Origin of the sequence: Streptomyces sp. NPDC060031 (assembly GCF_042736805.1) — a bacterium.
In the GTDB taxonomy this organism is placed as follows: domain Bacteria; phylum Actinomycetota; class Actinomycetes; order Streptomycetales; family Streptomycetaceae; genus Streptomyces.
This window is the reverse complement of the sequence record NZ_JBHWVM010000018.1, coordinates 55,684-100,429: the sequence shown is the minus strand read 5'-3', so window position 1 is coordinate 100,429 and position 44,746 is coordinate 55,684. Positions and strand designations below refer to the sequence as shown.

28 protein-coding genes and 1 pseudogene (1 of these 29 cut by a window edge) are annotated in these 44,746 nt (G+C 73.9%); 22 read left to right on the top strand and 7 right to left on the bottom strand.

Features of this window, described 5'->3' with window-relative positions; translation table 11 throughout:
• The 5 genes and pseudogenes from ACFWB8_RS11110 to ACFWB8_RS11090 all read left to right on the top strand — a co-directional run.
• A pseudogene (locus ACFWB8_RS11110) lies at positions 1-400 on the top strand (ISAs1 family transposase); the annotation flags it as partial.
• 614 nt (positions 401-1,014) lie between these two features.
• Positions 1,015-2,292 carry a phenylacetate--CoA ligase family protein gene (locus ACFWB8_RS11105; RefSeq protein WP_385224545.1) on the top strand — a complete coding sequence of 426 codons (1,278 nt, stop codon included), beginning with the start codon at positions 1,015-1,017 and terminating at the stop codon, positions 2,290-2,292.
• Positions 2,289-3,473 carry a GNAT family N-acetyltransferase gene (locus ACFWB8_RS11100; protein WP_385224527.1) on the top strand — a complete coding sequence of 395 codons (1,185 nt, stop codon included), beginning with the start codon at positions 2,289-2,291 and terminating at the stop codon, positions 3,471-3,473. The genes ACFWB8_RS11105 and ACFWB8_RS11100 overlap by 4 nt, the downstream gene beginning before the upstream one ends.
• Positions 3,474-3,487: 14 nt before the next feature.
• Complete coding sequence (locus ACFWB8_RS11095; protein WP_385224543.1) at positions 3,488-4,639, top strand: acyl-protein synthase; 1,152 nt, start codon at positions 3,488-3,490, stop codon at positions 4,637-4,639.
• Between the two features lie 5 nt (positions 4,640-4,644).
• Positions 4,645-7,206: an aldehyde dehydrogenase family protein gene (locus ACFWB8_RS11090; RefSeq protein ID WP_385224541.1), complete on the top strand. Its 2,562-nt coding sequence runs from the start codon at positions 4,645-4,647 to the stop codon at positions 7,204-7,206.
• 290 nt (positions 7,207-7,496) lie between these two features.
• Here ACFWB8_RS11090 and ACFWB8_RS11085 read toward each other — a convergent pair whose 3' ends face one another.
• Positions 7,497-8,159: a phosphatase PAP2 family protein gene (locus tag ACFWB8_RS11085; RefSeq protein ID WP_385224525.1), complete on the bottom strand. Its 663-nt coding sequence runs from the start codon at positions 8,157-8,159 to the stop codon at positions 7,497-7,499.
• On the bottom strand, positions 8,156-8,767 hold the full coding sequence (locus ACFWB8_RS11080) for a phosphatase PAP2 family protein (protein ID WP_385224523.1): 612 nt from the start codon (positions 8,765-8,767) through the stop codon (positions 8,156-8,158). The genes ACFWB8_RS11085 and ACFWB8_RS11080 overlap by 4 nt, the downstream gene beginning before the upstream one ends.
• Before the next feature lie 246 nt (positions 8,768-9,013).
• Between ACFWB8_RS11080 and ACFWB8_RS11075 the strand changes: the two genes are divergently transcribed.
• On the top strand, positions 9,014-10,123 hold the full coding sequence (locus ACFWB8_RS11075) for an alpha/beta hydrolase (RefSeq protein ID WP_385224521.1): 1,110 nt from the start codon (positions 9,014-9,016) through the stop codon (positions 10,121-10,123).
• 205 nt (positions 10,124-10,328) lie between these two features.
• Here the strand turns inward: ACFWB8_RS11075 and ACFWB8_RS11070 are convergent, their stop codons facing one another.
• From ACFWB8_RS11070 to ACFWB8_RS11050, 5 genes are all read right to left on the bottom strand, one after another.
• A complete protein-coding gene (locus ACFWB8_RS11070; RefSeq protein WP_385224519.1) occupies positions 10,329-10,763 on the bottom strand; it encodes an ester cyclase in 435 nt (144 codons plus the stop codon).
• 40 nt (positions 10,764-10,803) lie between these two features.
• On the bottom strand, positions 10,804-11,430 hold the full coding sequence (locus ACFWB8_RS11065) for a TetR/AcrR family transcriptional regulator (protein WP_385224517.1): 627 nt from the start codon (positions 11,428-11,430) through the stop codon (positions 10,804-10,806).
• Between the two features lie 89 nt (positions 11,431-11,519).
• Complete coding sequence (locus ACFWB8_RS11060) at positions 11,520-13,157, bottom strand: DHA2 family efflux MFS transporter permease subunit (protein WP_385224515.1); 1,638 nt, start codon at positions 13,155-13,157, stop codon at positions 11,520-11,522.
• Between the two features lie 88 nt (positions 13,158-13,245).
• Positions 13,246-14,613: a salicylate synthase gene (locus ACFWB8_RS11055; protein WP_385224513.1), complete on the bottom strand. Its 1,368-nt coding sequence runs from the start codon at positions 14,611-14,613 to the stop codon at positions 13,246-13,248.
• 116 nt (positions 14,614-14,729) lie between these two features.
• Positions 14,730-16,415, bottom strand: a complete 1,686-nt coding sequence (locus tag ACFWB8_RS11050) for a (2,3-dihydroxybenzoyl)adenylate synthase (protein WP_385224539.1) — start codon at positions 16,413-16,415, stop codon at positions 14,730-14,732.
• Positions 16,416-16,779: 364 nt separating this feature from the next.
• Here ACFWB8_RS11050 and ACFWB8_RS11045 point away from each other — a divergent pair, with 364 nt between their 5' ends.
• The 16 genes from ACFWB8_RS11045 to ACFWB8_RS10970 all read left to right on the top strand — a co-directional run.
• Positions 16,780-17,571, top strand: a complete 792-nt coding sequence (locus ACFWB8_RS11045; RefSeq protein WP_385224511.1) for a thioesterase II family protein — start codon at positions 16,780-16,782, stop codon at positions 17,569-17,571.
• A 66-nt stretch (positions 17,572-17,637) separates the two neighbouring features.
• Positions 17,638-18,522, top strand: coding sequence for a hypothetical protein (locus ACFWB8_RS11040; RefSeq protein ID WP_385224509.1), 885 nt, complete (start codon positions 17,638-17,640; stop codon positions 18,520-18,522).
• Positions 18,519-19,022, top strand: coding sequence for a hypothetical protein (locus ACFWB8_RS11035; RefSeq protein ID WP_385224507.1), 504 nt, complete (start codon positions 18,519-18,521; stop codon positions 19,020-19,022). Before ACFWB8_RS11040 ends, ACFWB8_RS11035 begins: the two co-directional genes overlap by 4 nt.
• Positions 19,019-20,485 carry an amidophosphoribosyltransferase gene (locus tag ACFWB8_RS11030; protein WP_385224505.1) on the top strand — a complete coding sequence of 489 codons (1,467 nt, stop codon included), beginning with the start codon at positions 19,019-19,021 and terminating at the stop codon, positions 20,483-20,485. The genes ACFWB8_RS11035 and ACFWB8_RS11030 overlap by 4 nt, the downstream gene beginning before the upstream one ends.
• On the top strand, positions 20,482-21,201 hold the full coding sequence (locus ACFWB8_RS11025) for a methyltransferase domain-containing protein (protein WP_385224503.1): 720 nt from the start codon (positions 20,482-20,484) through the stop codon (positions 21,199-21,201). Before ACFWB8_RS11030 ends, ACFWB8_RS11025 begins: the two co-directional genes overlap by 4 nt.
• Positions 21,202-21,203: 2 nt before the next feature.
• A complete protein-coding gene (locus tag ACFWB8_RS11020; protein ID WP_385224501.1) occupies positions 21,204-22,994 on the top strand; it encodes a fatty acyl-AMP ligase in 1,791 nt (596 codons plus the stop codon).
• Positions 22,991-24,622, top strand: coding sequence for a beta-ketoacyl synthase N-terminal-like domain-containing protein (locus ACFWB8_RS11015; protein ID WP_385224499.1), 1,632 nt, complete (start codon positions 22,991-22,993; stop codon positions 24,620-24,622). The genes ACFWB8_RS11020 and ACFWB8_RS11015 overlap by 4 nt, the downstream gene beginning before the upstream one ends.
• Positions 24,623-24,636: 14 nt before the next feature.
• Positions 24,637-28,734: an SDR family NAD(P)-dependent oxidoreductase gene (locus ACFWB8_RS11010; RefSeq protein WP_385224497.1), complete on the top strand. Its 4,098-nt coding sequence runs from the start codon at positions 24,637-24,639 to the stop codon at positions 28,732-28,734.
• A complete protein-coding gene (locus ACFWB8_RS11005) occupies positions 28,731-31,736 on the top strand; it encodes a type I polyketide synthase (protein WP_385224495.1) in 3,006 nt (1,001 codons plus the stop codon). The genes ACFWB8_RS11010 and ACFWB8_RS11005 overlap by 4 nt, the downstream gene beginning before the upstream one ends.
• A 39-nt stretch (positions 31,737-31,775) precedes the next feature.
• The gene (locus ACFWB8_RS11000; protein WP_385224493.1) at positions 31,776-33,404 is read left to right on the top strand and encodes an MFS transporter; all 1,629 of its coding nucleotides are present in this window, start codon (positions 31,776-31,778) and stop codon (positions 33,402-33,404) included.
• A gap of 271 nt (positions 33,405-33,675) precedes the next feature.
• Positions 33,676-34,203: a response regulator transcription factor gene (locus ACFWB8_RS10995; protein ID WP_385224491.1), complete on the top strand. Its 528-nt coding sequence runs from the start codon at positions 33,676-33,678 to the stop codon at positions 34,201-34,203.
• Positions 34,204-34,491: 288 nt separating this feature from the next.
• Positions 34,492-37,962 carry an amino acid adenylation domain-containing protein gene (locus ACFWB8_RS10990; RefSeq protein WP_385224489.1) on the top strand — a complete coding sequence of 1,157 codons (3,471 nt, stop codon included), beginning with the start codon at positions 34,492-34,494 and terminating at the stop codon, positions 37,960-37,962.
• Positions 37,959-42,044, top strand: a complete 4,086-nt coding sequence (locus tag ACFWB8_RS10985) for an amino acid adenylation domain-containing protein (RefSeq protein WP_385224487.1) — start codon at positions 37,959-37,961, stop codon at positions 42,042-42,044. The genes ACFWB8_RS10990 and ACFWB8_RS10985 overlap by 4 nt, the downstream gene beginning before the upstream one ends.
• Entirely contained in the window at positions 42,032-43,675 is a 1,644-nt protein-coding gene (locus ACFWB8_RS10980) for a condensation domain-containing protein (RefSeq protein ID WP_385224485.1), read from the top strand. The genes ACFWB8_RS10985 and ACFWB8_RS10980 overlap by 13 nt, the downstream gene beginning before the upstream one ends.
• Positions 43,672-44,466 carry a thioesterase II family protein gene (locus ACFWB8_RS10975; protein WP_385224483.1) on the top strand — a complete coding sequence of 265 codons (795 nt, stop codon included), beginning with the start codon at positions 43,672-43,674 and terminating at the stop codon, positions 44,464-44,466. Before ACFWB8_RS10980 ends, ACFWB8_RS10975 begins: the two co-directional genes overlap by 4 nt.
• Positions 44,463-44,746: the beginning of an SURF1 family cytochrome oxidase biogenesis protein gene (locus tag ACFWB8_RS10970; RefSeq protein ID WP_385224481.1), read on the top strand. 868 nt of this gene lie beyond the right edge of the window; only the first 284 of its 1,152 coding nucleotides appear in the window; it begins with the start codon at positions 44,463-44,465; its stop codon lies beyond the right edge, outside the window. The genes ACFWB8_RS10975 and ACFWB8_RS10970 overlap by 4 nt, the downstream gene beginning before the upstream one ends.

Here is a 44,746-nt window from a genome sequence, read left to right as displayed (position 1 = left end):
CCGGCTCAAGGCCGCCGCGTTCGCCCACCTCGACTACCCCGGCGCCCGCCAGGCGATCCAAGTCGTCAGGTGGCGGCGCGAGATGAGTACCGGCAGACTGACCATCGAGCGCGTCTACCTGATCACCAGCCTGAGCGTCTTCGACGCCACCAGCGCAGAGCTCTCCACCTGGATCAGGGGCCACTGGGGCATCGAGAACCTCTTGCACCACGTCCGCGACCGCACGTTCCGTGAGGACGACTCCAAGGTCCGCACCGGCACCCTGCCCCGAGCCATGGCCTCCTTGCGCAACCTCGCCATCGGCATCTTCCGCCAGGACGGCCGGACCAACATCGCTGCCGCCGTCCGCCATACCGGCCGCGACTACCACCGGCCCCTACAGGCCCTCGGCCTCACCTGACGAACCCGGACAGATTTCGATCATGCAATGACCCTGGGACCCGTCGTGCCGTGATGCCCCTGCGCCGGGAATTCCTCGCGCTCGCCGCGCTCATCGCGCTTCCTCCGGCACCGGATACGCAAAAGAGCCCGGTCGGCCCGGCGGCGGGGAATGGGGATAAGGCCCTGAAATTCTCTGCCGCCTGACCTTCGCTCGGCTCATGAATCCATTGCGCGCAGACGCGCCCCAAGCAGGGGTGAGCGCGATGCCGCGGCGGCTCGGCCCTTCGAGTCAGGCCGGTGACCTGCCGCGCGTGCCGAGCACCGCGCCAGCCCGTCGGCATCCGGGCTGACCTGCGCGTCCGGTCGGCGTGCGCCGACTCGGCGCCCTGCGCACGGCACCGCCATATCCGGACATTCGGCAAGTGGGGGTGCCATGGGGCGCCTCCCCCCGGCGCGACCCGATTTACCTGGGGAATGCGAACCCCACGCCTGCCGCGAAGAGTTGTTTTCTGACCGTTTCCGGCCACCTGCTCTTGAGGTGACACCGTCATCGTTGCGTAAGTTCTGTCCGGGCCCACGCTCCTGCGTGCAGCGCTTCATTCAGAATTCAAACATACTCTCCAGCAAGGCCGAATAGTCATTCATCAGCTTTCTGATCTCATACGCCATGCCCGTGAGCACTCCCCCTTCTACGCAGACCTCTACGCCTCCCTGAAGCCCGACGTGGACTGCCTCCTGGACCTCCCCGTCGTGGATCAGGAAGAGTTCTGGGCCGCGAACGCCCTGCAGGGCAACCGGGTCCTGACCGCCCCGCTCACCGAGGCGGCCGTGTTCAAGACCGGTGGCACCACCGGTGCTCCGAAGTTCTCGTTCTACACCCGGGACGAATGGCAGGAGTTCGTCACCGCCTTCGGCGCGGGGCTGGTCGAGGCGGGGCTGCGGTCCGGGCACCGGGTGGCGGACCTGTTCTACGCCGGGGAGCTGTACGCCAGCTTCCTCTTCGTCCTCGACTCGCTCGCCCACGCCCCCGTCGGCAACGTGCGGCTCCCCATCGGCGGCCGCGCCCCGCTGGAGTCGACGATCCCGGCACTGCGCGACTTCGCCGCGGACGTGGTGGCGGGCACCCCCACCACCCTGTGCCGGCTCGCCGAGCAGCTGATCTCCACCGGGGAGCAGCTGCCCGCCGTGGAACTGCTGTTCTTCGGCGGCGAGGCGCTCTTCAGCGACCAGCGCAGGCTGCTGGCCGCCGCCTTCCCCCGCGCCGAGGTCCGCTCGCTCGGCTACGCGAGCGTCGACGCGGGCCTGCTCGGCTGCCCCGTACCCGGAGCGGACCCACGCACGCACCGCGCCTTCACCCCGCACTCCGTCGTCGAGATCCTCGACGAGAGCACCGGGGAGCCGATCTCGGAGGCGGGCCGGCCCGGACGCGTCGTGGTGACCAGCCTCTTCCGCACCCTCATGCCGATCATCCGCTACCCCGCCGGCGACCGCGCCGAGTGGACGGACCCCGGCGCAGGGCACTTCCGCGTCCTCGGCCGGTCCGAGGAGGGGGTGCGCGTGGGCCCCGTGGCGCTGTACCACCAGGACGTACAGGCCGTACTCGCCGCGGCGGACGGGCAGGGCCTGATCGTCGGGTCGCAGCTCGTCGTACGCCGCTGGGACGGGCGGGACGGCCTGATCCTGCGCCTGGCCACCGCCCCGGGGGGAGGCGAGGACCCGGCCCGGCTCAGCGCGCTGGCCGAAGCCGTGGTCGACGGACTGTACGCGGCCCGCCCGCACTTCCCCGACAGCGTGGCCAACCGCTTCGTGCACCCGCTCGCGGTGGAGTGGGTGCGCCACCGCGGCCTCGCCGTCAATTCCCGCTCCGGCAAGCTCATCCGCGTCCTCGACGAGCGGCCGACCACCTCATGACCCCCGCCCCCGGCCGCCGGGCCCCCGTCATCGAACGGGCCGGCTGCGCCGACATCGCCGATCTGCGCCACCTCTACTACGCCGTTTACGGGCCGCACTACCCGGTGGCGCTGGGCACCGACCCGGCGGAGATGGCCCGGCTCATCCAGGACCCGCACACCCTCTGGCTCGTCGCGCGCTGCCCGCGCAGCAACGCCCTCGTGGGCTCGGCCGCCGTCCACGGTGAGCCCGGCAGCCGCCTGGGCCGCCTGGAGGGACTCGCCGTCCACCCCGACCACCGCGGTGGCGGCCTGGCCGCGCAGCTCACCGAGCGGCTGTGCGAGCGGACGCTGGGCACCGGCCGCCTCGACTCCGTCTACGCCACCGTACGGACCGTCAGCGCCGGGCCCCAGCGCGTCTTCGCACACTGCGGCTTCCGGCCGATGGGACTGCTGGCCAACGCCGTTGCCCTCGGCTCCCGCGAAAGCCTCGCGCTCTACGCGCGTCACTCCCCCGGCGTGCTGGAGCGGCGGGTCCCGGTCCCCGAGGTGCCCGCGCCGCTGACGCCGCTCCTGCGCACCGTCGAGCGCGGCCTGGGCATCAGCTACGCGGGGACCCGGGTCGCTCCGCCGTCCCCGGGGCTCCCGTCGCCCCCGGCGCCCGATCCCGCAAGCGGCGTACGGCTGGAGCTGATCGAGGCGCCGGCCTTCGTGCGGCGCCGCTTCGACGAGCACTTCCCCGACGCCGCCCAGTGGTTCTATCCGCTGCACACGCCCAACACCCTGCTGGCCGCCGACGACGGCAGCTTCGAGGTGTACGCCTGCCTCAACCGGAGCGGGGGCTACTGCTCCCTGCTCGCCGCCTACCCGAGCCCCGCCGCGGCCGCCCATCTGGAAGCGCTGACGCACGCCCTCACCCGCGCGGGCGCCGGTTACGTGGAGGCCCTGGTGCCCCTGGCGCACCGCGCCGCGCTCTCCGCGTTCCTCTCGCAGGGCTTCCTGCCCAGCGCGCTCTACCCGGCGATGCGCCGCGAGGCCGACGACAGGTTCCACGACTACGTCGTCATGTCCCGCACCGCCGAACAGATCGACTTCCGCGGCATGGTCGTCGACGCCCCTCTCCAGCCCTACCTCGACGCCTACGTGTCGGCTTGGTCTTCGCGATACCTCCCCGTCCAGCCCCTACCGGAGGTGGCTCCGTGACCCCCGTGTCCCCTGTGAACCCCCATCTCGCCCCCGTCGCCGTCCCCGACCCGGCGCTGCTGCCCCGGGTCCAGGAACTGTGCGACCTCACCGACCCGTACGCCGTCGGCCCCGCCGAGGACGCGCTGTTCAGCGCCGCCATGGCGGAGATCAACGCCTGGCACGCCGACCGGTCGCCGTTCTTCCGGAGCCTGTACGGGGCCACGGGTCTCGGTGAGAAGTACGGTGCGCCGCTCGTCCACGCGAACCTCTTCAAGCGCCACGAGCTCCTGTCCGTCCCGCGGGAGGACGTACACCTGCACCTGACCTCGTCCGGTACGACGGGCCAGAAGTCGCAGATGTTCTTCGACCGGTGGACGATCCGCTCCGCCCAGCGCATGGTCGCCCGGATCTTCGACCACAACGGCTGGATCACCCCCGCGCAGGAGGTCAACTACCTCCTGTACAGCTACGAACCCGCCCGTGACCTCAACCTCGGCACCTCCTTCACCGACAACTACCTCTGCGACTTCGCCCCCGCCCGCCGGGTCGAGTACGCGCTGCGCACCACCGGCAAGGGCGGCCACGAGTTCGACCCCTTCGGCTGCGCGTCCGCGCTCCAGCGCTTCGAGCGGGACGACGCCCCCGTACGGATCCTGGGCTTCCCCGCCTTCCTGTGGTTCACCCTGGAGCGGATGCGCGCCCTCGGAACGCCGGCCCTGAGCCTGCCCGAAGACTCCCTGGTCGTCCTCGGCGGCGGCTGGAAGGGCAACGCGGACCGCCGGATCGGCAAGGACGAGCTGTACGGGCGCATCACCGAGCAGTTGGGCATCCCCGCCGAGCGGATCCGCGACACCTTCGGCTCCGTCGAGCACTGCGTCCCGTACGTCGAATGCGACCACCACAGCCTGCACGCGCCGGTCTGGTCCAGGGTGTCCGCCCGTTCCACGCGGACCCTGGAGCCCCTCCCGTACGGGGAGGCCGGCTATCTGCACCTGGTCTCGCCGTACATCACCTCCGTACCGGCGCAGAGCGTCGTCATGGGCGACCTCGCCACCGTGCGGCCGGGCAGCGCCTGCGGCTGCGGGCTGGAGACCGACTGGTTCACCGTCCACGGACGGGCCGGAGTGAGCCGCAACCGCAGTTGCGCCGTGGCCGCCGCCGAACTGATGAAGGGAATGTCGTGACCTCAATGACCCCGGTGACCGCGAGCCCCGGAGCACACCACCACTACTGGCAGGGCGCCTTCGTCGACGACGAGGAGGCGGGGCGGCGCCTGGCCGGCCTGCCCGCGATCGTCGAGGCGGCCCTGGCCGTACCGCTGGAGACCGAGACGGTCCTGGCCGCGTGCGACGCCCTGGCCACGGCCCTGCGCGATCCGGCGCACCCCGTCTCCGCGAGGCTGGCCGAGCACATACCCACGGACGGCGACGGCGACGGCGAGGCCGATGCCGCGGCCGGCTCCGCCGTCCTCGCCGAACTCGCCTGCCTCCTGGGCCGCGACGAGCTCACCCGCAAGGTCCGCCGCGAGCTCGGCTCGGCCGCACCGCAGCGGCTGAACCGCCCCGACGCCAAGGAGACCGTGTACGAGGCGTGGGCCCCGGTCGGCCTCGTCGCCCACATAGCGCCCGGCAACGGCGCGGCCGTCGCCCCGCTCAGCCTGGTCGAGGGCCTCCTCGCCGGCAACGTCAACGTCCTCAAGACGAGCAGCGACGACACCCTCCTCGCCCAGCACCTGCTCGCCGAGCTTGCTGCCTTCGACGCGACGGGGGCCATCGCGGAGCGCGTGGTCGTCCTGCGTTTCCCCTCTTCACGCCAGGAGTGGCTGCGCCTGATGTGCGCGCCCGCGGACGCCGTTGCCGTATGGGGCGGCGAGGCCGCCGTCGAAGGGGTAGCCGCCCATGTACCCGCCGGCTGCCGCCTGGTGGAGTGGGGGCACAAGATCTCCTTCGCCTACCTCACGCGGGACGCCTGGGACGATCCGCGGACGCTCGCCGCACTGGCCGCGGACGTCTGCCTGTACGAGCAGCAGGCCTGCTCCAGCCCGCAGGTGGTGTACATCGACACCGAGGACGCCGAGGAGGTCTTCGCCTTCGCGGACCGCTTCGCCGGCGTGCTCGCCACGATGCCGCCGCCGCCCCCGGGGGACGTGCCGGGCACCGCCGAGGACGCCGAGATCACCACCACGGAGATGATCGCGCGCCTGGAGGAGCACCTCGGGCTGACCCGGGTACGCGCCGCCGCCGACGGTTCCTGGCGCGTCCTGGCCGACGTGCGCCCGGCGCTGACGGCCTCTCCGCTGCACCGCAGCGTGTGGGTCAAGCCGCTGCCCCGCAAGCAGCTGATCCCCACGCTGCGACCCATGCGGCGCTACCTCCAGACCGCCGGCATCGCGGGCAGCCGCCCGGACATCGCGGAACTGTCCCGCACGGTCCTGGCCGCGGGCGCCACCCGTATCGCGCCCGTCGGCGCCATGACGGCCGGCTACTCGGGCGAGCCGCACGACGGGGTCTACGCCCTCCAGCGCTACAGCCGCCGGGTCGCCGTACGGGCCGACGAGCGCTTCGCCGCCACGGCCTGCCTCGACGACCTGACCGGGCCGGTGGAGTTCCCGCCGCCCACCGGCCCGCTGCGCGACAAGGACACCGTCCAGGAGCTCAACGCGCAGGTCGCCGCGCACGATGCGGAGCTGTACTTCCGCAGCGGCGGCAGCACCGGGGCCCCCGCCCTGTCCCTCTTCAGTTACGAGGACTACGACACCCAGATGCACGCCGCCGCCCGCGGCCTGCTGGCCGCCGGCTACGACCCGGCGCGCGACCGGACCGCCAACCTCTTCTTCTGCGGCGGCATGTACGGGAGCTTCATCAGCTTCTTCTCCATCCTGGAACGGCTGGGCGGGGTGCAGTTGCCGATGGCCGCGGGGACGGACCACCGGGCCACGGCCGAGATGCTGGTGGCCCACGGGGTGGACACGCTCTTCGGCATGCCCTCCTACCTGTGGCAGCTCCTGAACGAGGAGGAGGAGCTGCTGCGTTCGTACGGTGGCATCCGGAAGATCTTCTACGGTGGCGAACACGTCAGCGAAGGGCAGCGCGCGCACCTGGCCGAGACCTTCGGCATCGAGGTCCTCCGCTCCCTCGCGTACGGCAGCACCGACCTGGGTCCCCTCGGGTACCAGTGCGAGCAGAGCACGGGGAGCGTCCACCACCTGCACGCCGACCTGCACACCCTGGAGATCCTCGACGTCGACGAGGACCGCCCGGTGGCGGCGGGCGAGACGGGCCGGCTGGTGTTCACCACGCGGGCGCGGCGCGGGCAGAGCCTCGACCGGTACGTCATCGGCGATCTCGGCCGCGCGCTGCCGGGCCGGTGCGCCTGCGGCAGCCGTTCGCCGCGCTTCGAGCTTCTCGGGCGGCTCGGCGACGTGATGCGGGTGGCGACCTACCTCCTCAACTACCGCCGCTTCGTGGCCATCGCCTCGGAGCGGCTGGGCCATCGCGGGGAGATCCAGGTGGTGCTGACCGGCGGCGCTGCCCGCGAGGGGCTCACCGTACGGATGGAACACGCGGCGGAGGGGTCAGCCGGCGGATCGGCGGAGGCGGTCCGCGCGGCCTTCCTGGACGGCTATCCGGAGCTGCGCTCTGCGGTGCGGGAGGGGCTGCTCGACCTCACCGTGGAGAGCGTGGACGGCGACGCCCTGGAGCGCACGGCGACGAGCGGCAAGCTGCGGACGGTGGTGGACCGCCGGAGGTAGGAGGGCGGCCGGCTCTTGCCGTGGGCGGCGGTGCGGATCGCCCCGCCGCCCCGGGGAGCAGGGTTCGTGACCTGGAACCCCCTTGCCGGAGACGGCGGGCCACCGCCGGTCAAGCCACCGTCCGGTCGTGCTGTCGCCGCACCATCTCGGAGATCCAGACGGGCGTCTTCACCACGTAGTTCACGCACCGCGCGTGTCTTCGGGTCCTCGAGCGCGGCCAGCTCGGCCATGACCTCGGCCGACGCCGTCTCGGCCACCTCGGCAACCTGTCCTCACGTGCGGGATTCAGCCTACGACGGAAGTCGGCCGTGCGGCCGGGTGAGCGTGAGGTACCCCCAGGTGACCAGGGACAGCCAGGCGGTGGCGAAGAGCCAGCCGCCGAGCACGTCGCTGAACCAGTGCACCCCGAGGTAGACGCGGGTCAGGCCCACCGCCGCGGCCCAGGCGGCGGTGAGTGCCACGGCGGTTCGCGGCACCCGGGTGCCGCGCAGGAACAGCGCGGCGATCAGGAGCCCGGCCGTCATCGTGGCGGTACTGGTGTGGCCGGACGGGAAGGACCAGCGCGAGGCGTGGGTGGCCCAGTCCGCGACCGCGGGGCGCGGACGGGCGATCAGCCACATGACGTACCACCGCACGGCCTGGCCCGCGGCGAGGCACAGGGCGAGGCCGGCCGCGGTGGTGACGCGCTGGCGGGCCGTGCGGCCCGCGAGCAGGCCCGCCAGGAGGAGCAGGGCGTACGGGACGACTCCGGTGCCGGTGTCGGTGATCAGGCGCGCCAGGACCGCGGCGGCGGCCGGCCGGTGCTCCCGCGACCAGTGGGTCAGTCCCGTGTCGCCCGGCAGCGGCCGGCTCGGGCCCGCCCGGATCACCCACGCGGCGAGCAGGGCGAAGAGCACCGCGGCGACCGCGGCCAGCCACCCGGCGGTACGGGCTGCGGAGCGGGTACGGGTCATGCCGCGGTCAGGAGCGGTCGAAGCGGACCGCTCCCCAGCCGCCCGGCGAGCGCACTCTGACGGCGCCGGACGGCGCTGCCGGCGGCGAGGGCCACGAGGGCTCCGACGAGGCAGCCGGCCAGCACGTCGTGCGGGTAGTGCACGCCCACCCAGACGCGGGAGGCGGCCATCAGCGCCGCGGCCACCAGGGCGACGGCGCCGGCCCTGCGCGACACGAGGAGCAGCGCGCAGGCCGCCGCGGTGGCGAGGGCGGCGTGGTTGCTGGGGAAGGACCAGTCGCCGGGCGCGGGGCAGGCCTCCAGGGTGGCCACGCCGAGGGTCCGGCACGGCCGGTCCTCGCGGACGGCGAGCTTCAGCAGGTCGTCGACGCCGAAGGCGAGGAGGGTGATCGGCGGGACCGCCAGCGCCATGACCGCCCGGGGGTGGCCGGCGCGCCGGGCCCGCCACCACGCGGCGAGCATGAGCAGCGCGAAGAGCCCCAGGCCGTACACCGACCAGGCGGCGATGACGGTGTCGAACGGGCCGGGCGCACGGTGCGCGAGGCCGACCACGTCGAGGTAGGCACGGCCGTCGATGGCCGAGCCGTCGTACCCGGGAACGGGATCCATCGGGTGGCCTCTCACTGGATTCGGGTGGGATGGAAATCGAGCGACTACAGCCGTGTAGACGGTCCATCGCACTGTAGACGATCACCGGGCACGAGGGCGCGAGGCGAAGGCAATGACCGGGTCAACAACACACCGCGGCCGTGGAACGGATCTTGCTCCGGCACTCTCTAACCGGGTACGCACCCGGGCGCGGTGCCGCCGGGCCCCTGGGCCGGGCCGAGATGCGACAGAGAGCCTTCCCGATCCATGAGTCTGACGAGTGCCACGCTCCTCGTTTTCACCCTGTGCTGCACGGCTCTGCTGTTCGCGGCCACCGTCTGGCTGTGGCCGCGGCTGGCGCGGCAGGGCTGGAGACCGGCACTGGGCCGGGTCGGGCTGGTCCTCGCCGTGCAGGCGCTGGTGTTCTCCTCGATCGGACTCGGGGTGAACAGGAGCCTGCTCGTCTACGGAACCTGGGACGACCTGCTCGGCACCGCGAGCCCGTCCGCGCTCATGGCCCAGGACCCGGCCGGTGACGCGCTGGTGAAGGTCATCGGCCGGCAGCACCCGGACGTTCCCGGCGGCATGACACCGCAGATCGGCGGCGAGATCCAGAAGGTGATGGTGCAGGGCCGGCAGTCCAAGGTCGCCACCCCCGCCTACGTCTACCTGCCGCCGGAGTACTTCCAGAAGGGGAACGAGAAGAGGACCTTCCCCGCCGCCGTCGTACTGACCGGCTTCCCGGGGACCGCGGAGAACCTGCTCAAGCCCCTGCCGTACCCCAAGACGGCCTGGACGCTGGCCAAGCAGAAGAAGATGCAGCCGATGATCCTGGTCCTGATGCGGCCCGCCGTCGGGCCGCGCAACACCCAGTGCGTCGACGTTCCGGACGGCCCCGCCAGCGAGACCTTCTTCTCCGCCGATCTCCCGCAGGCGATATCCGGCGCCTACCGGGTCGGCACCTCGGCCCGCAACTGGGCCATCATGGGCGATTCCACTGGGGGTTACTGCGCCCTGAAGGTCGCCTTGCAGCATCCCGAGCACTATGCGGCCGGTGTCGGCCTGTCGGCGGACTACAAGCCCGAGATCGACAGGGACTCCGGCGACCTGTTCCACGGCAACAAGGACGAGGAGAAACGATCCGACCTGCTGTGGAGCCTGGACCACCTGCCACAGGGCACGTCCTCCTTCCTGGTGACGACCTCCCTGCAGGGCGAGAGCAACCTCGGCCCGACACGGAAGTTCGTCGAGAAGGTGAAGGACCCGGCGCGCGTCTCGTCCATCACCCTCGACCACGGCGGCCACAGCTTCAACACCTGGAAGCGGGAGATCCCGCCGTCCCTGGAGTGGCTCGGCGGCCGCCTCGCGGCCGAGTGACCCCCGACCCGGCCGGACGGCTGCTTCCGTTCGGCAGCGGCGGCGACGGAACACCTCCCCGAGGAGGGCCCTGCCCGAGTCTCGATGAACGGGGAATCGAGCAGGCCGAGACACGGAACCGCGGCGCCAACGGGCCCGGGCGGAGCAAGCCGCCCGGGCCCGACACGTCTCGCGCCGCGCCGCGAGCCTCGCCACGCCTCGCCGCTCACAGCGGAGGCAGCAGCCCGAACTGTCCGAGCACCCCGGCGAGGTCCCAGTAGAGGGACTCGTGCTGAATCCGGCCGTCATCGGAGAAGCGGTAGACGGTCGAACCCGACATGGAGAAGGCCTTGCCCTTCGCGAGCGCGGCGAGCTGCGGGGGCAGCCCGTCGAGCGCGCCCTCCAGGGTGCCCGACATGGTCCACTCGCAGGCTCCGGCCCGGTGGTCCGCGAAGACCCCGCGGATCTCCATCCGGGTGTCCGGTATCGCGGCCACCCAGGAGCGCACACCCGCCTCCAGGCCGGCGCGGCCGCGCCAGAAGGAGTCGAGGGGCACGTCCCAGGAGACGGCGTCGTCGGTGTAGCAGGCGAGCCAGCCGTCCGCGTCGGCCTCGGTGATCGCGGCCAGGCAGGTGCGGACGAGTGCTTCGTTGCGGTGCATGGGTGCTCCGGTTTCGGGACGGGACGCCCCGTACGGAGCGTCAGGAGGGCTCGGTCGCCCGCAGGATGGAGGAGAGGGTGCGGTCGAGGATGTCGGGGACTTCCTTGACCTTGAGGTGTCGTGCGTCGGCCTCGGCGGCCGCCGCGTGCAGCAGGCTGTAGAAGGTGGTCACCAGCCAGGCCAGCGGGAGGTCGGTACGGAACACCCCTTCCGCCTGGCCGCGCACCAGGACCCGCTCCACGCGTGCGAGCACCTTCTCGTGGTGCGCGCGGCGGCGGGCCGGCGTGATGACCCCCTCGGAGGCGGCGAGCAGGAACGCGTGGCGCTCCAGGATGCGCCAGCCGGACCGTACGAGCCGGGAGAACGCCTCGTCGGCCGGGCCCTCGTCGAGCCCTTGGGCCTGCAGGGCGGCGTCCGCCTGGCCGACGGAGTGGTCCAGCACCGCGTCGAGCAGGGCCTCGCGGGACGGGAAGTGCGCGTACAACGTGACCCGGCTGACCCCGGCCGCACTGGCGACGGCGGTCAGGCTGACGTTGGGGTCCTGACGGAAGCAGTCGATCGCGGCGGCGACGATGGCCGCGATGCTCCGCTCCGCATCCGCGCGGCGGCGGGGTTCCTCCCGCTCGGCGGCAGGGGTTCGGCGTACTTTTTGATGCGGCGTGGACATGGGTGGGAGCGTATGTCACCTCCTTCGCGGCGTGCCAGGCCGCCGCGGCCGGCGGCCTGGCACACAGCGGCGTCTCGAGTGGAACTCGGTCAGGTGCCGACGCGGCGGGGGCCCGATGCCTGCGCGGGCGTCCGTCCGGGCCGCTCCGCCCGTTCCGTCTTCGCCGGGGCGTCGGTGTCGCCCGTCCTGCCCTTGGGGAAGAGCAGCAGGGAGATGGCGATGCCGGCGACGGCGACGCCCGCGCCGGTGAACATCGCGGGCGCCATGCCCGAGACGTACGCGGAGCGTGCCGCCTCGGCCAGCGCCTGCCCTGCCTGGGCCGGCAGCTGACCGGCGACCGCGAAGGCGGCGCCCACGGAGTCGCCCGCGGCGTTCAGGGCGGATTGCGGCAGTCCGGCGGCGGCCCGGCTGGCGGCCAGTTCGTCGCGGTAGGTGGAGGCGAGCAGGCTGCCGAGCACGGCGACCCCGAGCGCGGAGCCGAGCTGCACGGCCGCGCTGTTGGTGGCGGATCCGACGCCCAGGTCGTCCTCGGGGAGGGAGCCGACGATGGCGTCGCTGGTCGGTCCGATGATGAAGCCGGCGCCGAAGCCGAGGAAGAGCATGGCGGCCAGGGCCCGGCCGTAGCCGTCGCCGTCGCCGGTGGTGGCGAGGATCAGCAACGAGACCGCGGCGAAGGCGAGACCGGCGGCGGCCAGCCAGCGGGTGCCCACGCGCTGGCCGAGGAACGACGCGAGCGGGGCGGCGACCAGGATGATCAGGGCGGTCGGCGCGATCCGCAGCCCGGTCGCCCCGGCGTCGTAGCCGAGGACGAACTGGAGGTACTGGACCAGCACGAACAGTGCTCCCAGCAGCGACAGCAGGCCGAGGAAGACCAGGATGTTGCCGATGGCCAGGCGCCGGTGCGCGAAGATCCCCAGCGGGAGCATGGGCTCCCGCGCGGTCCGCTCGCGGACCAGGAACCCGGCCAGCAGCAGCACCGAGACGGCGAAGCCCGCCAGCACCTTCGCACTGCTCCAGCCCTCGACCGGGCCCTCGATGACGGCCCACAGGAGCGTGCCGACACCGAGTACGGAGAGCAGGGCGCCCGGCAGGTCCAGCCGCCGGGCGACGGCGGCCCGCGAGTTCGGCACCATCGTGATGGCCGCCGCCAGGGCGATGAGGCCGATGGGTACGTTGATCAGGAAGACCGAGCCCCACCAGAACCGGCCGAGCAGCCAGCCGCCGGCCAGCGGCCCCATGGCCAGGCCCACCCCGATCATGGCGGACCAGAGCCCGATCGCCTTCATCCGCTCGGCGGGGTCGGTGAAGACGGCGCCGATGATGGAGAGGGTCGCGGGCATGATCAGCGCCTCGCCTACGCCCATCACCCCGCGGGCGGTCATGAGTTGGGCCGTGCCGTCCGCGAAGGCGGCGACGGCCGAGGCGCCGGAGAAGAGGACCAGGCCCGACAGGAAGACGGGTTTGCGGCCGAAGCGGTCGGCGAGGCTGCCCGCGAAGAGCATCAGGCCGGCCGCCATCAGGCTGTAGATGTCCACCAGCCACTGCAACTCACTGGTGGACGCGCCGAGTTCGTCGACGAGCGTGGGCAGGGCGACGTTCAGCACGGTGACGTCGAGCCCCACGATCAGCAGACTCAGGCACAGTACCGCCAGGATCGGCCAGCGCAGCGGGTGGCCTGCCGCGCCCGGTGGGGCCGCAGCGGGTGACGGGGACGGCACGGAACGCACGGCGAACTCCTTAAGTTGAACAGTACTGTTCGGGTTCAGAGTAGCGCCGAGCCGGACTCAAGTCGAACAGCGCTGTAAAGTTTCACCGTCAGGCGGGGGTGCGGGCCGGGGCCGCCGCCGGGACCAGGGTGCGCGAGACGCTGCGCAGCTTCTCGCAGGTCTCCTCGAACTCCCTCTCCGGGAGCGACTGTTCGACGATCCCCGCACCCGCCCGCAGCCAGGTGCGGCCGCCCTGGCGGAAGACCGTACGGAGCACGAGCGCGGCGTCCAGCGACCCGTCACTGCCCACGGTGAGCACCGCGCCGCTGTACAGGCCGCGCGGGCCCGTCTCCAGCCGCCGGATGGTCCGGTACGCGGCCCGCTTGGGCACGCCCGAGGCGGTGACGGCGGGGAACACGGCGGCCAGCGCGGGCCACGGGCCCCGGTCCCCGCGGGAGAGTTCGCCGCTGACCCGGGAGGCGATGTGCTGGACGCTGCCGCGCTCCTTGACCGACATGAACTCCTCGGCCCGCACCGAGCCCTCGCGGCAGACCCCCGCCATCTCCTCCCAGGCCACCTGGACGGATATCGCGTGCTCGTAGATCTCCTTGGCGTCGGTGAGCAGTTCCGCGCGGCGGGCCGCGTCCGCGGCGCGGTCGCCGCTGAGTGCGCGGGTGCCCGCCAGGGGCTGGGTGGACACGCGGCCGTCGGCCGAGACCTCCACGACGGTCTCGGGACTGAAGCCGGCCGCCTCGATGCCGCCGAGGTCGAGCAGGAAGGAGCGTGCGGGCGAGTTGGCCGACCGGCCCGTCAGGTAGGTAGCCGGCAGGTCCAGCTCCCCCTCCACGGGGACGGCGCGGGACAGGATCACCTTCTGGAGTTCGCCGCCCCGGATCGCCGCGACCGCGCTCGCGACACCGTCGCGGTACGCGCCTTCGGCCGGGCCCCCCAGATCGACCGGCAGGGGGGTGAACCCGCCCTGGAGCGGCTCGGGTTCGGCCGTGTCCAGCAGGGCGCGCACGATCGCCTCGCCGGCCGCGTCGGAACACCGGATCTCGGCGCCCTCCGCCGACAGGCGGATCTCGGTCCGGGGGACGACCAGGTGCACCAGCGGCTCCTCGCCGAGTTCGGCCGTCTCACCCGCCAGGGCGTACGACAGCTCGAAGGCGGCCCAGCCGTAGGCCCGCCAGTGCGCGAAGGGAAGCGAGGACAGCAGGTGGTGCACGGTTTCGAGCGGATCGCCCTGCCAGGAGGTGCGGGTACGGATGCCGTCGTGGTCGAGCGTCACATGGGTCCGGTCGGCCACCAGGCGGGCCCGGACCCCGCCGGCGTACCACCAGGCACCCTCGCGTTCGTAAACCATGTACTCGCCGCCCGCGCCGTGCAGGCCGGCGCGGGCCAGCCGGACCGCGGCCTGGGCCGGGGTGCCGGAGAAGGGGATGCGACCGGTCCGGGGCGACACGGTGGTGATGGACATGCGTGGGGTCTCCTTCATGAACTGCGGAGTTCGGTGGTGCCGTGCGGTGGTGCGGTGCGGTGGTGCGGTGAGGTGCGGTGCTGCCGTGCGGTGGGACCGGCCGGAGGCCGCGGACTTCAGCTCCGGCGGGTGGCGGCTTCGGCCGCGCGCCGTGCGAGGAGGCGCTTGTCGAGCTTCCCGACGGCGGTGAGGGGCAGGGAGCCGACGAAGTGGACCAGGTCGGGCTTCTTGTACGGGGCGAGTCCGCGCTCGTCGAGGAAGGCGTCGAGGCCGCCCGGTCCGAAGACGTCCGCGTCGGCGTCCGCCCCGGCGGGGAGTTCGCCCGGACCGGCGCTCCTCTCGCGCAACACGACCCAGGCGCAGGTGCGTTCGCCGAGGTAGTCGTCGGGTACGGGGACCACCGCGGCGTCCAGGACCGCGGGATGGGCGCGCAGGTGGCCTTCGAGCTCGTCGGAGGAGACCTTGTCGCCGCCGCGGTTGACGAGGTCCTTGCGCCGCCCCTCGACGACGATGTCCCCGCCCGGCAGCATCCGTACGAGGTCGCCCGTGCGGTAGAAGCCGTCCGCGGTGAACGCGGTGCGGTTGTACTCCTCGGCCCGGTAGTAGCCGCGCAGGGTGTACGGGCCGCGGGTGAGCAGTTCGCCGACCTCGCCGCCGGGGACGTCACGGCCGTCGGTGTCGACCACGCGGATCTCGTCGTCCGGGCTGAGCGGGCGGCCCTGGGTGGTGGCGGTGCGCTCGGCGTCGTCACCGGGCCGGGTCATGCACAGCAGTCCCTCGGCCATGCCGAAGACCTGCTGGAGCTCGCATCCCAGGGTGGACTGGACGCGCCGGGCCGTCTCCGGCCCGAGGCGGGCGCCGCCCACCTGGAGGAGGACCAGGCTGCCGAGATCCTCGGGGCTCCACTCGGCCGCCTGGGACCAGAGTGCGGCGAGCGGGGGCACCACGGCGGTCACGGTGACCCGGTGCCGCTCGATCAGCGGGAAGACCGTCTCGGGGTCCGGCGACGCGCTGAGCACGACGGTCCCGCCGGCCAGCAGGGTGCCGATCGCGCCCGGGCAGGCGAGGGCGAAGTTGTGGGCGACGGGCAGGGCCGCGAGGTAGACCGTACCGGGGTGCAGAGCGCAGAGTTCGGCGCTGGCGCGGACGTTGTAGGCGTAGTCGTCGTGGGTCCGCGGGATGAGCTTGGGCAGGCCGGTGGTGCCGCCGGAGACCAGCAGCACGGCCGGCCCCCGCGGGTCGGGGACCGCGAAGGCCCCGGGCGGGAGCGGGCTTCGGCGGCCGGCCCCCTCGACGTCGGCGAGCGCGGTGTGCGGTCCCCCGTCGCCGCCCGCCACGAGGACGTGGCGCAGGCCGGGCACCTGCTCCCGGACCTCTTCGGCGAGGGCGCGGTAGTCGAAGTCCGAGGCGGGGTCGGGGTCGGCGGCGGGGACCACGTAGGCGACTGCTCCGCTGTGCTCGCAGAGGTGGACGGCCTCGCTGCGACGGTAGGCGGGCAGTCCGAGGACCGGCACCGCGCCGATCCGGAGCGCGGCGAAGAGGAGGACGAAGAACTCGGGCGTGTTCGGGAGCTGGAGGACGATCCGGTCGCCGGGGGCGATGCCCAGGGCGGCGAGTCCGGCGGCGAGATGGCCGGCGCGGCGGTCGAGTCCGGCGTACGAGAGCTGCTCGCCCTCCGCCACCAGAGCCGTGGCCGTCCCGATCGTCCGGGCGTGTCCGGCGAGGAAGTCACCCAGCGGCCGACCCTGCCAGTAGCCGGCCTCACGGTACCGGTCCGCCTGCGCGTCGGGCCATCGAACCATGTCCACGAAGAATCGAGCTCCTCACGCCGGGACGAATACCCGGAAGCATTGCAGGAATATTTCAAGCACTAACGCCGCCGTAAAGACTCTCCCGACGGAAAACCGGGAGGCAATCGCAATCAGATCACCGTTTGGCAAAATCGGACGCGTTCCGGCCGCCAACTACACCCCATATCAGGCGACATCAGAGGATAGGTCGGGCATACCAGGGGCGGGTACTGCCCCTTCGGGTAGCTCCCTTTTGAACAGCAATTTCTTCGCGTACCTTGACAAGGAAATCGGGCATCGGTCGCACCGGAACAATTCTTGGATGGCCTCGATTCCTCGCTCCCGACTCCTCGCATTCTCCGAAAGGTCGCCTCCCTTGCTCAGGTACGGGCTGACGCCGCAGCTGCGTGCGGCGGGCCGCGACCGGTCCTGGCTGCGCACGCCGGCACCCCGCCGCCGCCCCGGACTGCGCCTGCTCTGCTTCCCCCACGCGGGCGGCTCGGCGGAGTTCTTCCACCCCTGGCTGGACCACCTGCCGGACAGCGCCGAACTGACCGCGGTGCAGTACCCGGGCCGCGGCGACCGCGCCGACGAGCCGGTGCCCAGCCACGTCGACGACCTCGCGCGGCCCGTGGCCGAGGCGCTGGCGGGCCGGACCGGGGCACGGCTGGTGCTCTTCGGTCACGGCATGGGTGCGGCGGTCGCCTTCGAGACCGCCCGTCTGCTGACGGCGCGTCACGATCCGGCCCCGGCGGCCCTGTTCGTCTCGGCCCATCCCGCACCGACGGACAGCCGGCCCCACGAGGGCCGGTGCCACGACGACGACCCCGTCACCCGCCTGCGCCACCTCGCGAGCGAGGACCGCGGGGACTGCGCGGGCCCCGGCGGGCCGCCGCCGGTACCGCCCGCCACCGTGTACGCCGACCTCCGGATCGCCGCGCGCTACCGCTACCGGCCCGGCCCGCCCCTGGAGTGCCCCGTCACGGCGCTCGTGGGCATCCACGACACCGGGGTCACCGCCCGCCACGCGGAGGGCTGGCGCTCCTGCACGACGGGCCGGTTCACGCTGCGCGCCATGCGCGGCGGCCCCTTCTACCTCGTGCAGCGCCGAGCGGCCCTGGTGGCCTTCCTCCTCACCAGTTCCGGAGGCGTCCGGTCCCGGGGCTGATCCCCGACACCGGCAAGCCCCTCGTCCCGCCCGCCGAACGACCGACCCCCGCTAGGAGACAGACCCATGGCGGCTCCCGCCCCAGCCATCCGACCCGACTTCCGGGTACTCCAGGACACCCTCACCGAGGTGCTCGCGCAGGTCCCGTACAACAGCGCCGCGCAGTACCACGTCCACTACGGGACCGGTTCCTCCCCCGAGCGCTTCGGCACGGCCTGCGCCTGGCAGACCTTCGGTGCCGGCGAACGCGTCGCCCGGCGCACCGGCACCGAGGCCGAGTACCGCGTCGGCGGCCGGCACGTCTGCGCGCTCTACGACGACGGCGAGACGCTCAGCGTCCTCGACCCGTACCTGATGCACCGCACACCGCTGCGGCTGTCGCGGGCCGACGCCGTCGACGGCACCGTGACGGCCGAGTCGCAGGCCTATCCCCTGCGCCACCGCCCGGACGGCTCGCCCGCCCCCTCCGTGCTGCGGGCCCTGTGGCAGCCGGCCGACGGGGTGCTGCGACTGCGGTACCTGCGCCACAGCCCGCGGATCGGCGACTACGTCATGCACCGCGCCTACACGATGCGGCCCAGGGACACGGTCGACGAACTGCCGGTGCCGGCCCCGCTGGTACGAGAACTGCTGCTGCACCCCGAGCAGAACAACCTGTCGGTGCGGGCCGTACACCCCGGCGACGACGGCCTCGCCGAGGTGGCACTGCCCTTCTCCGGCCGGCCGCGCGGCGCCCTCGCCGACGCCGGCGCGCTCATCGCTCGAGACAACCAGGGCGTGGTGAGCCGCTGGGGCAGCGCCGCCTTCGATCGCGAACTGGAGCGGGTGGCCGAGGCGTTGCGGTCCGAACCGGCCGAGGTCGTGGATCACCTCCTGGGCGCCGCGGCGCTCTACGACGCGGCCGCCCCGGCCGGTCTCCTCGTCCCCGACTACTCCCTGGAGGACGCGTGAGCACCCCGCGCCCCCGTTCGTACTTCCTCGCCGGAGTCATGCAAGGTGCCCGTGGCGGCGCCGACCTGGCCGACCAGGGCTACCGCGAGCGGCTGCGCCGGACGATCCTGGAGCACCGCCCGGGCGCCGTGGTGCACGATCCCGACGTGCTGATGCGGGAGTGGATCGGCCCGCAGGAACAGCGGATCAGAGCCGGTCACGCCGCGCTCGCGGACACCCCCGAGGTGCACCGGGCCACCCTGGACCCGGCCGTCCGCCTGCTCACCGCCACCTTCCACCGCCTGACCGAACTGGCCGCGGGGAGCGACGTGTGCGTGGCCTGGCTGCCGGACCACGAGCCCAGCATGGGCACCGCCGCCGAGATGCTCAGCGCCCACCGCGGCGGCGCCACGGTCGTCGCCGTGACGCGGATGCGCCAGAACCTCGCGGTGCTGTCCTGCTCCGACGTGATCGTGCCCGACCTCGCCGCGTTCGAGCGCTGGCTGGCGGCGGACGCATGAGCGACGGTGGCGGCGATACGTCCGGCAAGCCGCGCGAGGCCTGTGGAGTCGCCGGCGTGTGGGGCGCTTCGGGGGACGCGGCGCCCCTGGTCCGCACCATGCTGGCCGCGCTGCAGCACCGCGGCCGGCAGAGCGCGGGCATCGTCGCCTGCCGCGACGGTGTGCTGACCCGTCGCGCGGGCGCCGGCCGGGTCACCGAGGTCTTCCCCGGCCCGGACGGTCTGCCGCCCGGGCCGGGCGCGATCGGGCACGTCCGCTACGCGACCTCGGGCGGCCGCGGCCGCGACGGCTCCGACGCCGCGCTCGCCCAGCCGGTCGTCGCCGGCCCGGCGGGCCGCCCCGCCCTCGCCGTCGCGCACAACGGAACCCTCATCGGCGTCGAGGCGGCCGCCGCCGCCCACGGCCTGCCCGTCGGTCCGGGCGACGCCGACACCGCCCTGCTCACCCGGCTGCTGCACGCGGTCGCGGACGGCCGCGGGCTCCCGCTCGGGGCCGCCCTGCACGAGGTGCTCCCCACGATCGAAGGTGCGTACTCCCTCGTCCTCACCGACGGACGGCGCCTGTACGGGGTGCGCGATCCGCACGCCTTCCGGCCGCTGTGCCTGGGGCGCCTCGGCGACGCCTGGCTGCTCGCCTCGGAGTCGGCGGCCCTCACCGCCGTCGGCGCCGAGCTCGTACGGGACCTCGAACCGGGCGAGGTCCTCGAGGCGGGCCCCGACGGCATCCGCACCGGCAGGCTCGCGGCCCCCGGCGCCCGGCGCGCCTCCTGCGTCTTCGAGTACGTGTACTTCGCGCGCGCCGACTCCGTCATGGACGCGCAGAGCGTCTACCGCACCCGGTACGCGGCCGGCCTCGCCCTCGCCGGGCACGCCCCGCCACCGCCCGGGGCCGTGGATCCGGTGGTGGTCGCGGTGCCCGAGACCGCGCGCGTCGCCGCGGACGCGTACGCGTGGCGCTCCGGACTGCCCACGGTCCAGGGGCTGTTGCGGCACGAGGGGGTGGGCCGGTCCTTCATCGGCGCCGCGGCCGCCGACCGCGAGGCGGCGGTGCGCGCCAAACTGTCGGCCGTTCCCGCGGCGGTGTCGGGCCGGTCCGTGGTCCTGGTGGACGACTCGCTGGTGCGCGGCACCACCATGGCGACGGTCGCCGCGCTGCTGCGGGCCGCGGGCGCCCGCGACATCCACCTGCGGGTCGCCTCCCCGCCGCACCGCCTGCCCTGCTTCTACGGCATCGACACCGCCCGGGGTGAGGCGCTGCTCGCGGCCGGGCTGCCCGACTCCGTCCTCGCGGAGCGGCTGGGCTGCGCGAGCGCGGAGTTCCTCCCGCTCGGTCTGCTCGTCCGGGCCGCCGGCAAGGACCCCGCAGACCTCTGTACCGCCTGTCTGGACGGCCGGTACCCCACCGCCGTGCCCGTGTCCGCAGGCCGAACCGCCGGACCCACCCACAGGAGAGCCCTCGCATGACGAGCACGAGCACAACCCACACCACAAGCACAACCAGCACCACGAGCACCACGGACAACCCGCAGCTGGAGAGCCGCAGCGGGAAGTTCTTCGCCCGCTACTACGACGCCATGACCCGGCGCGCCGAGGAGAAGTGGGGCCGTCCGCTGCGCACCCTCATGTTCGGCGAGCTGACGGGCGCCGTCCTGGAGGTGGGCGCGGGATCCGGGGCCAACGTGCCCTACTTCGCCAAGGCCGACTCCCTGGTCGCCGTGGAGCCGGCCAGCGAAATGCTCAGGCAGCTGCGGGAGCGCGCCGCCCGGGCGCCCATCGAGGTGGAGGTCGTGGAGGCCTGGGCCGAGAGCCTGCCGCTGCCCGACGACACCTTCGACACCGTCGTGTGCACCCTCGTGCTCTGCACGGTCGTCGATCTGCCCGCCGCGCTCTCGGAGATCCGGCGCGTGCTCAAACCCGGCGGCCGCCTCGTCTTCTTCGAGCACGTCAGGGCCCCCGGCGCGGTCGGTCTGCTGCAGGACGTACTCGCCCCGCTGTGGCGGCGCGCGGCCGGCGGCTGCAACGCCAACCGGCGCCTGCTGACCGCCCTGCACGAGGCCGGGTACCAGGTGCGCATCCACGAGATCGTCCGCCCGTGGCCCCGCTACCCCACCAACACGCCCTACCTGCGCGGCACCGCCGTGCCGTCGGCCCAGCCGGCCGACCGCGACGAAACGGAATAATCGTGCTGTCTGTGAACACCCCGTCCGAGCCGCGCGGCCTGGCCGCGGCCGTCCGCGAGGCCGCCCGGCGGCGCCCCGACGCCACGGCGCTCACCTTCGTCGACTACTCGGCCGACCGGGCCGGCGTGGCCTTCGAGCTGACCTACGGCATGCTCGAAGCGCGGGCGCGCGCCGTGGCGGGCGCACTGAGCCGGATCGCCGCACCGGGCGACCGCGCCGCCGTCCTCTGCCCGCACACGGCGGACTACGTCGCCGCCCTGCTCGGCTGCCTCTACACCGGGGTGATCGCCGTACCGCTGTACGCCCCCGAGGCGTTCCGCACGGACGAGCGGCTGCGGCTCGCCATGGCCGACTGCACGGCGGGCGTGGTCCTGACCACCAGCGCCCACGAACAGGCCGTACGCGGGCTGCTGGCGGACGCCCCCGAGCTCGGGCAGCCGTCGGTGCTGTACGTGGACGCGCTGGATCCGGCGCTGGGGCGCGACGTGGTCCTGCCCGAGACGCAGCAGCCGCACGGCGTCGCGTACCTGCAGTACACCTCGGGGTCGACGCGGCAGCCGACCGGTGTCGAGGTCACGCACCGCAATCTGGCCGTCGGGGCCGAGCAGTTGCGGGCGGGGCTCGCGATCGGCGCGGACGCGCGCATCGCCGGGTGGCTTCCGTTCTTCCACGACATGGGCCTGCTGCTGATGCTCGCGGTGCCGCTGATCAACGGCACGCCCGCCGTCCTGATGTCGCCCTTCTCCTTCATCCAGCGGCCCGTCCGCTGGCTGCGCGCGATCAGCGACCACCGGGCCACACACACGGTGTCCCCCAACTTCGGCCTCGACCTGTGCGTCGACCGTATCCCCGAGAACGCCCGGACGGGCCTCGACCTTTCCCCGCTGCGCACGCTCGTCAACGGCTCCGAACCGGTGCGGGCCTCGACCCTGGACCGGTTCAGCGCGGAGTTCGGCCCCCACGGTTTCCGACCGCAGGCCCACTGCCCGAGCTACGGCCTGGCCGAGGCGACGCTCGCCGTCACCCTCGGCGGGCCCGGGGCGCCCCGGGTGCTCCGGCTGGACCGGGCCGAGCTGGCGGCGGACCGGGTGCGCGTCCTGCCCGACGCCGATCAGGACGGCTACCGCGTGGTGTCCTGCGGCAGGCCCGCAGGCCAAGAGGTCCGCATCGTCGACCCCGGCACCGGGGAGGCGGTGTCGGGGGACTCCACCGGCGAGGTGTGGGTGCGGGGGGCGAACGTGTGCGCCGGGTACTGGAACCGGACCGCGCGGACGGCCGAGGTCTTCCGGACGGAGGACGCGGGAGCCCCGGACGGGGCCTGGCTGCGGACGGGCGACCTGGGCTTCCTCCGGGACGGGGAACTGTATCTGACGGGCCGTCTGAAAGATCTGATCGTCGTGGACGGCCGCAATCACCACCCCGCGGACCTCGAACTGACGGTCCAGGAAGCACAGGGAGCGGTCCGGCGCGGTCATGTGGCGGCCTTCCGGACCGGGTTGCTCGACGAGAGCGGCGAGCGGGCCGTGGTGGCGGCGGAGCTCGACCGCAGCCTCGACACGGCGGAACTGGAGGCGGTCCGCGCCTCGGTCCGCGCGGCGGTGGTCGCCCGGCACGCCCTGGACGTGCACGAGGTGGTCCTGGTCCGGCGCGGCGCCCTGCCCAAGACCACCAGCGGCAAGATCCGCCGTTCGGCGTGCCGCGACCTGTACCTGGCGGGGGACCTCGCCGTCGCCACGGGCACGGCCGCGTCCGCCGGCGCCGCCACCGTGCGGGACGGGGCGCCGGTCCTGTGAGGGAGGAGCTGTACCGTCTGCTCGTCGCGCGCGTGGCCCGGCGCAGCGGTCTGCCCGAGGACCGCATCGACCCCGACCTGCCGTTCGACACGTACGGGTTCGCCTCGATCGACGCGGTGGCGCTCTCCGGCGAGCTGGAGGAGCTGCTCGACCGGAACCTGCCGCCGACCGTGCTGTGGCAGCACCCCACCATCCACCGGCTGACCGCCTTCCTGACCGGCGGCCCCGAGCGGCCGCCCGCCGAACCGGGCGACCGGCCCGCCGAAGCCGCCCGGCCGGCCCCGGAAGCGGGCGGCGGCCGGTCCTCGTACGGCGACGCGGACCTCGCGGTCGTCGGCCTCGGCTGCCGGCTTCCCGGCGGCATCGTCTCCCCCGCCGGCTTCTGGGAGCTGCTGCGCTCCGGCGGTGACGCCGTCACCGCCGTCCCGGACGGGCGCTGGGAGCCCTACCGCCAGGTGTCGCCCGCGCACGCGGCCGCCGTCGACCGGGCCAGTCGGCACGGCGCGTTCCTCGACGACGTGGACGGTTTCGACGCCGAGTTCTTCGGCATCTCCCCGGCCGAGGCCGCCGAGATGGACCCCCAGCAGCGGATCCTGCTGGAGGTCGCGTGGGAGGCCCTGGAGCACGCGGGGCTGCCCGCCGACCGGCTGGCGGGCTCCCGTACCGGCGTGTACGTGGGTGCGTGCAGCGACGACCACGGCCGGACCGCCCTGGACGACCTGCCGTCGATCACCGCACGCACCGGCACCGGCTCGGCCATGAGCATCATCGCCAACCGGCTCTCGTACGCCCTGGACCTGCGGGGCCCCAGCATGACCGTCGACACCGCCTGCTCCTCCTCGCTGGTGGCCCTGCACCTGGCCCGGCGCGGGCTCCTCGCGGGCGAGTGCGACACCGCCCTGGTCGGCGGTGTCAATCTGCTGCTCTCCCCCGGCGTGACGCTCAACTTCGGTGCCGGGGGCGTCCTTTCGCCCGGAGGACGCTGCCGTCCCTTCTCGGCCGCCGCCGACGGCTACGTGCGCGGCGAGGGCTGCCTGGTCGTCGCGGTCCGCAGGCTCGACGACGCCCTGCGCGACGGCGACCGGGTGCTCGCCGTGGTCCGTGCCACCGGCACCAACCAGGACGGCCGCTCGAACGGGCTGATGGCCCCCAACCCGGCCGCCCAGGAAGCACTGATCCGCGAGGTGTGGGCCACCTCCGGGCTCGACCCCGCCGAGGCCGGGTACGTGGAGGCGCACGGCACCGGCACCCCGCTGGGCGATCCGATCGAGGCGGCCGCGCTCGGCGCCGCCCTCGGTGGCGACAGGGCCGCGGGCTCCGCGCTGCGGATCGGCTCGGTCAAGTCCAACCTGGGCCACCTGGAGGGCGCCGCCGGACTCGCCGGCCTGGCCAAGTGCGTCCTGGCGCTGTACCACGGGCTGATCCCGCCCACCCTGCACCACGACGCCCCCAACCCGCGGATCCCGCTGGACGAGTGGGGCCTGTCGGTGGTGGACCGTCCGACCGTGTGGGCGCGCGGCGAGCGGCCGCGCACCGCGGGCGTCAGTTCCTTCGGGTTCGGCGGCACCAACGCCCACGCGGTGCTCCTCGAAGCCCCGGTTCCCCAGACGGTGTCGACCACCGAGTGAGAGTGAACTCCCCCATGGAAAAGACCGAGATGCTCTTCGCACTCTCCGCCCGCTCGCCTTCGGCCCTGCGCGGGAGTGCCGGCCGGCTCGCACACTGGCTGACCTCCGACGGCGCCGACGTCCCGCTCGCCGACGTGGCCCACACCCTCGCGGTGCGGCGCGCCCACCTCGCCGAACGCCTCGTGGTCCGCGCCGCCGACCGCGCGACGCTCACCGGACTGCTGCGGACCGTCGCGGCCGGCGGGGAGCCCGGGCCGCTCGCCGCACGCGGCAGCCTGCCGGACAGCCGGGCCACCTCCCCGGTGTTCGTCTTCTCGGGCCACGGTTCGCAGTGGGACCGCATGGGCTGCGAACTCCTGGCCGAGGAGGGCGAGTTCACCTCCGTCATCGCCGCCCTCGAAGGGGTCGTACGGGAGGAGAGCGGCCACTGCCTGCGCACGCTCATCACCGAGGACGGGCTGGCGGGATCCGGGATGGACCGGGTACAGCCCGCCGTGTACGCCCTCCAGGTGGGCCTCGCCGCGGTGTTGCGCGGGCGCGGCATCCGGCCGGCCGGCGTGATCGGCCACTCGATGGGCGAGATCGCCGCCGCCGTCGTCGCCGGCGCGCTGACTCCCGAGGACGGCGCGCGGATCGTCTGCCGCCGCTCCCTGCTGATGGAGCGGCGGCTGGCCGGCACCGGCGCCACGGCCCTGGTCGAACTGGACGCCGCCGAGGCGCGGCGCCGCCTCACCGGACGGCCGGGCGTCTGCGTCGCCGTGCATTCCTCCCCGCGCGCCTGCGTGGTGGCGGGATACCCCGACGCCGTCGAGGAGTTCGTGGCCGAGTGCCGCGCGCAGGGGCTGCTGGCCCGGCTGGTGCCGGGCGTACGGATCGGGGCGCACAGTCCGCTCGTCGACCCGCTGCTCGATGAACTCGCGGCCGGCCTGCGGGACATCGCGCCCGGCTCACCGCAGCTGGCCTACTACAGCTGCACGTCGCAGGACCCGAGGGAGCGGCCCGCCCTCGACGCCGCCTACTGGGCGGCGAACCTGCGCCGGCCCGTGCGGCTGACCGAGGCCGTACGGGCCGCGGCCGAGGACGGGTTGCGCGTCTTCATGGAAGTCTCGCCGCACCCGGTGGTCGCCCAGTCGGTCCTGGAGACCGTGCTGCAGACCGACGGAGCGCACCGCGGCCGCAGCACTGTCCTGGGCACCCTCGGCCGGGGCGCCGCGGCCGGGGCCTCGCTCGCGGGCGCCCTCGCGACCCTGCACTGCGCCGGTGTGACGCTCCCCCGGCAGGCGGTCCCGGCGGGACGGCCTGCCGACCTGCCCGCCTACGCCTGGCAGCACCAGGCCTTCCCGCGCCCGCGCCGCGCGCCCGTGGACTCCCCCGCGCATCCGCTGCTCGGCCACCGGATCACCCTGCCCGGTACGCCCGTCCGCCATGTGTGGCAGAGCCGGGTCGGCCTCGACCGGATGCCGTGGCTCGACGACCACCGGGTCCAGGGCACCCCTGTGCTGCCCGGGACCGCGTACGCGGAACTCGCCCTGGCCGGCGCCTGCGAGGCCTTCGCCGCCGCGCCCGACCGGGTGGAGGTCACGGGCCTCGACCTGGCCCGGGTGCTGCCCCTGGACCGGCCCACCACCGTCACCACCACCCTGGAGGAGGACGCCGAAGGGCACGGCGGCACGGTCACCGTGGTCGCCGGGACGGGAGCCGGGAGCACCGGGGCGGTGCTGGCCCGCGCCCGGGTCTGCCTCGTGTCCGGGGAACCGGACCCCGACGCCGTGAGCGCCCGAGCGGCCGCGCCCGTACCGCATGACCGGGAGGACGGCGTACGGCACGACCCGCGGCTGCTGTACGCGGCGCTGCGCGCACTCGGCCAGGAGCACGGGCCCGCCTTCGCCGGGGTCACCGACGTACGGGTGGCCGGCGGCTTCGCCGTCAGCCGGGTGGCCCGGCCGAACGCGCTGGCCGCGGACAGCCGTTGGCGCTTCCACCCGGCGCTCCTCGACGCCTGCCTGCACGGGCTGGGCGCGCTGCTGCCGCAGGGCACACGGGGCACGTACCTGCCGACCGGCGTGGAGCGGCTGCGGATCACCGGGACCCCGGGGGACGCGCTCGTCTGCCGGGCCCGGCTGCGCCCCGGCGCCGCGGGCACCCTGTCCGCCGACGTGGAGGTCACCGACGCCGAGGGGGCGCCGCTCGCCCGGCTGACCGGCGTACGGCTCAGCCCGGTCGGGGAGGACGCGCTTCCCGTCGACGTGGCGCCCCTGCTGCGGCACGTGCGGTGGGAGAGCGTGCCCGCGCCGCAAGCCGGTGCGGGCGAGGGGCGGTTGCGGCTGCTCGTGAGCGGTGACCCGGACGGCACGGTGAGCGCCGCGCTGTCCGACGCCGGTGTCGCGTGCTTGAGCCTCGGCCCGGACGGGTCCTGGGATGCCGTCGGGCAGGTGGACGGCGTGGTGCTGACGGGCTGGGACGGCCCGGCCGCCCCCACGGACGTGCCCGGCTCCGCCGAGCGGCGGGTGCACTGCGCCCTGCGGCTCGTCTCGGGGCTGCTGCGCCGGTGCGAGGACAGCGGCACGGCGCCTCCGCCACTGACCGTTCTCACCGTGCGCGCCCAGGCCGTGCGGGACGGTGAGGAACCGGACCCCGGCCAGGCGGCGCTGCGCGCGGTCGTGCGCACGCTGCGCCAGGAGCGGCCCGAACTGCGTGCGCGCATCGTCGACCTCGACCGGACCGGGGCTCCGCCCGTCGCCGAGATCCTCGACCGGGACGGCCCCGACGAGGTGGCCTGGCGCGACGGACGGCGCCATGTGGCACGGCTGGTCGCCGGGGCTCCGCCGACTGACCAGGCTGACCAGGCCGGGCAGGGCGGGCAGGCCGGGCAGGGCGTCGACGGCGCCGGCCGTGGCCGTGTGGTCGTGCGTCCCGGCGGCGGCTATCTCGTCACCGGCGCAACGCGCGGCCTCGGGCTCGCCACCGCCCGCTGGCTCGCCGAAGGCGGCGCGGGCGCCGTGGTCCTGGGCGGCCGCGGGGTGCTCGGGCCGCAAGCCGCACAGGAGCTGGAGCGGATCCGGGCCCTGGGCACCCGGGTCGAACTGGTCACGGGGGACGTGGCCGAGCCCGGCACCGCCGAGCGCATGACGGACGCCCTGACGGCGACGGGCGTACGGCTGCGCGGGGTGGTGCACACCGCGGCCGTGCTGGAGGACGCCCTGGTCACCGAGCCCGACGGAGGCCGGCTGCACCGGGTGTGGGCGCCCAAGGCCACCGGTGCCTGGCGCCTGCACGAGGCCACCGCACGGGCCGGACTGGACTGGTGGATCGGGTTCTCCTCGCTGGCCTCCCTGGTCGGCTCCGCCGGCCAGGCCGAATACGCCGCGGCCAACGCCTTCCTCGACTCCGTCGTGGCACTGCGCCGCGCCCGGGGCATGACCGCGCTCGCGGTCAACTGGGGGCCGTGGGACGACATCGGAGCCGTGCGCGGGCGCACCATCCCCGGCCTGGGCAAGCTCACCGCGCGCGAGGGCTTCGCGGCGCTGGAGGCGCTGCTGGCCGGTGGCGCGGGCCAGGCCGGCGTGGCCCGGCTGACCGGCGCCGACTTCGTCGAGGCCTACCCGCAGACACGGGCCTCCTCGTTCCTCTCCGCATTGGTACGGGCGGACGGTCCGGGTGCCGGGACGCGGGCCGGCTTCGACCGGGCGGCTCTGGCGGCGCTGCCGGACGCGGCGCGGCGGGAGGCCGTACGGGCCCGCACGCTGCTGGGCGTCGGACGGGTGCTCGGCTTCACGGACCCCGCCCGGATCGCGGACCGTCCGCTGGTCCACCTGGGCCTGGACTCGCTGGCCGCCGTCCGGATCAAGAACGCGCTGTACGAGGACTTCGCGGTGGACGTGCCGGTGGCGCGGCTGCTCCAGGGGGCGAGCGCGGCCGACCTGGCCGGGCTGGTGGCGGACGCGCTCGGAGAGGGTTCCGGCGGCGAAACCGGTGGTACGCGCCCGCCGGCGCCCGGAGCCGTACGCGATGCCACGCGCCGGGCGGCCGCCCGTACCGCCCTGGCCGGAGCCGGCCGGGCGCGACGGCGGGATGTACGTGATGCACGGGATGCACGGAGGAGCAGTTCATGAGTGACGCACGGCCGGGTCCCGGCGAGGACGCCGAGGCGGTGGCGGTCGTGGGGATCGCGGGCCGGTTTCCCAAGGCGCGTACCACGGAGGAGTTCTGGGACCATCTGGTCGCCGGGCGGGACTGTCTGGAGGAGCTCGGCGACGAGGAGCTGCTGGCCGCCGGGGTGCCCGAGTCGGTGCTGTCCGAGTCGGGTTACGTGCGCCGGGCGGCGACCGTCGAGGGATTCGCGGAATTCGACGCGGAGTTCTTCGGACTGCCGCCCGCCGTGGCCGCGGCGATGGACCCGCAGCAGCGGCTGTTCCTGGAGTGCTGCTGGCACGCCCTGGAGGACGCGGGGCACGTTCCGGCCCGACGGGAGGGCGCGGTCGGGGTGTTCGCGGCCCCGTCGTTCAGCGGCTACTTCGGCTACAACCTGCTCTCGCACCACGACCCCCGGGTCCTGCTCGGTTCGGGCACGTCCCCGGCGCTGATCCATGCCCTGACGCTGACCGACCCCAATTTCTTCGCCACCCGGGTCGCGCACGCGCTGGATCTGCACGGTCCCGCGCTGACCGTGCAGACGGCGTGCTCCAGTTCGCTGGTGGCGGTGCACCTGGCCTGCCAGAGCCTGCTGTGCGGGGAGACGGACCTCGCGCTCGCCGGCGGGATGACGGTGAAGGTCCCGCACCGGGTGGGCTATGTGCACGAGCCCGGGTCGATGATGTCCGCGGACGGCTTCTGCCGGCCGTTCGACGCGGCCGCGAACGGCACGGTCTTCGGCAGCGGTGGCGGGGTGGTCGCCCTCAAACGGCTCTCCGACGCGCTCGCCGACGGGGACCGGATCCGCGCGGTCGTCCGGGGCACGGCGGTCAACAACGATGGCTCCCTCAAGATGGGCTTCACCGCGCCCAGTGTCGAGATGCAGGCCGCGGTGGTGGCCGAGGCCCTGGCGGTGGCCGGGCTGGATCCGCACCAGGTCGGCTACGTCGAGGCGCACGGCACCGGAACCGCCCTGGGCGACCCGGTGGAGACGGCGGCGCTGCGGCAGGCCCTCGACCCGACGGGTGACCGGACGGCGCCGTGCCTGATCGGGTCGGCCAAGGGGAACATCGGCCATCTGGAGGCCGCCTCCGGTGTCGTCGGACTCATCAAGACGGTGCTGGCGCTGGAACACCGGACCCTCCCCGCGACCGCCCACTTCACTGCGCCCAATCCGGAACTCCGGCTGGACCGGGGGCCCTTCGAGGTGGTCGACCGGACCCGGAAGTGGACCGGGCCGGGGCCGCTGGTGGCCGGGGTCAGCTCCCTGGGCGTCGGGGGCACCAACGCCCACGTGGTGCTGACCGAGGCCCCGGCGCCCGCGCCCCGCCCGGCGGCGCTCCCGGCTCCGGCCACCGCTCCGGTCCTGCTGGTCAGCGCCCGTACGCCCGGAGCGCTGCGGGACGCGGGCCGGGAACTGGCCGACGCCATCGGCCCGGACACCGACCTCCTGGACGTGGCCCACACCCTCGCCGAGGGGCGCAGGGCCTTCGGCTACCGGGCTGCGGTCACCGCCCGCACCCCGGAGCGGGCCGCGGCCCTGCTGCGCGCCGACCGCGCCGCGGTACGGGTTCCCGCCGCCGCACCCGCACCGGTGCTGCTGCTGCCCGGGCAGGGGTCCCCGTACCCGCGGATGGGCGAGGGGCTGTACCGGCCCGGCGGGGTGTTCCGCCGCGAACTGGACCGCTGTGCCGAGCTGTTCGCCGCCCAGACCGGCCGGGACCCGAGGGAGGCGGTGCTCGGTGGTGACGAGGCGGAGCTGCTGCGCACCGATGTGGCCCAGCCCGCGCTGTTCGCCGTCGAGTACGCGCTGGCCCGGACCCTGGAGGGCCACGGGGTACGGCCCGCGGCCCTCGCCGGGCACAGCGTGGGCGAGTTCGCCGCGGCCTGCCTGGCGGGCGTGATGGCACTCCCCGACGCGGTGCGGCTGGTGGCGGCCCGGGGCCGGCTCATGCACGCGGCCCCCGCGGGAACGATGCTCTCGGTACGGATGGAGCCGGAGCCGCTCCTCACCCATCTCGACGGCAGTGGGCTGGAGCTGGCGGCGGTCAACGAGCCCGGGGCCTGCGTCGTCGCGGGACCGCCCGCACCGGCCGCCCGGTTCGCGGCGCGGATGAGCGCGGCCGGTGTCACGGTGACGGAGCTGCGCACCCCGCACGCGTTCCACACGGCGGCGATGGACGAGGCGGCGGAGCGTTTCGCCGAACTGGCGGGCCGGGTCGCTCTGTCGGCCCCCGCCGTGCCGCTGCTGTCGAATGTGACCGGCGACTGGATGACGGACGCCGAAGCCACCGATCCGCAGCGCTGGGCGCGGCAGATGCGCTGCACGGTGCGCTGGTCGGACTGCGTACGCACGCTCCTGGCCGGGGACGGCCCCGACGGCCCGGGCCGGGCCCTGGTCGAGGCGGGCCCCGGGCGGGCGCTGGCCTCGGCGGCGCGACGCGGCCCGGGTTGGTCGGACGCACACCTGGCGGTGAGCGCGATGCGGCACGCCGACGAACAACTCAACGACGGCGAGGCCCTGTCGCGGGCGCTGGGGGCGCTCTGGGAGGCCGGGGTGGAGGTGGACTGGGCCGGGTCCCGGCACGGGCGGGAGTGCAGGGTGGCGCTGCCGGGCTATCCGTTCCGGCGGGCGCGGCACTGGATCGATCCCGCGTACGCGGCGCGGCCGTCCGGCCCCGGCGCGGAGGAGAGGCCCAAGGGGCCCGAGGAGACCACGGGGCGCGGCCCCGCAGAGGTGCTGGCCGGGATCTGGGCGGACGTCCTGGGCATGGCCTCGGTCCGGCCGGACGAGGACTTCTTCGACCTCGGGGGCGATTCGGTGCTGGCGGCCCGGGTGTGCGGGCGGGCTCAGGAGCACGGACTGGAGTTCACGCCGAAGGATCTCTTCGAGCACCCCACGGTGTCGCGGCTGGCGGCCAGGGTCACCCGGGCGGGACTTAACTTGAACACCACTGTTCAAAATACGAGCGACGTGCCCTAAGGTAAGTCTGACAGTGTTGTTCAAGTTAAGGAGCTTGCGGTGAACCTGGAGAGTCACACCCACGCCGATCCGGCCGGGGCGGGGCATCACCACCACGCCGCGGCCGCGCAGCACGGGCACCCGGAGGGCGGCGCACCGCCGGACCCGCGCCGGTGGCTGATCCTCGCGCTGCTGTGCATGGCGCAGTTCATGCTCATCGTCGACGTGACCGTGGTGAACGTCGCCCTGCCCACGATCGGCGGCGAACTGGGGCTGGACGCCTCCGCGCTGACCTGGGTCGTCACCGCCTACACGCTGTTCTTCGGCAGCCTGCTGCTGCTCGGCGGCCGACTCGGCGACCTGCTCGGCCGACGCCGGATGTTCCTGGTCGGCCTCACGCTCTTCACCGTGGCCTCACTGGCCTCCGGGCTGGCCGAGAGCGGCGGCGTACTCATCACCGCGAGGGCCGTGCAGGGAATCGGTGCGGCCGTCATGTCACCCGCGGCCATGGCGCTGATCATGACGGTGTTCCAGGGGCCGGAGCGCAACCGGGCACTCGGCGTCTGGGCAGCGATCGGCGCCACCGGCGCGGCCTTCGGCGTCCTGCTCGGCGGGGTGCTGGTGTCCGGACCGGGCTGGGAATCGATCTTCTTCGTCAACGTGCCGATCGGGCTCGTCGTCCTGGTGGCGGTTCCCGTTCTGGTCAAGGAGACCGCGACCGCCGGGCACGGCCACGGGCAAGGCCACGGGCAAGGGCACGGGCACGGGCACGGGCACGGGCACGATGACGGCCACGACGCCCACGCGGCGGCCCACGGGCACGGCCACGACCCCCACGCGGCCGCCCACGGCCACGGCGCGGCGCCCACCGGGTTCGACCTGCCGGGCGCTCTGACGATGACGGCCACTCCCGCCCTGCTCATCTACGGCCTCGTCCAGGCGCGGGACAACGGATTCGGCGACGCCACCGCCTGGATCCCGCTGCTGGGCGCGCTCGTCGGAGCCGCGCTGTTCGTCGTCGCGGAGCGCTCCGCCGCCGCACCCCTGGTGCGACTGCCGTTCCTCGCCCGGCGCTCGCTGATCGGCGGCTGCCTGCTGATGCTCGCCGCGTCCGGCGTACTGATCTCGGCGTTCTTCCTCTGCTCCCTCTACCTCCAGCACGTCCTGGGCTTCAGCGCGCTGCGCACCGGCCTGACGTTCCTGCCGGCCGCACTGGCCACCCTCGTCGGCGCGCACCTCGGCTCGCAGGCCGTGGCGCGGCTGGGCTGGCGGGCAACCGCCGCCGGCGGCATGGCCGTCGCCGTCGTCGGGGCGCTCCTGCTGACCGGCCTGGAGCGGGACGGCAACGCCTGGACCCAGGTCATGCCGGGCTTCGTACTGCTCGGGTTCGGGCTGGGCATCGGCTTCGTCTGCGCCATCACCAGCGCCATGCACGGCGTCGAGCACAAGGACGCCGGACTGGGCTCCGGACTGGTCAACACCTGCCACGAGCTGGGCGCGTCACTGGGCATCGCCGTGGTCGCGGCCGTGGCCGGCGCGAGCCTGGAGGGCGCCACCCCGTCGGTCGACGGATTCGGCAGCGCCTTCGCCACCTGCGCGGTCATCGCCGCCGTGGCGGCCGTGGCCGGTCTGACCCTGCTCCCCAAGGGGCGCCCGGACCCCTCGGCAGGGCCGGTATTTGCCCATTGACATAACGAAAGCAAACGTTCTGTACGTCATCAATCGCTTGACTCCCCCAACTTCTATGATCGATAGTAGATCCCGTTGTTTGGCTGAAATGCCTACCGGGGGAGAGAAAATGCAAGGTGGACAGCAAGACAGCGACGGAGAGTGTTGCACCATCCTCGTCGTCGATCCGGATCCGGCCTCCAGAGCGTTGCTGAGGCGGTTCGTGGAGCCCGGCACGCGGCCCGAACTCGTGACATCGGCGGCCTCCGCCGCGGACATTCCGCTCGATCGGGTGGCGCGGCCCCTGACCCTCGTCCTTTCGTCGGCCGTGGGCGTACGGGACCTGTCCCGGCTCGGCCCGCTGCTCGCCGATCCGGCCACGCACGTCGTGCTGGTCCTGCGATCCCTGATGCAGGACCAGCTCGACACGGCCCAATGGGTGCTCGCCGACGTGGTGTTGCGCCTGGAGGACCTCCAGGGCGCCGCACTCGACGAGGTGCTCACACCGCACCGGCGCGGCACCGTCGCCGTATCGCCCGAGGCCCTGCGCCAAGTCGTCCGGCTGGCTTCCGGCGCGCCCGAGGGCGAGAGCCGGCGGCCGAAGCTCACCGAGCGCGAGACGGAGACCCTCTGGGGCGTGGCCCAGGGGATGAGCAACCGTCAGATCGCGCGCGCCATGGGCATCAGCGAGCACGGCACCAAGCGCCATCTCGCCAACGTCATGGGCAAGTTGAATTGCCAGAACCGGACCTCGGCCGTCGCCGTCGCACTGCGCAGCGGGCTGCTGGAACTCAGCGATGTGGGCAGAGACGTCTCCTGACGCCCCGCCCCGGCCCGCCGCAGCGGTCCGGCCGCCCTGCCCGGCATCCATTCGATCTCACGCACGGGGGAATCACCAATGGCTGAAAACAGCCTTGCCGAAATCTTTGGCGATGGAATAACGCTCCGCCTTCCGACGACCTCTCCGACGCCGGAGATGCCTTCTCTTTCCGCATTCAACAGAGCGGGAACCGAAGTTCCATTCCGCAAGACGCAGGACTTCAAGGACGAATGGAATGTCCTCACGCAAACGGCAAACGGCCGATGTCTCAGCCCAGCCGCGGTTCTGGTGACGGCCGCTTCCGATGTCCTTCGCCTGTGGTCCAAGCAGCCCGATTTCTCGCTGGATCTGGCTGCGGCCGGGCTCGGCCCGGCGGTCCACTCGCTCACCTTCGACGTACGCCCCGGCGACTCCTTCGCCGCGCGTGCGCAGCGCGTACAGCAGCAGCTGGCCGAGCTGCCCCCGTCGCTGCCGGTCCCGGACGCTCCTGCCGGCTCCGAGCCCTCCGCCCTCACCTGCCACTTCGCCGAGCGCGACGGCGTACTCACCGTCACCTGGGAGGCTCAGGCCGCGCGGTTCCCCGCCGGCTTCCCCGAGGACCTCGTCGCCGTCTGTACCGACCTCCTCGACCGGCTGGCCCGAGAGCCCGGATCCTGGGACGCACCGGACCGGTTGGCCCGGCTCCCGCGGTGGCAGAGCGCCGAGCGGGCCGCGGCCAACAGCACCGCCGCCGATCTCCCCGCCGCGACGCTCTGCGGCCTCGTCGAGGCGCGGGCCGCCGAGTCCCCCGACGCGATCGCCGTCCTCGCCGACGACGGGGAGCTGACCTACGCCCAGACCGTCACCGGCGCCCGCCGGCTGGCCCGCCGCCTGATCGCCCTCGGCGCGACGCCCGGGCAGCTCGTGGGCGTGGTGGTCGACAAGGGCCTGGCCCAGGTGCCGTCCGTCCTCGGCGTCACGCTGTCCCGGGCCGCGTACCTGCCGATCGACCCCGGCTGGCCCGCCGCCCGCCGCTCCCAGCTGGTCGACCAGGGCGGTGTGCGGATCGTCGTGACCACACCGCGCCTGCGCGACACCCTCGAATGGCCCGACGGCATCCACCTCGTCACCCTCGAGGACAACGAGGTGCGCGAAGCCTCCGACGGCCCCCTGGACACCGCGCCCAGCCCGGACGACCTCGCGTACGTGATCTTCACCTCGGGTTCGACGGGCCGCCCCAAGGGCGTGGTCATCGACCACCGGGGCGCGGCCAACACCGTCCAGGACATCAACGCGCGCTTCGGCGTCGGCCCCGCCGACCGCGTACTCGCCCTCTCCTCCCTCAGCTTCGACCTCTCCGTCTACGACGTGTTCGGCACGCTCGCCGCCGGCGCCGCGGTCGTCCTGCCGGCCCCCGGCCAGGCCCACGACCCCGAGCACTGGTCGCGGTTGGTGCAACGTCACGGCGTCACCGTCTGGAACTCGGTGCCGGCCCTGCTGCGCCTGTGGCTGGACTCCCCCGCCCCCGTACCGGCGGCGGCGCCGCTGCGCCTGGTGATGCTCAGCGGCGACTGGATCCCGGTCTCCCTGCCGGACGCACTGCGCACCCCGTACCCGGACGCCCGGGTCATCAGCCTCGGCGGCGCGACGGAGGCGTCCATCTGGTCCGTCCACTACCCGGTCGGCGAGGTCCCGGCCGAGTGGAACCGGATCCCGTACGGCAAGCCGCTCGCGAACCAGACCCTGCACGTACTCGACCACCGCATGGACCCGTGCCCCGTCTGGACGACGGGCGAGATCTACATCGGCGGCGCCGGCGTGGCCAAGGGCTACTGGGCCGACCCGGTGCGCACCGCCGAGCGTTTCGTGGTCCACCCGGCCACCGGCGAGACGCTGTACCGGACCGGCGACCTGGGCCGCTACCTGTCCGGCGGCGACATCGAGTTCCTCGGCCGCGAGGACAGCCAGGTCAAGGTCAACGGGTACCGCATCGAACTCGACGAGATCTCCGCCGTGTTGCGCCGCCAGAGCGGGGTGCGCGAGGCGATCCTGACGGTCGACACCAACCCGGACAGCGGCCGCGGACAGCTCGTCGCCTACGTGGTGCCCGAGGACGGCGCCACCGGCCAGGCCGACGCCAACCCGAGCTCCGACGCGAATACCGACGCAGAAGCCGACGCAGGAGCCGCGCCGGGCACCCACGCCTGGCCGGCCGTGCTCGAAGGCGCCCACACCGAGCTGCGCCGGGCCGCGGCCGAACTCGCCCCGGCCGTCGCCACGTTCCGCGAGGTGTGGCACGGGCTGGAGGCCCTCGCGCCCACCGTCATGGCCCGTACGTTCGCCCGGCTCGGCTTCTTCACCGCCGCGGGCGCCACGGCCACCGTGGACGAGATCGTGTCGGGCGGGCAGGTCCTGCCCCTGTACCGGGGGCTGATCAGCCAGTGGGCGGCGGTTCTCGCGGACCTCGGCGTCCTGAGCGCGACCGGCAGGCCCGAGGAGTACCGCACCGGCCGCGCGCTCGACGCCGCCGCGCTCGACGGTGAGATCGACGCCGCCCTCGGCGTGCTCACCGCGGCGGGCCCCGACCGGGTGCTGCTCGACTACTTCACCTCCTGCATCGAGCGCCAACTGCCCCTGCTGCACGGGGAGACCCGCCCGCTGAACCTCCTGCTCCCCGAAGGGGACTGGCGGGTGACCGAGGCCCTGTACGCGGCCAACCCGGCGGCCCGGCTCCAGAACAGGATCGCCGCCCAGGCCGTCCGCACCTTCGCCGAGCGCTTCCCGGCGGACCGCACGGTGCGGATCCTGGAGGTGGGCGCGGGCACCGGCTCGACGGCGGACGAGGTCCTGGCGGCGCTGCCGGCCGACCGGGTGACGTACCGGTTCACCGATCTGTCCACCGCCTTCACCGAGCGGGCCAGGAAGCGTTACGAAGGGGTCCATCCCTTCGTCGGATACGGCCTGTTCGACATCGACGCCGACCCGGCCGGGCAGGGTCTCGCCCCCGGCGGGGTGGACGTCATCGTCGCGGCCAACGTGCTGCACGACGCCAGGCACCTGACCCGCAGCCTGCGGAACATGCGCGAGCTGCTCGCCCCCGGCGGGCTGCTCGTCCTGATCGAGGGGACCGTCAACTCCCCCCTCAACATGATCAGTTTCGCCTTCCTCGAAGGCTTCGGGAACTACCAGGACCAGCGCGAGGCCACCCTGCTGTCCGTACCCCGGTGGCGCGAGCAGCTGACCGCCGCCGGCTTCACCCGGTTCGCCGCGGTGCCCGAGGGCGAACCCGTCGTCGACGCACTGGTCCAACACGTCCTGCTCGCCGGGACGCCCGACCAGGAGGGCCGCACCGGGGGCGCGTTCGAGGTCTCGTCCCTCGCCGGGGCACTGGGCGGGCTGCTGCCCGACTACATGGTCCCGCACCACTTCCTGGTCCTCGACGAGGTCCCGCTGAGCGCCAACGGCAAGGTCGACCGGTCCGCCCTCCCCTCCCCCTGGCGCGAGCCGGAACCGCAGGAGCGGACCGAGCCGCTGTCCGAGCTGGAGCAGCGCCTGTACGCGATCTGGTGCGACGCCCTCGGCCACAGCGGCTTCGGCACCGAGGACAACTTCTTCGACCTCGGCGGCGACTCCCTCCACGCGGTCCGCATGGCCGGCCGGCTCCGCAGCGAGCTCGGTGTCGACAAGGCGGGCGACGAGGCCATCGACATGCTCTTCCAAGCCCCGACGATCAAGGAACTGGCGCTGGTGCTGTCCCGCGAGGCGGAGTCGCGGGCATGAGCGAGCACGAACCCTTCCCGCTGACCCCGCTCCAGGAGGGCTACCTCGTCGGGATGTCCGACATGGTCGAGCTCGGCGGCTTCCGGCCGGGGTACTACGTCGAACTCGACCTGGTGGACCTCGATCCCGCCCGCGCCCGGCAGGCCCTGGAGACCCTCGTGCGCCGCCACGGCCACCTGCGGGTCGTGATCGACGGGGCCGGCACCCAGCGGGTGCTGCCCGAGGCGCAGACCCCACCGCTGCCCCTGCGGGTGACGGACCTGACCGGCCTCGACGAGGACCGGCGGCAGGCCGAACTCGCGGCGACCCGGCGGCGGATGTGCGAACAGGGCGTGGACCCCGGGACCTGGCCGCTGTTCGAGGTCGTCGTCCACCGCGTCCGCGAACGCCGGTTCCGCGCCCACATCGCGATGAGCCTGCTGCTGCTGGACGGACGGGGCATCCGCCGGGTCATGGACGAGTGGCGGACCTGCTACGACGATCCCGCGGCAGCGCTGCCCGAGCCGGCGGCCACGTACCGCGAGAGCCGGATGGAACTGCTCGCGCACGAGAACTCCCCCGCGTACCAGGAGCAGTGGCGGTACTGGGAGGACCGGCTCGCCACCCTGCCGGACGCCCCCCGGCTCCCGCTGGCGCAGCAGCCCTCGGCCATCGCCTCCGTACGCTTCCGGCGCCGTACCCACCACCTCACCCGGGAGCAGTGGCGTCGGCTGTGCGTCGCCTTCCGCGGGCAGCGCGTGCTGCCGACGACCGCGCTGCTGCACGTGTTCGCCGAGGTGCTCGGCGCCTGGGCGGACGCCCCCCGGTTCAGCCTGAACATGCTGCATCAGAACTGGGCGACCTCCCGCCCCCACATGGCCGACGTGGTGGGCCAGTTCGGGGCGACGCTGCCGCTGGAGGTGGACCTCGGCGGGTCCCCGGACTTCTGGGAGCGTGCGAGGACCCTGCAGAAGCAGGTCTGGCGGGACCTCCAGAACTCCGACGTGGCGGGCGTACGGATCACCCGTGAGCTGGCGGCCCGGCGCGGCTGGACCTCGCGCGCCGCCCTGCCGTACGTGTTCACCAGCATGCTCAAACCCTCGGCACCCGCCGCGGCGGACCCGGCGCACGCGCCACAGGGATCGGCGGGCCGGCTCACCTGCCGCGAGGTCTTCAGCGACCTGCGCACCCCGCAGGTGCTGGTCGACAACCAGCTCCACGACGGGGCGGCCGGCGGTGTCGACTGCGTTTGGGACGTGGTCGACGAGGCCTTCCCGGCCGGACTGCCGGACCTGATGTTCGACGCCTACGCGCGGATGCTGGACCTGCTCGCCGGCCCGGAGCCGGCCGCGGCGGAGCCCGATCCGGTGCCCGCCGCCCACCGGTCCCTCGTCGGGGCCCTGAACACGGCCGTCCCGGCGCCGCCGGCGGAGCGCCTCGAGGACGGCTTCCTGCGCAGCGCGGCACGCCGCCCCGAGGCCGTCGCGGTGCTGAGCGCCCGCCGGACGCTCACCTACGGCGAACTGGATGCCCGTTCACGGGCGGTGGCGGCCTGGCTGCGCTCCCTCGGCGTCGGCCGCGGCGACGTCGTACCCGTCGTGATGGCCAAGGGCTGGGAGCAGATCGTCGCCGTGCTCGGCGTGCTGCGGGCCCGAGCGGCGTACTGTCCCGTGGACGCCGGTCTCCCGGCCGAGCGGATCGCCCATCTGCTGGACACCTGCTCCGCGCCGGCGGTGCTGGTCCAGTCGCACACCGCCCCCGGCGCCGAGGCACTGGGCGCCCGGCCGCGGCTGGCCGTGGACGAGGCCGAGCAGCCCCCGGCGGAAGCTGCGCCCGGGGAAGCGGACGCCCAAGCGGGCACACCCGAAGACCTCGCCTACATCATCTACACCTCCGGTTCCACGGGGCGCCCCAAGGGCGTCATGATCGAGCACCGGGCGGCCGTCAACACCATCGCCGATGTCAACGAGCGGGTGGCGCTCACCCCGGCGGACCGGGTCTTCGGCATCTCGTCGCTGAGCTTCGACCTGTCGGTGTGGGACGTGTTCGGCACCCTCGCCGCCGGAGCGGCCCTCGTGCTCCCGGCGGCGGCCACCCGCCCCGACCCGGTGGGCTGGGCCGAGACGGCGGCCGCTTACGGCGCGACGGTGTGGAACTCGGTGCCGGCGCTGGCCCAGATGCTGGCCGAGGCCACGGAGTCCGGGGCGTCCGGGGCCTGCGCCCCACCGCCCGTCCGGGCCTTCCTGATGAGCGGCGACTGGATCCCCACCACCCTCCCGGGCCTGCTGCGCTCGCGGTGGCCGGCGGTCCGGCTGATCGCGATGGGCGGCGCCACCGAGGCTTCCGTCTGGTCGAACGTCCACGAGATCGGCGAGGTCGACCCGGCCTGGCCGAGCATTCCGTACGGTGTCCCGCTGCGGAACCAGACCATGCGGGTGCTCGACCACCGGCTGGACCTGCGTCCGCCGTGGGCGGTGGGCCGGATCCACATCGGCGGCGCGGGACTCAGCACGGGCTACTGGGCGGACGAGGAGCGGACCGCGGAGCGGTTCTTCCGCCATCCGGCCACCGGCGAGCGGCTGTACTGGACCGGTGACCTCGGCTGTTACCGGCCGGACGGGACCATCGAGTTCCTCGGCCGCGAGGACCGCCAGCTCAAGATCCAGGGGTTCCGCGTCGAGCCCGGCGAGGTCGAGGCGGCGGTCCGGGAACACCCGGCGGTACGCGAGTGCGTGGTCGACGGCGCCGAGGCCCCCGGCGGCCAGCGGCGGCTCGTCGCCCTCGTCGTCCCGCACGAGGGCGCCGCGCTCGACGACCGGACGGTCCTCGCCCACCTGCGGTCGCGGCTCCCGCACTACCTGGTCCCCGGTCAGGTGCACGTGCTGGAGCGGCTGCCGCTGACTCCCAACGGCAAGGTGGACGTGGCGGGTGCGCTGGCCGGGATCACGGCGCGGGCCCTGCCGGCCCCCGGCCGGCGCACGGCCGGACAGGAGGACGCGTCGCAGGACACGGCGGCCGACGGGCCGCGGGAAGCACTCAGCGCGCTCTGGGCGGAGCTGCTCGCCGCGCCCGGAGTCGGCCCGGACGACAACTTCTTCGCCCTGGGCGGCAATTCGCTGCTGGCGCTGCGGCTGGTCAACCGGATCCGGACGGACCTCGGTGTCGAGCTGCCGTTCGGGCAGGTCTTCGAGGCGCCGACCGTGAGTGCGCTCGCCGCGCGGATCGCAGAGCACGACCGGACGGGCTCCTGCCGTGTACAGCTGTCCGCCGACACCCACCCCGGCGACGGCGACGGCACGGACCTGTTCCTCTTCCACCCGGTCGGCGGCTCCGTCACCAGCTACACGGGCTTCGCGCGCGCGTGGCCGGGACCCGTCCACGCCTTCCAGAGCCGGGCCCTCGCGGAGGGCACGACGCGGGCGTGCGAGCCGGACCTGGAGACCATGGCCGCGGCCTACCGGGAAGAGCTCCAGCGGGTGCGGCCCGCGGGCCCGTACGCCCTGGGCGGCTGGTCCATGGGCGGCGTCCTCGCGTACACCGTCGCCGGACAACTGGCCGAACAGGGGCACGAGGTGGCGCTGTTCATGATCGACAGCAATGTCACGGAGGACCGCTCCCCCGCCACCGAGGCCGACCGGCACCTGGAGTTCCTCGGCGACCTGGCCGGGGGGCGGCTGCCCGCCGCCGCGCGGGCCGCGGTACTCGCCGCTGCGGCCGGACTGCTCGTGGAAACGGGCTCGGAGGTCGCCGCCTCGCACGGCTGGCTGCCCGCCGAGGCCGGCGTGCGCCAGTACGAGCTGCTCATGCGGGTGCACGCGCACAACCTGGCGGTCCTGAACGCCCACCGCCCGGACAAGCACGAAGTGCCCGCCCTCCTGTTGGTGGCCGGCGCGGTCGACCGCCCCGATCCGGTGTCCGCCTGGCAGGACCTCTGCCCGGGCATCGAGGCGGAGTTCTGGCCGTACGACCACTACTCGATCGTCGGCCCCGAAGCGCTCCCGGCCGTCGCGGCCCGGGCCGCCACCTGGCTCGGCAGGGCGCTCGCCGCCCGCGCCGTAGCCTCCACCGTCACGCCAGAGGGGAACCGACCGTGCAGCAACTGACCTTGAACGACGTGTCGATGGACGACGTGCGGCGCGCGGCGGCCGAAGTGCTGGGCGTGGAAGCCGAGTCAATCCCGGACGCCGCGAACCTGATCGGGCACGGGATGGATTCCATCCGCATGATGCGGCTGGCCGGCGGCTGGCGCCGGAAGGGCGCCTCCGTGACCTTCCGGCAGCTCGCCCAGGAGCCGACGGTGGAGGCGTGGCACGCGCTGCTGACGGCGGGCCGGACACTCCCGCAGCCTTCCGCAGGCCGCCCGCCGGTCGACGCCGGCGCCCCCTTCGCCCTCACTCCGGTGCAGCGGGCCTACTGGATCGGCCGCCGCACGGAGATGGCGCTCGGCGGCGTCGGCTGCCACGCCTACCTGGAGTTCGACGGCGTCGGTGTCGAACCGGAGCGGCTCGACGCGGCCGTACGCGAGGTCCTCGCCCGGCACGGCATGCTGCGGGCGAGGTTCCTGGAGGACGGTCGGCAGCAGATCCTCGCCCGCAGTCCCTGGGCCGGCCTGACCGTCCACGACGTCGCCTCGGCCGGCCTGGACGAGGCCGGACGGCACCTCGCGGAAGTGCGCTCGCGGCTCTCCCACCGCGTGTTCGACGTGGCCGCCGGCGAGGTGCTCGACGTACAGCTGTCATTGTTGCCGGGCGGCCGCACCCGTATCCACTTCGGCATCGACCTGCTGGTAGCGGACGTGGCCAGCATCGAGCTCGTCCTCGCCGATCTCGCCACGGCCTACCGGGACCCTGCGCGGCTCGCTCCCCCGCCCGCGTACGGATTTCCCCAGTACCTGGAGGACCACCGGGAGTGGTGCGGCGCCCCCGGCTCCGCCGGGAGCCCGCTCGCGGTCGCCCGGGAGTTCTGGCGCGAGCGGATCCCCGGGATGCCGCTCGCCGGGCCGTCGCTCCCGCTGGCGGTGGCGCCGCAGGACGTCGGCCAACCGGCTTTCTCCCGGCGGAGTTTCACCCTGGCGCCCCGGGCGTGGGAGCGGATCACCTCCCGGGCGCGGGAGTTCGGCCTGACGCCCGCGATGGTCCTGGCGACGGCCTACGCGGAGGTGCTCGGGGCATGGAGCGAGAGCGGCCATTTCCTGCTGAACCTGCCGCTGTTCGACCGGCAGCCGCTCGACGCGGAAGTGGCCGGCCTCGTCGCCGACTTCACCAGCCTGGTCCTGCTCAGCGTGGACGTGCGCCGACCCGCCGCCTTCGCGGAGCGGGCGCTGGACCTGCAGAGGCAGCTCCAGGAGAACGCCTCGCACGCCCAGTACTCGACGCTGAGCGTGCTCCAGGACCTGCGCAGGGCGGGCGGCGGCAAGCGCGCCGGCGCTCCCGTGGTCTTCGCGTGCAACCTCGGTTCCGCGTTCGTACCGCCCGAGGTCGGGGAGCAACTGGGCGAGTGGAGCTGGATGATCTCCCAGACCCCGCAGGTCTGGCTGGACCACCAGGTGTACAGGACCGACGCGGGTGTGGTGCTGGCCTGGGACGCGGTCGACGAACTCTTCCCGGAGGGTCTGATGGACGCCATGCTCCGCTCCTACGAGGAGCTGCTCCTCAGGCTGGCCGGCCCGGACGGGCCGGACCCGGCGGCCGATGCCTGGTCCCGGCCGGCCGCGGTGGACAAGGCGGGCGCGTGAGCACCGTCGGCGCGCCCGACCCGGCCGGCGCCCGCTGGATCCGCCGCTTCCGGGCGGCCGAGGACGCCGGGGTCCGCCTGCTGTGCCTCCCGCACGCGGGCGGCGCCGCCGGCTTCTACTTCCCCCTGTCCCAGGCGCTCGCCCCGGACGTGGAGGTGCTGGCGGTGCAGTACCCCGGCCGCCAGGACCGGCACCGGGAGCCCGGCATCGACGACGTACGCGTCCTCGCGGACGGGGTCGTGGCGGCCCTGCTGCCCCTGCTGGACGACCGGCCGCTCGCGCTGTTCGGCCACAGCATGGGCGCGACCGTGGGCTACGAGGTGGCCCGGCGCCTGGAGCACGGGGCGGGTGTGCGGCCCGCCGTCCTGTTCGCGTCGGGCCGCCGGGCGCCCTCCCGGCACCGGGAGGAGTGGGCCCACCTCAAGGACGACGCGGGGCTGGCGGAGGAACTGCGGCTGCTGGGCGGCACCGACGGGGAGCTGCTCGCCGACCCCGACCTGCTGCGGATGGTCCTGCCGGCCGTACGGGTCGACTACCGGGCCATCGAGACCTACCGGCACCGCGCCGGGCCCGAACTCGGCTGTCCCGTCGCCGTGCTGATCGGCGAGGACGATCCCCGGGTCACCCTGGACGAGGCCACCGACTGGCGCCACCACACCAGCGCCGGTCACACGCTGGACGTGTTCCCCGGCGGCCATTTCTACCTGAACGACGTCACGGAGCAGATCTCCGGGCTCATCGCCGACCGGATGACCTCGCTGCGCGCCACCGGAGGACTCGCCCGGCCGTGAACCGATCTCCGCGCACGCCCCGCCGGTGGGGCATCCACCTGTTCACCGTCCTGGCCGTGCCGTTCTGCCTCTTCATGGGCAGCTGGCAGCTCGACCGGTTCTCGGCACGGGTCGAGGCCGATCAGGAGTACCGCCGCTACCAGGACGCGCAGGCCCGGCAGAGCGGCGAACCGCTCGCCGCCATGCTGCCCGTCAGCGGCGCGACGGTGGGCCTGCTCGCCACCGCGAGCGGCAGCTACGACACCGGCGGACAGTTCCTGGTCCCCGAGCGGCGGCTGGA

What these genes read in the sequence shown, in the direction of transcription:
- ACFWB8_RS11090 (WP_385224541.1), top strand. Translation starts at nt 4,645, where the DNA reads ATGACCCCGGTGACCGCGAGCCCCGGAGCACACCACCACTACTGGCAG.
- ACFWB8_RS11050 (WP_385224539.1), bottom strand. Translation starts at nt 16,415, where the DNA reads ATGGTTCGATGGCCCGACGCGCAGGCGGACCGGTACCGTGAGGCCGGC.
- ACFWB8_RS11025 (WP_385224503.1), top strand. Translation starts at nt 20,482, where the DNA reads ATGACGAGCACGAGCACAACCCACACCACAAGCACAACCAGCACCACG.
- ACFWB8_RS11085 (WP_385224525.1), bottom strand. Translation starts at nt 8,159, where the DNA reads ATGACCCGTACCCGCTCCGCAGCCCGTACCGCCGGGTGGCTGGCCGCG.
- ACFWB8_RS11080 (WP_385224523.1), bottom strand. Translation starts at nt 8,767, where the DNA reads ATGGATCCCGTTCCCGGGTACGACGGCTCGGCCATCGACGGCCGTGCC.
- ACFWB8_RS11055 (WP_385224513.1), bottom strand. Translation starts at nt 14,613, where the DNA reads ATGTCCATCACCACCGTGTCGCCCCGGACCGGTCGCATCCCCTTCTCC.
- ACFWB8_RS11065 (WP_385224517.1), bottom strand. Translation starts at nt 11,430, where the DNA reads ATGTCCACGCCGCATCAAAAAGTACGCCGAACCCCTGCCGCCGAGCGG.
- ACFWB8_RS10985 (WP_385224487.1), top strand. Translation starts at nt 37,959, where the DNA reads ATGAGCGAGCACGAACCCTTCCCGCTGACCCCGCTCCAGGAGGGCTAC.
- ACFWB8_RS11010 (WP_385224497.1), top strand. Translation starts at nt 24,637, where the DNA reads ATGGAAAAGACCGAGATGCTCTTCGCACTCTCCGCCCGCTCGCCTTCG.
- ACFWB8_RS11100 (WP_385224527.1), top strand. Translation starts at nt 2,289, where the DNA reads ATGACCCCCGCCCCCGGCCGCCGGGCCCCCGTCATCGAACGGGCCGGC.
- ACFWB8_RS11040 (WP_385224509.1), top strand. Translation starts at nt 17,638, where the DNA reads ATGGCGGCTCCCGCCCCAGCCATCCGACCCGACTTCCGGGTACTCCAG.
- ACFWB8_RS11030 (WP_385224505.1), top strand. Translation starts at nt 19,019, where the DNA reads ATGAGCGACGGTGGCGGCGATACGTCCGGCAAGCCGCGCGAGGCCTGT.
- ACFWB8_RS11070 (WP_385224519.1), bottom strand. Translation starts at nt 10,763, where the DNA reads ATGCACCGCAACGAAGCACTCGTCCGCACCTGCCTGGCCGCGATCACC.
- ACFWB8_RS11005 (WP_385224495.1), top strand. Translation starts at nt 28,731, where the DNA reads ATGAGTGACGCACGGCCGGGTCCCGGCGAGGACGCCGAGGCGGTGGCG.
- ACFWB8_RS11075 (WP_385224521.1), top strand. Translation starts at nt 9,014, where the DNA reads ATGAGTCTGACGAGTGCCACGCTCCTCGTTTTCACCCTGTGCTGCACG.